Origin of the sequence: Methanosarcina mangrovi (assembly GCF_052057765.1) — an archaeon.
Classification (GTDB): domain Archaea; phylum Halobacteriota; class Methanosarcinia; order Methanosarcinales; family Methanosarcinaceae; genus Methanosarcina.
Genome location: NZ_CP195120.1, coordinates 2,996,449 through 3,054,119, shown reverse-complemented (window position 1 = coordinate 3,054,119; position 57,671 = coordinate 2,996,449). Strand labels below are relative to the sequence as shown.

At 44.1% G+C, this 57,671-nt stretch carries 51 protein-coding genes and 2 pseudogenes (2 of these 53 only partly in view); 31 read left to right on the top strand and 22 right to left on the bottom strand.

The genetic code is table 11. From position 1 onward, the window contains the following. The 3 genes from ACSAZL_RS13555 to ACSAZL_RS13545 all read left to right on the top strand — a co-directional run. A protein-coding gene (locus ACSAZL_RS13555; RefSeq protein ID WP_440945173.1) for a hypothetical protein crosses the window boundary here: on the top strand, positions 1 to 393 show its 3' portion. The gene continues 78 nt to the left of window position 1, outside the view; only the last 393 of its 471 coding nucleotides appear in the window; its start codon lies beyond the left edge, outside the window; the stop codon is at positions 391 to 393. Positions 394 to 776: 383 nt separating this feature from the next. Then, the gene (locus tag ACSAZL_RS13550; protein ID WP_440945172.1) at positions 777 to 1,391 is read left to right on the top strand and encodes a hypothetical protein; all 615 of its coding nucleotides are present in this window, start codon (positions 777 to 779) and stop codon (positions 1,389 to 1,391) included. A 364-nt stretch (positions 1,392 to 1,755) separates the two neighbouring features. Beyond that, the gene (locus tag ACSAZL_RS13545) at positions 1,756 to 2,358 is read left to right on the top strand and encodes a hypothetical protein (protein WP_440945171.1); all 603 of its coding nucleotides are present in this window, start codon (positions 1,756 to 1,758) and stop codon (positions 2,356 to 2,358) included. Here ACSAZL_RS13545 and ACSAZL_RS13540 read toward each other — a convergent pair. Further along, positions 2,340 to 2,768, bottom strand: a complete 429-nt coding sequence (locus ACSAZL_RS13540; protein WP_440945170.1) for a hypothetical protein — start codon at positions 2,766 to 2,768, stop codon at positions 2,340 to 2,342. The genes ACSAZL_RS13545 and ACSAZL_RS13540 overlap by 19 nt on opposite strands. A 210-nt stretch (positions 2,769 to 2,978) precedes the next feature. On the opposite strand from ACSAZL_RS13540, the gene ACSAZL_RS13535 reads away from it, so the two are divergent. The 6 genes from ACSAZL_RS13535 to gyrA all read left to right on the top strand — a co-directional run bounded on the left by ACSAZL_RS13535 (position 2,979) and on the right by gyrA (position 12,369). Continuing rightward, positions 2,979 to 3,131: a hypothetical protein gene (locus ACSAZL_RS13535; RefSeq protein ID WP_440945169.1), complete on the top strand. Its 153-nt coding sequence runs from the start codon at positions 2,979 to 2,981 to the stop codon at positions 3,129 to 3,131. 199 nt (positions 3,132 to 3,330) lie between these two features. Beyond that, positions 3,331 to 3,543 carry an Lrp/AsnC ligand binding domain-containing protein gene (locus ACSAZL_RS13530; RefSeq protein WP_440948851.1) on the top strand — a complete coding sequence of 71 codons (213 nt, stop codon included), beginning with the start codon at positions 3,331 to 3,333 and terminating at the stop codon, positions 3,541 to 3,543. A gap of 195 nt (positions 3,544 to 3,738) precedes the next feature. Next, positions 3,739 to 5,604, top strand: coding sequence for a DNA topoisomerase VI subunit B (locus ACSAZL_RS13525; protein WP_440945168.1), 1,866 nt, complete (start codon positions 3,739 to 3,741; stop codon positions 5,602 to 5,604). A 1-nt stretch (position 5,605) separates the two neighbouring features. Then, positions 5,606 to 6,715: a DNA topoisomerase IV subunit A gene (locus ACSAZL_RS13520; protein ID WP_440945167.1), complete on the top strand. Its 1,110-nt coding sequence runs from the start codon at positions 5,606 to 5,608 to the stop codon at positions 6,713 to 6,715. 900 nt (positions 6,716 to 7,615) lie between these two features. Then, complete coding sequence (gene gyrB / locus ACSAZL_RS13515) at positions 7,616 to 9,520, top strand: DNA topoisomerase (ATP-hydrolyzing) subunit B (protein WP_440945166.1); 1,905 nt, start codon at positions 7,616 to 7,618, stop codon at positions 9,518 to 9,520. 11 nt (positions 9,521 to 9,531) lie between these two features. After that, positions 9,532 to 12,369 carry a DNA gyrase subunit A gene (gene gyrA / locus ACSAZL_RS13510; protein ID WP_440945165.1) on the top strand — a complete coding sequence of 946 codons (2,838 nt, stop codon included), beginning with the start codon at positions 9,532 to 9,534 and terminating at the stop codon, positions 12,367 to 12,369. A 759-nt stretch (positions 12,370 to 13,128) separates the two neighbouring features. On the opposite strand, the gene ACSAZL_RS13505 is transcribed toward gyrA, so the two are convergent. The 3 genes and pseudogenes from ACSAZL_RS13505 to ACSAZL_RS13495 all read right to left on the bottom strand — a co-directional run bounded on the left by ACSAZL_RS13505 (position 13,129) and on the right by ACSAZL_RS13495 (position 15,058). Beyond that, positions 13,129 to 14,436 carry a serine hydrolase gene (locus tag ACSAZL_RS13505; protein WP_440948850.1) on the bottom strand — a complete coding sequence of 436 codons (1,308 nt, stop codon included), beginning with the start codon at positions 14,434 to 14,436 and terminating at the stop codon, positions 13,129 to 13,131. Positions 14,437 to 14,529: 93 nt separating this feature from the next. Continuing rightward, a pseudogene (locus ACSAZL_RS13500) lies at positions 14,530 to 14,928 on the bottom strand (hypothetical protein); the annotation flags it as partial. Then, positions 14,864 to 15,058, bottom strand: a complete 195-nt coding sequence (locus ACSAZL_RS13495) for a hypothetical protein (RefSeq protein WP_440945164.1) — start codon at positions 15,056 to 15,058, stop codon at positions 14,864 to 14,866. The gene ACSAZL_RS13495 and the pseudogene ACSAZL_RS13500, both read right to left, overlap by 65 nt. 967 nt (positions 15,059 to 16,025) lie before the next feature. On the opposite strand from ACSAZL_RS13495, the gene ACSAZL_RS13490 reads away from it, so the two are divergent. Both ACSAZL_RS13490 and ACSAZL_RS13485 read left to right on the top strand, forming a co-directional pair. Further along, complete coding sequence (locus ACSAZL_RS13490) at positions 16,026 to 16,238, top strand: hypothetical protein (protein WP_440945163.1); 213 nt, start codon at positions 16,026 to 16,028, stop codon at positions 16,236 to 16,238. Beyond that, positions 16,207 to 16,497 (top strand): hypothetical protein, encoded by a 291-nt coding sequence (locus ACSAZL_RS13485; protein WP_440945162.1) that lies wholly within the window; start codon positions 16,207 to 16,209, stop codon positions 16,495 to 16,497. Before ACSAZL_RS13490 ends, ACSAZL_RS13485 begins: the two co-directional genes overlap by 32 nt. Before the next feature lie 596 nt (positions 16,498 to 17,093). Here the strand turns inward: ACSAZL_RS13485 and ACSAZL_RS13480 are convergent. Next, positions 17,094 to 18,146 carry a metal-dependent hydrolase gene (locus tag ACSAZL_RS13480; RefSeq protein ID WP_440945161.1) on the bottom strand — a complete coding sequence of 351 codons (1,053 nt, stop codon included), beginning with the start codon at positions 18,144 to 18,146 and terminating at the stop codon, positions 17,094 to 17,096. A gap of 117 nt (positions 18,147 to 18,263) precedes the next feature. Then, a complete protein-coding gene (locus ACSAZL_RS13475; RefSeq protein ID WP_440945160.1) occupies positions 18,264 to 19,172 on the bottom strand; it encodes a TIGR00269 family protein in 909 nt (302 codons plus the stop codon). 410 nt (positions 19,173 to 19,582) lie between these two features. Between ACSAZL_RS13475 and ACSAZL_RS13470 the strand changes: the two are divergent. Both ACSAZL_RS13470 and ACSAZL_RS13465 read left to right on the top strand, forming a co-directional pair. After that, positions 19,583 to 19,873, top strand: a pseudogene (locus ACSAZL_RS13470) (pirin family protein); the annotation flags it as partial. A gap of 15 nt (positions 19,874 to 19,888) precedes the next feature. Further along, a complete protein-coding gene (locus ACSAZL_RS13465; protein ID WP_440948849.1) occupies positions 19,889 to 20,314 on the top strand; it encodes a hypothetical protein in 426 nt (141 codons plus the stop codon). 984 nt (positions 20,315 to 21,298) lie between these two features. On the opposite strand, the gene ACSAZL_RS13460 is transcribed toward ACSAZL_RS13465, so the two are convergent. Further along, a complete protein-coding gene (locus ACSAZL_RS13460) occupies positions 21,299 to 21,481 on the bottom strand; it encodes a hypothetical protein (protein ID WP_440945159.1) in 183 nt (60 codons plus the stop codon). Positions 21,482 to 21,766: 285 nt separating this feature from the next. Here ACSAZL_RS13460 and ACSAZL_RS13455 point away from each other — a divergent pair, with 285 nt between their 5' ends. Further along, positions 21,767 to 23,155 (top strand): tripartite tricarboxylate transporter permease, encoded by a 1,389-nt coding sequence (locus tag ACSAZL_RS13455; RefSeq protein ID WP_440945158.1) that lies wholly within the window; start codon positions 21,767 to 21,769, stop codon positions 23,153 to 23,155. A 108-nt stretch (positions 23,156 to 23,263) separates the two neighbouring features. Here ACSAZL_RS13455 and ACSAZL_RS13450 read toward each other — a convergent pair whose 3' ends face one another. After that, positions 23,264 to 23,983, bottom strand: a complete 720-nt coding sequence (locus ACSAZL_RS13450; protein WP_440945157.1) for a DUF169 domain-containing protein — start codon at positions 23,981 to 23,983, stop codon at positions 23,264 to 23,266. A 436-nt stretch (positions 23,984 to 24,419) separates the two neighbouring features. On the opposite strand from ACSAZL_RS13450, the gene ACSAZL_RS13445 reads away from it, so the two are divergent. The 7 genes from ACSAZL_RS13445 to ACSAZL_RS13415 all read left to right on the top strand — a co-directional run bounded on the left by ACSAZL_RS13445 (position 24,420) and on the right by ACSAZL_RS13415 (position 32,017). After that, complete coding sequence (locus tag ACSAZL_RS13445; protein ID WP_440945156.1) at positions 24,420 to 24,929, top strand: PASTA domain-containing protein; 510 nt, start codon at positions 24,420 to 24,422, stop codon at positions 24,927 to 24,929. A 498-nt stretch (positions 24,930 to 25,427) separates the two neighbouring features. Next, the gene (locus ACSAZL_RS13440) at positions 25,428 to 26,336 is read left to right on the top strand and encodes a tetratricopeptide repeat protein (protein WP_440945155.1); all 909 of its coding nucleotides are present in this window, start codon (positions 25,428 to 25,430) and stop codon (positions 26,334 to 26,336) included. Positions 26,337 to 26,522: 186 nt separating this feature from the next. Further along, on the top strand, positions 26,523 to 27,098 hold the full coding sequence (locus tag ACSAZL_RS13435; RefSeq protein ID WP_440945154.1) for a tetratricopeptide repeat protein: 576 nt from the start codon (positions 26,523 to 26,525) through the stop codon (positions 27,096 to 27,098). A 148-nt stretch (positions 27,099 to 27,246) separates the two neighbouring features. Then, positions 27,247 to 27,510 carry a hypothetical protein gene (locus tag ACSAZL_RS13430; RefSeq protein WP_440945153.1) on the top strand — a complete coding sequence of 88 codons (264 nt, stop codon included), beginning with the start codon at positions 27,247 to 27,249 and terminating at the stop codon, positions 27,508 to 27,510. Between the two features lie 718 nt (positions 27,511 to 28,228). After that, positions 28,229 to 29,758 (top strand): transglutaminase-like domain-containing protein, encoded by a 1,530-nt coding sequence (locus ACSAZL_RS13425; protein WP_440945152.1) that lies wholly within the window; start codon positions 28,229 to 28,231, stop codon positions 29,756 to 29,758. A gap of 349 nt (positions 29,759 to 30,107) precedes the next feature. Further along, positions 30,108 to 30,335 (top strand): hypothetical protein, encoded by a 228-nt coding sequence (locus tag ACSAZL_RS13420; protein WP_440945151.1) that lies wholly within the window; start codon positions 30,108 to 30,110, stop codon positions 30,333 to 30,335. A gap of 1,346 nt (positions 30,336 to 31,681) precedes the next feature. Then, positions 31,682 to 32,017: a hypothetical protein gene (locus tag ACSAZL_RS13415; protein ID WP_440945150.1), complete on the top strand. Its 336-nt coding sequence runs from the start codon at positions 31,682 to 31,684 to the stop codon at positions 32,015 to 32,017. 168 nt (positions 32,018 to 32,185) lie between these two features. On the opposite strand, the gene ACSAZL_RS13410 is transcribed toward ACSAZL_RS13415, so the two are convergent. The 9 genes from ACSAZL_RS13410 to ACSAZL_RS13370 all read right to left on the bottom strand — a co-directional run bounded on the left by ACSAZL_RS13410 (position 32,186) and on the right by ACSAZL_RS13370 (position 41,654). Beyond that, positions 32,186 to 33,001: a nucleotide-binding protein gene (locus ACSAZL_RS13410; RefSeq protein WP_440945149.1), complete on the bottom strand. Its 816-nt coding sequence runs from the start codon at positions 32,999 to 33,001 to the stop codon at positions 32,186 to 32,188. A 250-nt stretch (positions 33,002 to 33,251) separates the two neighbouring features. Continuing rightward, a complete protein-coding gene (locus ACSAZL_RS13405; RefSeq protein ID WP_440945148.1) occupies positions 33,252 to 33,383 on the bottom strand; it encodes a hypothetical protein in 132 nt (43 codons plus the stop codon). Continuing rightward, complete coding sequence (locus tag ACSAZL_RS13400; protein WP_440945147.1) at positions 33,373 to 33,525, bottom strand: disaggregatase related repeat-containing protein; 153 nt, start codon at positions 33,523 to 33,525, stop codon at positions 33,373 to 33,375. Before ACSAZL_RS13400 ends, ACSAZL_RS13405 begins: the two co-directional genes overlap by 11 nt. Positions 33,526 to 33,585: 60 nt before the next feature. Continuing rightward, positions 33,586 to 35,055, bottom strand: coding sequence for a right-handed parallel beta-helix repeat-containing protein (locus ACSAZL_RS13395; protein ID WP_440945146.1), 1,470 nt, complete (start codon positions 35,053 to 35,055; stop codon positions 33,586 to 33,588). Positions 35,056 to 35,640: 585 nt separating this feature from the next. Then, a complete protein-coding gene (locus ACSAZL_RS13390) occupies positions 35,641 to 37,119 on the bottom strand; it encodes an asparagine synthetase B family protein (protein WP_440945145.1) in 1,479 nt (492 codons plus the stop codon). A gap of 764 nt (positions 37,120 to 37,883) precedes the next feature. Further along, complete coding sequence (locus tag ACSAZL_RS13385) at positions 37,884 to 38,114, bottom strand: hypothetical protein (protein WP_440945144.1); 231 nt, start codon at positions 38,112 to 38,114, stop codon at positions 37,884 to 37,886. Between the two features lie 581 nt (positions 38,115 to 38,695). Next, positions 38,696 to 40,327, bottom strand: coding sequence for a M6 family metalloprotease domain-containing protein (locus ACSAZL_RS13380; protein WP_440945143.1), 1,632 nt, complete (start codon positions 40,325 to 40,327; stop codon positions 38,696 to 38,698). After that, positions 40,275 to 40,451, bottom strand: coding sequence for a hypothetical protein (locus ACSAZL_RS13375; RefSeq protein WP_440945142.1), 177 nt, complete (start codon positions 40,449 to 40,451; stop codon positions 40,275 to 40,277). Before ACSAZL_RS13375 ends, ACSAZL_RS13380 begins: the two co-directional genes overlap by 53 nt. A gap of 912 nt (positions 40,452 to 41,363) precedes the next feature. Then, positions 41,364 to 41,654: a hypothetical protein gene (locus tag ACSAZL_RS13370; protein ID WP_440945141.1), complete on the bottom strand. Its 291-nt coding sequence runs from the start codon at positions 41,652 to 41,654 to the stop codon at positions 41,364 to 41,366. 791 nt (positions 41,655 to 42,445) lie between these two features. Here ACSAZL_RS13370 and purS point away from each other — a divergent pair. From purS to ACSAZL_RS13355, 3 genes are all read left to right on the top strand, one after another. Beyond that, positions 42,446 to 42,697: a phosphoribosylformylglycinamidine synthase subunit PurS gene (purS, locus tag ACSAZL_RS13365; RefSeq protein ID WP_048066286.1), complete on the top strand. Its 252-nt coding sequence runs from the start codon at positions 42,446 to 42,448 to the stop codon at positions 42,695 to 42,697. A gap of 90 nt (positions 42,698 to 42,787) precedes the next feature. After that, positions 42,788 to 43,486, top strand: coding sequence for a phosphoribosylformylglycinamidine synthase subunit PurQ (purQ, locus tag ACSAZL_RS13360; protein WP_440945140.1), 699 nt, complete (start codon positions 42,788 to 42,790; stop codon positions 43,484 to 43,486). A 318-nt stretch (positions 43,487 to 43,804) separates the two neighbouring features. Next, positions 43,805 to 44,869 carry a right-handed parallel beta-helix repeat-containing protein gene (locus tag ACSAZL_RS13355; RefSeq protein WP_440945139.1) on the top strand — a complete coding sequence of 355 codons (1,065 nt, stop codon included), beginning with the start codon at positions 43,805 to 43,807 and terminating at the stop codon, positions 44,867 to 44,869. A gap of 166 nt (positions 44,870 to 45,035) precedes the next feature. Here ACSAZL_RS13355 and rnhB read toward each other — a convergent pair whose 3' ends face one another. After that, on the bottom strand, positions 45,036 to 45,707 hold the full coding sequence (gene rnhB / locus ACSAZL_RS13350) for a ribonuclease HII (RefSeq protein WP_440945138.1): 672 nt from the start codon (positions 45,705 to 45,707) through the stop codon (positions 45,036 to 45,038). Between the two features lie 597 nt (positions 45,708 to 46,304). On the opposite strand from rnhB, the gene ACSAZL_RS13345 reads away from it, so the two are divergent. The 4 genes from ACSAZL_RS13345 to pheT all read left to right on the top strand — a co-directional run bounded on the left by ACSAZL_RS13345 (position 46,305) and on the right by pheT (position 52,192). Further along, positions 46,305 to 46,433: a hypothetical protein gene (locus ACSAZL_RS13345; RefSeq protein ID WP_440945137.1), complete on the top strand. Its 129-nt coding sequence runs from the start codon at positions 46,305 to 46,307 to the stop codon at positions 46,431 to 46,433. Positions 46,434 to 46,436: 3 nt separating this feature from the next. Continuing rightward, entirely contained in the window at positions 46,437 to 48,188 is a 1,752-nt protein-coding gene (locus ACSAZL_RS13340) for an acetolactate synthase large subunit (RefSeq protein WP_440945136.1), read from the top strand. 511 nt (positions 48,189 to 48,699) lie between these two features. Beyond that, positions 48,700 to 50,412, top strand: a complete 1,713-nt coding sequence (locus tag ACSAZL_RS13335) for a PAS domain-containing sensor histidine kinase (protein ID WP_440945135.1) — start codon at positions 48,700 to 48,702, stop codon at positions 50,410 to 50,412. 142 nt (positions 50,413 to 50,554) lie between these two features. Next, positions 50,555 to 52,192 carry a phenylalanine--tRNA ligase subunit beta gene (gene pheT / locus ACSAZL_RS13330; protein ID WP_440945134.1) on the top strand — a complete coding sequence of 546 codons (1,638 nt, stop codon included), beginning with the start codon at positions 50,555 to 50,557 and terminating at the stop codon, positions 52,190 to 52,192. Between the two features lie 62 nt (positions 52,193 to 52,254). On the opposite strand, the gene ACSAZL_RS13325 is transcribed toward pheT, so the two are convergent. Together ACSAZL_RS13325 and ACSAZL_RS13320 are read right to left on the bottom strand one after the other, a co-directional pair. Beyond that, positions 52,255 to 52,443, bottom strand: a complete 189-nt coding sequence (locus tag ACSAZL_RS13325; protein ID WP_440945133.1) for a hypothetical protein — start codon at positions 52,441 to 52,443, stop codon at positions 52,255 to 52,257. Between the two features lie 129 nt (positions 52,444 to 52,572). After that, positions 52,573 to 52,731: a hypothetical protein gene (locus ACSAZL_RS13320; protein WP_440945132.1), complete on the bottom strand. Its 159-nt coding sequence runs from the start codon at positions 52,729 to 52,731 to the stop codon at positions 52,573 to 52,575. Between the two features lie 392 nt (positions 52,732 to 53,123). Here ACSAZL_RS13320 and ACSAZL_RS13315 point away from each other — a divergent pair, with 392 nt between their 5' ends. Further along, positions 53,124 to 54,410 carry a hypothetical protein gene (locus tag ACSAZL_RS13315; RefSeq protein ID WP_440945131.1) on the top strand — a complete coding sequence of 429 codons (1,287 nt, stop codon included), beginning with the start codon at positions 53,124 to 53,126 and terminating at the stop codon, positions 54,408 to 54,410. Between the two features lie 130 nt (positions 54,411 to 54,540). Here the strand turns inward: ACSAZL_RS13315 and ACSAZL_RS13310 are convergent, their stop codons facing one another. After that, a complete protein-coding gene (locus ACSAZL_RS13310; protein WP_440945130.1) occupies positions 54,541 to 55,170 on the bottom strand; it encodes a restriction endonuclease in 630 nt (209 codons plus the stop codon). A gap of 156 nt (positions 55,171 to 55,326) precedes the next feature. On the opposite strand from ACSAZL_RS13310, the gene ACSAZL_RS13305 reads away from it, so the two are divergent. Beyond that, the gene (locus ACSAZL_RS13305) at positions 55,327 to 56,109 is read left to right on the top strand and encodes a DUF429 domain-containing protein (RefSeq protein ID WP_440945129.1); all 783 of its coding nucleotides are present in this window, start codon (positions 55,327 to 55,329) and stop codon (positions 56,107 to 56,109) included. Between the two features lie 28 nt (positions 56,110 to 56,137). Here ACSAZL_RS13305 and ACSAZL_RS13300 read toward each other — a convergent pair whose 3' ends face one another. Continuing rightward, entirely contained in the window at positions 56,138 to 56,932 is a 795-nt protein-coding gene (locus tag ACSAZL_RS13300) for a helix-turn-helix transcriptional regulator (RefSeq protein ID WP_440945128.1), read from the bottom strand. Positions 56,933 to 57,457: 525 nt separating this feature from the next. Between ACSAZL_RS13300 and ACSAZL_RS13295 the strand changes: the two genes are divergently transcribed. Further along, on the top strand, positions 57,458 to 57,671 hold the 5' portion of the coding sequence (locus ACSAZL_RS13295; RefSeq protein WP_440945127.1) for a formylglycine-generating enzyme family protein. It continues 230 nt past the right edge of the window; the window shows 214 of its 444 coding nt (coding positions 1-214); the start codon lies at positions 57,458 to 57,460; its stop codon lies beyond the right edge, outside the window.

Sequence of the window (57,671 nt, the reverse complement as noted above, 5' to 3'; positions counted from 1 at the left end):
ATGCTTTCTATGAAAAATGAGAAGGCAAGAAGTATAGATCTTAGTACTATGGTATTATCTGACCAATCCATAGACACAATGAACCCGCTGAGCAATGAAATGATTCTTATGCCCAAATATAATCTCACGCAAAATGTCAACGCCAGCGGAGCGTATTCACGGACTTCTGAGCAATTTGATTATGACAGCAAGGTGTATGCCTATTATGATACCTCCTCGAATGCAAACGTCAGCATTTCCATCTACCTGAACGGACGTAATGAATGGTGGATCGGAGGATGGCAATATAATAGCTATTGGGAAACTATGGAAGTTATGTTGTCCGGGTCTCAGGATGGATGGACAACAGTAAGTGGTCAGCTTGTTACAGGAGAAGGAACGTACGATATATAATATGAAACGTCGCCTGTTTTAACAGGCGGCTTCCTGATCCATTACCTGTTATACCCTAATTTGGCTCATAGTACCAAAATCGATCGTGATTTCAAAGGGCTGGCGCAGGCATCCTATCTGTCAGATGGACTGTCAAAACCCTACTTTTTTACAGCCCCGTAGAGCCTCTCATCCCTCCCATCCTATCTAATAAGACATCCCGATCGTCCAGCTGTAGACTCACTGCTCATTGCTCGGTGTTGTATCCGGGCAGGCTGGATGCTAACGCAAGTTGCAATCGGTTAGATTACCTTTAGCTCAAATTTATAAGAAAAAGTTTAAAGTTGAAAACACGTATTGACTATAAATATTTTCAAATTGAGAAATAAAGGACGAGATAACTCATGAGATATTCAGATTCTCTTTCCATCCTCTTAACTTTACTCCTGCTTTTTTTGACTTCAAATCTCGCAGCGGCGTCATTTAGTTCAGAAGCTGCCGAGATCCCTTACCAGATAAATGTCTCTGACCGCATAATAATTGGTACTGTTAGTGGATTCCAAGAGTACTATGACCACACAATATTTACAATTACAGTTGAGGAATGGCTTTACAACCCTCTGTCTGCAAAAACTATAAACGTGAGAACCGAAAGCGGTACGAATGTAGGGACTTCAATTGATGCCCAGTTCGTCCAGAATGAATCGGTGCTCTTGATGCTGAATGATGTAAATTTAGATCAACAGCTTTTCCGTGTTGCTATCGGCGGACCAGGAAAGCACCCTGTTTCAGACAGGGATGCGGTAATCAAAGAGCTGAAAGCTCAGAGTAAATGGCATGAAGAGAATCAAACTGCGGATAAAACAAACGATACCAAGGTAACAGAAAATGCGGGAACAGTGGGTGAGCAGGAAGAAAAATCCAACATTACTCAGGAATCAAAAAGTACTCCTTTTATAAGTCCTGTATTGATGCTTGCGGCAGTATTAGGTGCAGTAACATATGCAAGAAAGAAGTAGAGATTTTTCTTCGAGTATCCTTTAAGGCTCTTTGAGCTTCTCATCCTTCTATCCCGGTACAATCCTACTTGTCTTCCTGATCGTCCCGTCGTAGGCTCATGGCTCACTGCTCGTATTGTATCCGGGTAGGACAGGGCTTCGCATGCTACGCAATAATATTGCAATCGGCTTGGTCTATAATAGCAGGATTTTATGCAGATCAAATTTTAAAGAAAATGTTTAAAAGTAGCGAAGGTGTATTGACTATAAATATTTTCAAATTGAGAAATAAAGGACGAGATGACTCATGAGACAACTGAATTCGCTTCTTATCCTCTTCACTTTGACCCTGTTTCTTCTATCTCCAAGTATCGCGACAGCACTGTTGGCAAGTGAAACTGCCGAAATACCATACCAGATAAACCATTCCGATCGCATAGTGATTGGCAAAGTCAGCGAGATTGATACACATTACGGCTACACGATTCATACGATTACAGTTAAAGAATGGCTTTACAATCCCTTTCCTGTAAAAACCATAAAAGTAAGAACTGAAATTGGTACAAATGCCTGGACTGAGGACGAAGCCGAGTTTATCCTGAACGAATCAGTGCTCCTGATGTTAAAAGACGAAAATCTCGGTGAACAACTTTTCAGAGTAGCTACTCACTTTCCGGGAAAACATCCTGTTTCAGACAAGGATGCGGTAATCGAGGAGCTGAAGGCTCAGGGTAAATGGCAAGAAGAGAATCAAACTGTAAACGAGATAAACAATAGTGGAGTTGCAGAAAATGTAGGAACAGTGAGCGAGCAGGAAGAAGATCAAAATAAGGCAAACAATACCATGATGATGGAAAATACAGCAACAGCAGGTGAGCAGGAAGAAAAATCCAACACTACTCAGGAATCAAAAAGTGCTCCTTTTATAAGTCCTGTATTGATGCTTGCAGCAGTGTTAGGTGCAGTAATTTATGCAAGAAAGAAGTAGAGGTTTTTCTTCGAGTATCCTTGAAGGCTCTCCAAAGCCCCCGCCTTATTTCCAAAGCCAATCGCAGCCAGACATCCCAATCTCTCGCCATGTGCCTGTAACTCACTGCTCAGTCTTGCATCCGGGCAGGGCTTTGCGGCTCCTGTCCTGTCTCCGGGCAGAAAGGCTTTGCAGCTGGAGCGGGATCGGTACGACCTGTCCGGAAGCAGGATGCTAACGCAGGCAGCCCGATCACAGAAATAGAAAACAGGTTGAGGCTTCCGAACCTGGGAAAAGATGCAAGCCCAGATCCTGACACAATGGTGATGCTCGAATAAGGTAATCAGGATGGGGTGAGCCAATCCCCATCCTGAAATGGCTATACCTCCGGGTGGAAGATGTCTTTTGTCCGAAGAAATATCTATTCTCATGATATTTATTTGTTCTGTTTCATAGCATTTTATGCTATTTTTTCTTTATTACTTCATCACATTTGCTACTTTTAATAAATATTTGTATAATTAGATATATGACCCTGCCGACAAGATCCGACTAGATAGACATCCACATCCTGTGTAGCTCCGAATAGGTCACATTTTTCAGGAATGAAATGATCGTCGAGACCGTGCCAGACCAGCAATGTGAGGCCATATACGAGCGCGTATGCGGATGGAGGCCAGTGCACAGATGGGCAGATCTGGGCTACACCGGATCAGGTGGAGACCTGTGCGGGTACTGTAGGGACTGATGTGCAGCAGCAGCCAAAAAACGAAATCAATTCCAAGTACTTTTGAGCTATCGACTTCATCCTTGCATCATCGGATGTTATCACAAATGATTAAAATGTAATCAAAAGATACTATCAGATGTTTGACAACATCTTTTGAATTCATTTAATCGAATTTAATAACCTTGATGCCAAAACATTTAATTGCAATAATTGTAATAAAAACTATAAAAGGTGGGTTTTACACTTTGGTTATAGGAGTTACAATGATAAACGTGCTGCCCGGATATGAAAAAGCAGCATACAGGGAATTGAAGAATATAGAGGGAATCAAGGACGTCTACCATGTTTTCGGAGAGTATGACTTTGTCGTAATCATAGACGTTGAAGACCTTAGCATCCTCAATGCCGTGGTAGACAGGATAAGGGAAAGTGAAACCGTAACCGCGACCCTGACGATTATCGGGGCAGAACTCTGATCCTTCAGGCGCCTGGAAGCCCGCAACTCCGGCAGGAAAGAGCCGGAAGAATCGTTATCTTTTTTAGCAGGCGCTAATATTTATTACCTTACACTTTTATTAAGAAAGAATTCCTGCTTAGACAGAGAAGCTTGCTTTTAAGCTGTATTCCTGTAAGCATCAGATTAATTTTTCAGCCCTCTGAGGTAAAAGTCCATGGAAATCCCCATTGCAGAAGAACTCGCCAAAAAGCAAAAATCAATAAGTGTAGCCGAATTTTTTGAGAAGAACAGGCAGATCCTGGGTTTTGATTCCGCGCCCAGAAGCCTTATAACAACCGTAAAAGAAGCTGTGGATAACTCTCTGGATGCCTGTGAGGAAGCCGGGATCCTGCCGGATATCCTTGTTCAGGTCGAGAGGACAGGACAGGACTATGTAACCGTTATCATTGAAGACAACGGGCCGGGAATCGTAAGAGAACAGATCCCCAAAGTCTTTGCAAAGCTGCTCTACGGTTCAAGGTTCCACGCCCTCAAGCAGAGCAGGGGGCAGCAAGGAATAGGCATTTCGGCGGCCGTGCTCTATGCCCAGATGACTGCAGGCAGGCACACAAAAATCCTCTCAAAAACCAGCTCAACGGCTCCTGCTCACTATTATGAGCTTATGATCAATACCAGTACCAATGAGCCCGATATCCTGATAGATGAGGTCAGGGACTGGTTCCGTCCTCACGGGACCCAGATCGAGCTGGAGATGAAGGCCGCCTACGTAAAAGGGAGAAGGCAGTCTATTTATGAATACCTTAAAGCCACTGCAATTGTAAATCCCCATGCAAGGATAACCCTTATCGATCCTGACGGCAACGAGGAGGTCTTTGAAAGGGCTACGGATAAAATTCCTGACCCCGCAGAGGAAATCCTGCCCCACCCAGAAGGGATCGAACTGGGCACTCTTATGAAAATGCTTCACTACACGGAGCGCCAGAAGCTTGCCCCCTTCCTTCGCTACTCTTTTTGTAAGATCGGGCTGCTTACTGCCGAGGAAATCTGCAAGGCTGCGGGGCTTGATACCGAAATAGACCCTCATGCCCTGGGCCGCCATGAAGCAAGAAAACTGATCGAAGCTTTCCAGAAGGTAAAGATCATGTCCCCGCCTACGGACTGCCTTTCCCCTATAGGAGAGGAGTTGATCTATCGGGGGCTTGAGAAAGAGACAAACGTGGACTTCATTGCCACAAGCACGCGGAAACCGGCCGTATATTCCGGGAACCCCTTTGTAGTGGAAGTAGGGCTTGCATACGGGGGTAATCTCCCGAAGGAAGAAAAGATCAGCATCATGCGTTTTGCAAACCGTGTGCCTCTGCTTTACCAGCAGGGAGGCTGTGTGACCACCCATGCCGTAGAAGATATCAAGTGGAAGCAGTATGGCTTAAACCAGCCCGGGGGAGGGATTCCCGTAGGGCCTGTTCTTCTTCTGATCCATGTAGCCTCCATTAACGTGCCCTTTACCTCCGAATCAAAGGATGCTATTGCCGATATCCCCGTAATTAAAGAAGAAGTGGACCTTGCAGTCAAAGAAGTTGCAAGAAAACTCAAGCATTACCTGAGCAAGCAGAGCAACCTGAAGAAACGCAGGGAAAAAGAGATTATCATTACGAAGGTGCTTCCTAAAATGGCCGTAAAGGTTGCAAATATTCTGGAAAAGGATGTCCCTGACATAAACCCTGTTGTTGCAAAGATCATGGGGAACCTGCTTGTGCACCGGAAAATCAAAAACAACGGAGACGGGACTGCGGATGTGGCAATAAAGGTCAAGAATTTCGGAACCTCGGCGTATTCTTTCAGGGTGCACGAAATGCTCCCCTGCAAAATCGACGGGGCAAAACCGGAGCCAAAGGTTGTGACCATGGGCAACGATTACGATTATATCTGGGAGGTTTCGGCGTCTGCAGGTTCTTCAAAGGTGCTCAGCTACAAAATAGAGTCCGCAACCGAAGAAGAACTCCGAAAGCTTCCTCAACTGATTGTAGAGGGGATTGAAGAAGAGCTGGTTACCGGGGCAAAGGCCTTCAGAGGTGTTTGAAATGGCAGGAGGAGCAAATAGCAAAACAAGACAGGGGGATGCCCTAGCAAAGGAAAGACTGCTTGGGCTTGCAGAAAAGATCTACAACCAGTTTGAAGAAGAGGTTATCCCGAGTGTCAGCCTCCCCAGCCGGACCAAGGCAAACATCGAGTATTCCGATGAGAGCGATGTCTGGGTTTATGGAGACAGGGAAAGTGAGAGGAGTGCAAAGACCGTAAAAGGGGCATTCCAGCTCCTGAAGACTACCTATGCCACGGATTTCCTCATAAACGAACACCTTGCCCATAACCGCGGTTCAACGCTTCGAGAACTTTATTATATCTCCGAAGGTTGGGACTATGCCAAATTCAAAGAGCAGGCTGAAAGCGACCGCCTGATCGAAGACCTGGAACTCCTGACCAGCCTCCAGAGGGAGTATTTCCATATGCGCCCTGAAGAAGACGGGGCTACGATGTTCGGGCCGATTGAGATCTCGGAACTGACTAAACGGGGAGAACGGAATATCCACTGCCAGAAGGATGTGGGAGAAGGTGGGTACCAGATCCCCTTCAATGTGGAAAATATTGAGTTTAAGAATCATGATGCAAGCATGATCATAGCCATAGAGACCGGTGGTATGTATGCCCGTTTAATGGAAAACGGGTTTGATGAGGCTTATAATGCTATTCTTGTCCACCTGAAGGGCCAGCCTGCACGGTCAACCCGCAGGATAATCAAGCGCATGAACGAGGAACTGGGAATCCCCGTAGCAGTCTTTACTGACGGCGACCCCTGGTCTTACAGGATCTACGCCTCGGTTGCCTACGGAGCCATAAAAAGTGCACACCTTTCGGAATTCATGGCAACTCCCGGCGCCAGGTTCCTGGGGCTCCAGCCCTCGGATATCGTGGAGTACGAACTCTCAACCGATAAGCTCACCGAGCAGGACGTAAGTGCGCTTCGGAGCGAACTTTCCGACCCCCGCTTTGAGTCCGAATACTGGAAAGAGCAAATCCAGCTCCAGCTCGATATCGGCAAGAAGGCCGAACAGCAGGCTTTCGCAGGAAAAGGTCTGGACTTCGTGACCGAGGTCTATCTTCCGAACCGGCTGAAAGAACTGGGTATGGTCTGAGGGGAATCGGGTGAACAAAGCAGTACCGGGAATTGAATAATACCTGAGGATACCTGAGCCCGAATAACAGAGAACCTGTACTAAGGCTGTTAATTGCTTGAAAGGCTGCTGGTAGTGGACAGGAGCGGAATTTTGAAAACCATGCCTGAAATTCACGCCAGCAGAAATACAGCACAGGCAGGCGGCTCAAAATTTAGTTTGTTTTGTCCATACTTTGCGCCGGCTGGAACCTGCGGTTTTTCAGAATTCAAAGTGTAATCTGAACGACGCCCGTGTTTGAGGCTCGAAGTTTTAACCTCTTTCCGGTTGGAAGTCCGAGGTTTGCAGAATGATGTAGGATGAAAATGTATGCTTTCCAGTTATGTGTTATTTCAGTTATATGTGCATTCCGATAGCTGTCTTTACCGGATCATAGTCCGTTTTAGTGCCCGATAATTTCAGGAACGAAAAACTACGTTCCAGATATGCTTTTCGAAACTTCTAAAATGCCGCGAGTCACGTTCTGATCGCCTTGAGGTAAGCAAATTTTTCTCTGTGAGACAGCAAATATTTATTTAAACCAATAACATCTTAAAAAATTGGTCTGAAAAGGGCATTTTAGGGTACAAAATTATGCTAAAAATCGCCTTTTTCGAGAGATTCTGGACCGAAAAATCAGGCTAAATATGCTGCTGATCTAAAGGCTTAAAATGTATGAGTGCATATTGAATCTGGTTTACTGTAGAAACATAAAATTTAAATATAAAAATACTCTAATAAAAAGTAAAGGCTCAAAGAATTGACACGACTTCTAAAGTTCGATTTCGAACCGAGTTTCCCTACGAGTTTTAAAAAATGTATAATATGTTATGATATTTAATATAAATAACTTTATCAGATTTTTATGGAGAATAAACCACGATGAGTGATAAACAGGTTTATGACGCTTCGCACATCCAGGTACTCGAAGGCCTGGAAGCTGTCCGAAAACGCCCGAGCATGTACATAGGGAGCACGGATGGCCGCGGGCTCCACCATTTAGTCTACGAGGTTGTAGACAACAGTATTGATGAAGCCCTTGCAGGCTTCTGTACCAGGGTCGATGTCACAATCAATCCCGATGGAAGCGTGACGGTCCTGGACAATGGGAGGGGTATTCCTATCGACCCCCACCCGGTGCACAAGAAATCAGCCCTTGAGGTCGTGATGACGGTTCTGCACGCAGGGGGAAAATTCGACAAGAATACTTACAAGGTCTCCGGAGGACTTCATGGAGTAGGGGTTTCGGTAGTAAATGCCCTTTCGGAATGGACTGAAGTAGAAGTAAGTAGAGGTGGAAAGAAGTATTTCCAGCGTTACATTCGCGGAAAGCCGGAGTCAGATGTTCGGGAAATAGGAACGTCGGATGTTGCAGGCACAAAAACCACTTTTAAACCCGATGCAAGAATTTTTGAGACCACGGATTTTCAGTACGACATTCTCTCAAACAGGCTCAGAGAGCTGGCTTTCCTTAACAGGGGTCTCATAATCAGCCTCAAAGACTTAAGAAGCCCCGACGGGCAGGCAGAGACTTTTACCTATAGCGGAGGAATAGTGGAATTCGTGGAGTACCTGAACAAGAAAAAGCAGTCCCTCCACGAAAAGCCGATCTATTTCGAACGGCAGAGAGACGACATGGTCGTAGAAATTGCAATGCAGTATACGAACAGCTACACTGAAAACGTGTACTCTTTTGCAAACAATATCAACACCCATGAGGGCGGGACCCACATTATCGGTTTCAAGACCGCTCTTACAAGGGTTGCAAACGATTACATAAAAGCCAACAAGCTTTCCAAAGAAGACGCAAAGCTGACCGGAGACGATGTAAGGGAAGGGCTGACTGCAATCATCAGTGTCAAGCTTATGGAACCCCAGTTTGAGGGGCAGACCAAGACAAGGCTCGGAAACAGTGACGTCAAGGGAATAGTTGACTCCCTTGTGACTGACGGGCTTGCAGAATACTTTGAGGAAAACCCGAAGGTTGCAAACGTTATCCTTGAAAAAGCCCTCCTTGCCCAGAGAGCCCGGGAAGCTGCAAAAAAGGCAAGGGAACTTACCCGCAGAAAGAGCGCGCTCGAGGTCAGCACCCTGCCCGGAAAACTTGCGGATTGTTCGGAAAAAGATCCTTCGGTTTGCGAGATTTACATCGTGGAAGGTAATTCGGCAGGAGGTTCGGCAAAACAGGGCAGGGACAGGAGTTTCCAGGCAATTTTACCCCTCAGGGGCAAGATCCTGAATGTGGAGAAATCCAGACTTGCGAAGATCCTGAAAAACAATGAAGTCGTTTCTCTTATCACTGCCCTCGGGACCGGGGTCAGTGAGGACTTTACTCTGGAAAGCGCTCGCTATCATAAAGTCATCCTCATGACCGATGCCGATGTGGACGGAGCGCATATCAGGACTCTCCTTCTTACTCTGTTCTTCCGCTACATGAGACCCCTGATCGACGCCGGATACGTATATATCGCCCAGCCTCCCCTCTACCGCATAAAGAAAGGCAAATCCGAGTACTATATACACTCGGACAGGGAACTTGAAGCAAAGAAAAGAGAACTCGGGGACAAAGGACTTGCAATCCAGCGCTACAAAGGGCTTGGAGAAATGAACCCGGAACAGCTCTGGGAAACAACCATGAACCCTGAGAGCCGGACCCTTTTACAGGTTACCCTGGAAGATGCGCTCCGGGCTGACGAGATCTTCAGAATCCTCATGGGAGATGAGGTAGAGCCACGCCGGAACTTCATAGAAACGCATGCAAAAGAAGTTGTGGACCTGGATATCTGAGGTGGCTGAAAATGGCAAAATACGAAGAAGAAAAAAAATCAGAAGCTGAAATGAAAAAATCTTATCAGGCTACCCTTATCCCGGAAGAGAGAGACGAAGAGCAGGAAAGTGGAGACGGTTCAACCGCCCTTATTCGCGAAGAGTCAGGCAAGAAACTCGAACTGGCATTATCCGACCCTGCTTCGGATGAGCCTGAGGACGAAGGGTCTGAACCCGATAATAATGGAGTTACAGCTATCCTTATCGACGATGAAATGAAACGCTCCTACATTAATTATGCAATGAGCGTCATCGTCGGAAGGGCCCTTCCCGATGCCAGAGACGGCTTAAAGCCGGTCCACCGCAGGATTCTTTTTTCAATGAAGGAATCCGGGATTACTCACGACAAACCGTATAAGAAGTCAGCCCGTGTGGTGGGTGACGTGCTTGGTAAATACCACCCTCACGGAGACGCTGCTGTTTATGACAGTATCGTAAGGATGGTGCAGGACTTCTCACTTCGCTACCCTCTGATCGACGGGCAGGGGAACTTCGGGTCTATTGATGGGGACGAGGCTGCAGCCATGCGATATACCGAAGTCCGCATGGATAGGATTGCAGAGGAGATGCTGGCTGACATTGAAAAGGAGACCGTCCCGTTCAGGCCTAACTATGACGGGTCCCTTGAAGAACCGGAAGTCCTTCCTGCAAAACTCCCTAACCTCCTTATCAACGGGTCAACAGGAATTGCAGTCGGAATGGCAACGAACATGGCTCCCCACAATATAAGTGAGGTAATTGACGGGACTCTGATGCTTATTGACAACCCTGAAACCCCGGTTTCGGAACTGATGACCGTGGTAAAGGGGCCGGATTTTCCCACAGGTGCGCATATCCTCGGGACAGCAGGTATAAGGTCTGCATACACAACAGGAAGGGGTCCGGTAAAGATCAGGGCAGTTGCCGAAATTCAGGAGCTTAAAAAAGATAGGGATCAGATTATAGTAACCGAACTTCCTTACCAGGTGAACAAGGCAAGGATGATTGAAAATATCGCTCAGCTTGCCAGGGAAAAGGTAATTGTCGGAATTTCCGATCTGCGGGACGAATCCGACAGGGATGGGATAAGGGTCGTAATCGAGCTTTCAAAGGGCACAAACCCCAAGGTTATCTTAAACCAGCTCTACAAGCACACTCAGATGGAGACTACTTTCGGGATCATCAACCTCGCCCTTGTGGACGGAAAGCCCAAGGAGCTGAACCTTAAGCAGCTTCTGGAAATTTACCTTGAGTACAGGATGGAAATCATCCAGAAGCGGACGCTCTATGACCTTAAGAAGGGTGAAGAAAGAGCCCATATCCTTGAAGGGTTGAGGATTGCCCTTGACAACATTGATGCAGTGGTTGCCCTTATCAAGGGGTCTGCAAACGCCGATGAAGCCAGGCAGGGCCTGATGGACAACTTTGCTCTTGACGAAGTCCAGGCAAAGGCTATTCTGGACATGCGTCTGCAGCGCCTGACGGGGCTTGAGACCAGGAAAATCCTTGAGGAACTGGAAAGCCTCATAAAACTGATCGCCGAACTCAGGAAAATCCTGGAAAGTGATGAACTCAAGTACGAGATTATCAGGACCGAACTCCTCGAGCTTAAGGAAAAGTACGGGGATGTCCGCAGGACAAAGATCGTACATTACACGGAAGAAGTGACCGATGAAGACCTGATCCCGGAAGAAGATGTTGTGGTCACGATCACAAATAGCGGTTACATAAAACGTCTTCCTCTTGATACCTATTCCATGCAGCGCCGCGGAGGCAGGGGGATTATCGGCATGGAAATGAAGGAAGAAGACTTCGTGGAAAACCTCTTCATTTCCTCAACCCACAACTATATCCTCTTCTTCACGAACAGGGGCAGGCTCTACTGGCAGAAAGTCTACGAGATCCCGGAAGGCTCCCGCCAGTCGAGAGGCAAAGCCATAGTAAACCTGCTTGAGCTGCAGGAAGGCGAAATGGTCAATGCAATGATCCCTGTAAAAGAATTTGCCGAAGATAAATATCTCCTTATGGCAACAAGGGCAGGGACGATCAAAAAGACTCCACTTTCCGAGTTCAGGAACCCGAGAAAAGCCGGCATCATCGCAGTCAGCTTGGACGAAGGCGACGAGCTTGTCAAAGTTCTCCTTACCGACGGTAAACAGGAAATTGTGATGGTCTCAAAGAAAGGCAAAGCCATCCGTTTCTCCGAAGAAGATGTCCGTCCGATGGGGAGGACCGCAAGAGGCGTCCGCGGCATGACCCTCGACGGCCCCGATGATGAGGTTGTCAGCATGGACCTGGTCGATGAGACCACAACCCTCCTGACCGTTACAGAAAACGGCTTTGGCAAACGGACAGAATATTTCCAGTACCCCGCCCACCGCCGCGGCGGAAAAGGTGTGATTACGATCGTCACAAACCTCAGGAACGGCTCGGTCTCAAACGTAAAATCCGTAGCTGAAGGCGATGAACTCATGTTCACAAGCGCAGAAGGCATAATCATCCGCATCCCGGCAAAAGATATCTCAATCCAGGGCAGAAACACCCAGGGCGTAAGGATCATGAACATCAAATCCGGGGATAAAGTCGTCGGGATGGCCCGGATCAAAGCCGAAGAGGATGAAAAGCAGCTGAAACTCACAGACCTCAAACCCAGAAAGGCAGAAAGTGCAAAATCCGAATTCGAGGTCGAAGAGGATGAAGCCGAAGAACCTGAAGAACTTGAAGAAACAGAGGACTTCGAAGAAGAGGGAGTTGAAGAAGAGGGAGTTGAAGAAGAGGGAGTTGAAGAAGAGGGAGTTGAAGAAGAGGTCGACGAAGCCGAAGAAGAATGAATGATGAAAGATTAGTAAGAGAAATGAGTGAAGGAAAAATGTTCCTTCACTCGAACTTCCTGCCGGAATTTACCTATTGGGGATGGCTATCCGGCTTCTGGATCCCAGTCTGGAAGGGAGGCGGAAGGTATACTATTCTCCCAGTCGCTTTTTGTGTAGTCAGGTTAGTTACTGGTCAAATCTGACAAAACTGCACGTCTGTCATCGCTCACGATTCTTTCCGTAAGCTACCCTCTACACCCAGTTTTCCTGTTTGAACCTACTCATTCTCTCTTTGAGACAGGTATTTCCAGATCTCAACGAGAATGAGTATAGTTGATATATTACTCTTAATTATATAAGCTGCGTGGAATATATTCTACGTAATTCTAATCATTTGCGTTAGATTTTTACCTGAATTCACTGAATTCTTCTGCTAATGCTTTCTCAGTAACTAACCCCTGTGACCCACTTTTTTGAATTTATATAAGCTTTCGCTGGCATTTTACAGGTCTTTATAAATGAAGGTGAAATGGCAATGCAAGGTTTAAAAAATGAAATCTGAATTTTGATCTTTTCCCCTCGATCTGTGATTTCCGAGCAAAATCAGCCAGTTTCCGGTAGATGAAAAATACATAAAAATTTTCGGTGGCGTACTTTCAGTTCGGAGAGAAGCCGGGTGGGAAACCTATTTTGTGGCAAGTTCTTAGTGGTGGGTGCGAGTTGTTGATAAAATCTCTCAAAAATGTTCACTCTGGCGTTTTTTGTTGATACACAGACTCAAACAACTGAATCTACTTGCCACATGAGTGTGTCCAGATCCTGGCCAAATTGTTGCTCCGAGTTTCTCGTATTACATAGAGCTGCCCACTCATGCTGGTTTGCAGTGCGGACCATAATTGATTGCGTTCCTGGGAGACTGCCATCATGCCACCAGGTGCCTGCAGTGTTGACAGCCCACCCGCGGGCATACCCAGAATTCGCTGCGGAAGGTGTTGTCATCGTTGTTATAGTTCCTGGCTGCAGAACGTCTGCGGGATTTGTGAAACCGTCTACCCGCAGCAAGAACCGGAGCAAATCGGTGGGTGTGGCTATCCATCCGCCGTGCGAATCCATCCTGCGGACCGGTAAACCGTAAGGAGCCTGGAAATCTACGCCGGTGTACATTGCCTCGGCGTACTGACGGTCGGCTGCAGTATCCCCTGCAATAGTCATTTGTGTCACACCGGATGGAACTAAGATCAAGTCGCGAACAGTGTCCTTATAGGCCTTTCCGGTGACTTTTTCGATTACTCTGCCGAGTAAGCAGTAGCCGAAATTTGAATATCGATATGCGTTGCCCGGAACATCCAGAAGAGGCTGGTTGTCCAGTGTCCACGAGATCAGATCGCCTGCAGTCAGGTTTGTTTGTTGGAACATCGGGTCGTTACCGTCATTCGGCCAACCGCCTGATGTGTGTTCCAGGAGGTGCTGGAGTGTGATGTTCACAATATTCGCTCCGTATGGCAACGTCCCGTACTGGGTTCCGAGCAGTGAACCAGTGCCGAAGATAGTATCAGTAAGCGAGAGCTGGTTTTGTTCTATCAATCTGAAAACGGTCGATGAGGTGATTGGCTTTGCGATGCTGGCTATTCGGAACCGGGTGTCCGGGGTGACGATTTCGCGAGTGATCGGGTTTGCGTACCCAAAACAGCGGGTGGCGATCACGTTACCTGACCGAGCGACGGCGAGTGACAGTCCAGGAACTGCCCACTTCTGCATGAATGGAATCACTTTGGCACTGACGGCATCCGCATTCGGGTTGTCAGTTAAGGCACGTTCCCAGATTGTGGTGAATGCGGCGGATGATCCTACCCCATACCCGCTTACGTCCGCAAGTCGGAAACCGTGGGCAGTCAACTCATTGAACTCATGCTGGTATTCGGTAGCCGGGATACCATGCCGAGCTTTCCACTCGTGGCCCGGTGATTGCTCCCAGACTGCGGCAAAATGTGTTTTTCCTCGCACCGGATATCCTGCTACCTGTATCAGACGGAATCCCTGGCTGTTCAGTTCGTTAAAAGCTTGTTGATATTTTGCAGCATCCAGTCCGTGCCTGGCCGCCCACGCAGGCCCGGCGTATTGATCCCAAATACAAGCGTACCGGGCTTCGCCTCCGACATCATATCCGGAAACACACCGCAACCGCCATCCTTGGCCTGAGAGTCGGTTAAAAAGTTCCTGGTACTCCGTTGACGTGAGGTCGTGCCGGGCAATCCACGGCAACCCTTTTTGTTGTTCCCAGATCGCAGAGAAAAACTGTTGGGCACCAACCGTGAAAACCGATACGTGAGTCGGGCGATACCCCTGGTGATCAAGGTCAGCGACTGCTTGTTGATATGCAGCAGGAGAAATCCCGTGCCTAGCCTGCCATTTATTCCCACCCCTCCTGTACCAAATTCCGGCAAATCGGGCCTGATTATTCTCGGAGTAACCCGACACCTTGACCAGCCGATAATCTTGCGATACTAAAAGATCAAAATGTTGCTGGAAGTCCGAAGCCGAAAGTCCATGCCGTGCTTGCCATTCCGTGACGATCATCGTTGTCCTCCTGAATAAATGAAGTAATCCAACCTGAACAGGTGAAGCAGATCAACCAGATTGGAAGCAGATCAACCAGATTGGTGCGCTCAGCCTGCATCTCCCCATCGCTTCCAGCTGATCTTCTCATGTATGTCCCCATATGGAATTTGTAATGATTTGGCAATTGAGGATGTTTCAAGCCTCTTCCCTAAAAACGATGCCTGAGAATCCTCTTATATAGCCCAAACCTCTGAAAAGATCTTCTCTGTTGATATTTCCTCAAACCTGGGTGCTTACCTTACGTTGTTGCCATGGTTAAAATGTCCAATGGCATTAGCACATAAACCGATAGTGCCATTTGCTTTTTCTACTCTCATTTGCTATCCTCTCACTTGACATCAAATGTGTTGCTCTGGCAGTCTGCTACTCCCGAAACTGTATGTCAATATATGGCACATTTTATAAATGTAGTTCTAATATAAATTTGCTGGAGAAACCATATTTAGAAATTTAATTCTATCATACATTAGGAATAATTTATTCCAACAAGCAATTCTCTAACTGCTATTTTTCATCTAACTATTTGAAATTAAGTCTAATCTTGGGGTTTATGTACGTTCCAATTCGGTTCATAAGTGAGAGTACATTCTTGTCGGGATAGTGATTTTTTGGAGACGGTTTTTGGCTGCGGGCTTTCAGTCTGGGGTAGCCGAGTGGGAAACATATTTTTTGGGGGTGGGTTTTGAGTTGATTTTTGAACAGGTCGGGTACCGGTTCGTTTTACAGGATTTTCTGAACTCAGGGCCGGTTTGAGTTTCGATTCTTCTTAAAAGTGGGGTACTATATGCCTGGGGAGTCCATAGAGCGAATAGAGAAAAAAAATCGTTCAAGAGATTTAATTGTTGAACAACGCTTATCCTATAGAATCTGTTTTTGGTTTCGATCTTAACAACTCAGTCTCAAACGTCAAATCCGTATCCTAAGACGACGAACTGATGTTCACCAGTGTCGCAAGCATCACTATCCGCATCCCGGCAAAAGACATCTCCATCCAGGGCAAAAACACCTAGAGAATACAGATAACGAACATCAAGCCCGGAGACAAAGTCACAGGGATGGCCGGGATCAAAGCCGAAACAAAAGCCAAAAAGCAGCTGAAACGGACTGTCCTCATAGCCAGAAAAGCCGAAGGAGCAGAAGAGGAAATAGAGGAAGAAGTCGAGGAAATCGAAGAGCTTAAAGAGTTTGAAGAACTTGAAGACGTAGAAGAAACAAAGGAAGTTGAAGAAGACGAGATTGAAGAAGACGAAGAAGACGAAGAAAACTGAAAATGAAATCTGGATGAAGGAAAATAATCCTTCACTCAAATTTCCTGCCGGAATAAAGCCATTGGGGAGGAATATCCGGCGTCTCGACCCCAATCTTGAAGGAATGCGGAACATAGGTTTGTTTTTAGTTACCTTTTGTGGTAGTTGTGGGTTATTGATAAAATCCTGCAAGAAGAGAACTTCTGCCGTTGCTTATGGCTTTCAATTCCGCTCCAAGGATCTGTTTTTCCTGTTTGGATATTACTCATTTTCATTTTGAGAAAATCTGTGTCCGGATCTCAAAAGTCAATGAGTATGATAATATCATTACTCCCAATCATATAAGCCCTCTAGAATATATCATCCGTAACACTAATCTGTTGATACAATTTTTCTATTACCTTTACTACATAAAATAGTTCTTTTTTATCAGGAATTATTTACGATTACTATGGGCTATATCAAGTGGAAGTGTATTTGGAAGCCACCTTCGGCTTCTTATTTTCAGTACCTAATCTTCTAAACCCGCTTTTTTGAATTTATATATGCTTTCGTTGACATTTTACTATTTTTTATAAATATATATGAAATATCAATGTAATGTTTAAAAATGAAATATTATTTTTGACCGCACGTTAATTTTTGCAGAGTTTTCATAATTGAAGGCTGGTTTGAGTTTCGATGTTTCTTAAAAACGAGGTGTCATACGACTGAGGAGCAGGCGGAAAGTTGTGAAAACAACAAAAACAAGAGGTTCCAAAACTAAAAATTCAGATAGATTAATTAATCAACTTCTGTCACTGGAAAGTTTATCCCAAAATTCTTAGGCACCTGGCTCAAAAAAGATTACTATATGGAATAACTCGAATACGTACATCACCCAAAATAATTCTCCCCCAATTTCTCTTCCTCTCCTTCCTCCTGCATTCTTGCATACGCCACATACTCTCTCTCCGTATCAAAAACGAACCTGTAAACCGTTTTGAAATAAGCCCAGTATTTGACGTAGGAATCTCTCGCATCGCTCAGCAGGACAGTTACCGAACCGTTTTCTTCCGAGACACTGTAGACAGGGTAATCGATTTCCTGAGGGACGGCTGTACTGTAGAGTTTTCCGGCTCTTTTGGCGTAGGCGGCGGCATCGGGGGCGTTTCCGGTTACGTTTATTTTTTCGATATAATCGCTTTTTTCGACCCCTGACCAGTAGCTGACTTCCAGAATCTTGTAGTGGGTGGCGTTATAGGAATATGCGGTAAGGAACTTTCCGGGAGAGGAGGGATAGGTGTTCTGGTAGCTGATTTTTGCCCCCTCGGTGTCGGAAATATTTTTCACGAGAAATATTTTTGCGACCGGCAGGACTGTAATCCAGACAAGGAGCACGACCAGAAGGGTTGTGTAGAATTTGCTCCGGTTCTCGGTGACAAAGTTACAGAAGTTGTTGAACTTTCCGTTCCATCTTCCCTTTCTTTTCATATATCCGACAAGTACGATTAAGACGGGCACCAGAGGAAGAAGGTTTGCCAGGGGATCAAAAAAGTAGACGGTTCCCATGATGGATGTTTCGGTGCTGAAAGGGTAGAGGGGGCGCATTTTCCAGCTGGTGGCATAATCAAGGTAGCTGTGAAGAAAAATAGCTGCAAACCCGGCGGCTGTAAACCTGCGGTCTTTTGTTATAAGCCAGATGAAAAGCGTTACAAGCAGGATGAAAAGGATGGAGTGCATGAACTCCCTGTGGCCCAGCAGGTAAAAGAGCTGGTTTCTGGTCTCATGGCTTACGCTGTCGCTGACAAGGGCAAAGAGGATGTATGGGATGAAGTCCAGGTCCGGCAGGATTGCCAGAAATGCCAGGATTTCTCGTTTTCTTCCTTTATATCCGAGTGCGAGTGCGATCAGAAGGCCTATTCCCAGGTGGGAGAGTGTGTTTACCATTTTTTTTATCCCTTTATTATGGGAGAGAACTTTGAAAATATATATCTTTAATTGAAGAGAAGTAATTCGGGCGAATAAGGTTGTATGGATCAGATGATCCGTAATTTAGTCCTTTTTTCAGGTCCTGCCGAGAAGTTTGCATGCCTGGCAGATGTCTTCGGTACAGGTATCCCCGCAGATCCTGCACTTTTCGATTTTTGCAGGGGGCAGTTCCTTAGCAAGGGCTCCCACGAGCTTGTCAAAGCCACGGAGAAGGGAATACTTGGTTCCCGGGTGTTTTGTCTCAAAGTTGTTTAGCAGTTCCCGAATTTCTCCTCGGAGGGCTTCTCCTGCATACGGGCATTCGCTGAAGTCCACAGGCAGGGAGTTTATCAGGGCATAGAGTGCCACTTCCTTTTCAGGGATATTCCGCAGGGGCTTTGCCCTCAATACGAGCCCTTCTACGGCTGCGGGAGGCGCAAGCCTGACCATACGTTCCATATCTCCCCTGAAATGGTTGAGGAGAATGGTCTGGGCTTCATCGTCCAGGTTGTGCCCTGTTACAAGTTTCGTTGCCCCTATTTCAAGCGCTACCCTGTTAAGGATGCTTTTTCTGAGAACTCCGCAGTAGCTGCATGTGCCTTTTTCCCGGTCCATTGCAGCCAGCTCGTCCATTGTAACCCCGTGTTCGTCTTTGAATGACTTTATTATATGCCGGACCCCAAGGGCTTCCGTAAGCTTTTTTGCAAGTTCCAGGGAGTGGGGACGGTATCCATGGATCCCCTCGTCAATTGAAACAGCCACTATCTGAATATCGGGCCTGTTCCCCAGGATCTTATGCATCACATAGAGAGCAACCGAGCTGTCCTTTCCCCCACTCAGAGCAACGGCTATTACATCATTTTTCTTGATGCTGTAGTCTTTCCGGACTGTCAGCTTAATTTTCCTTTCAACGTCTTCTATAAAATGCCTTTTGCAGAGGTGCATTCCGGAGTATTTTTGAAAAATGATAGCTTCATGGTTGCATTTTTTACACTTAATTGTCATTTGAAATCCTTTTAAAGTCCTTTTTTCTACTTGCACGAATTATCTGGAAAATGCAGAAAATGTGATTTATGAGTGTTTGAAATAATTTTACTTTGATCTAATTTTACTTTGATTTAATTTTCCTTCAATCTAATTTTACTTTGATCTGATTTTCTTCGATCTGAAGAATTTTAATTATGAAGGTCGTTTTAGGAAAGGGATACCTCGTATATATGGTTTTTTACGTGCCTTCCGGAGAAGTCGGTGCATTTTTTTATCTGCCACAAAGGGCTCCCTCAACTTTACTCTGAAACTCTGTTTCCAAAAGTATATCCTTCCAAGCAATCAAACCTTAGGTATTATTCAGGTATTCGAAGAATTACAGGGGAAATAAGAAGGTAAGGGGAAATAGGGAAGGAGGCTTCTTTATAATGAAAATCATTCCGGCAGAAGCCAGGCATCTTGAAAATGCCGAGTGGCTGAAGAGTTACATGCTCTTTTCTTTTTCAAATTATTATGATCCGGATAATTTCCTTTTCGGAAACCTGCGCGTTTTTAACGATGACACTGTCCAGGCGGGAAGAGGTTTTTTAACTCACCCGCATTCCGAGACGGAAATTGTCTCGATTGTGCTTGAAGGAGAGATGACGCATAAAGACGATATGGGGAACTAGGGAACTCTCGGAAAAGGAGAGGTACAGTGCGTTACTGCAGGAACCGGAATACGGCATTCTGAGTTGAACACCGGAAAGGAACCTCTGCATTTTTACCAGGTCTGGATTTTACCCTCCAGAAGCCACCTTGAACCTGCGTACTCGCAGAAAAAATTCGAAGAATCGGACTGGGAGAACCGATTACTTCCCCTTGCTTCTGGTCAGGGGTTTGAGGATGCCCTGAAGATAAACGTCGATGCAACAATTTACCGGGCCGATCTTGACAGGGGGCATGTTATCCGCTTTACTTCGCAGGAGAACCGATGTATCTTCATTTGTATTTCTGCCGGGGAACTCTCTGTCAATGGCCAGAGGATCGGAAAAGGGGATCAGGCTCGCATAGACCTGGAATCAGCTATCCATATGGAAGCGGTCTCTTCCGACATACCTGCAGAGTTCGTCCTGATTGACGTCTCTGGAAAGTTGATAGAAACGCAGGAAAAAATATGAACCAAATTAAAAAAGGTTGAAACAAATCATGGGAAGAAGCAAACAGACCGATAAGAGGAGATGAGAAGAGGCACAATCAACCGGGAAGGGGAAGTGACAGGAAAAAGATACTTCCTGGAAGAGGAAGTGATCTGAAAGGGGATCAGCCAGGAAGAGGGGAATCAGAAGAGGCAGAAGTAATCAGAGAGGGAGTAAAAAGAAGGCAGAAAGAGGACTGACATAAAGAATGGGCTATACTGGAATGGAGAGAAAGTTGACTTTAAGGCGGATCGATCGTACGGAATGAATTCTAAAATAGAGTCGATGGTTTGGCGAATGGAGTCGTCAGGTAGTTCGTAGAATTAAATCGGACGGTTTGTAGAACTGAGTCAGGTAGTTCGTAGAATTAAATCGGATAGTTCAGGGACCAGAGTGGAAGTGAGAGGTAAAAATAGTATTAGAGAGGGATTTGCCTCTCACTTCTCCGTTGGTTCTGATATCTGCCGGAGCCGGTTGAGGAATGGCGAACCTCATTTTCAGCTTCCGTTTACGAAACCTCTCTCGGAGTCAGGGACCGAGGAATGGCAAAAAACCTCGATAGTCGCCTCATCCGGGCGGGGTTCCGGTCGCACAGGGCAGGACTGAGGAATGGCGAACCTCGTTTGCCCCAGGCTGTTGTTTTTTGCTAAATGCTCTCATGAACCCCATTCAATATTAGCATTTAGGACTACACGCTATAGTATAACTGTTATATATAAAACATAAGTGGAAATTATTTTTCTATTTCTTTGATGTAATAAATCGCCTTCAAAATTTTCAAGCGGCTTATCGCATCGATGGGCTGAAATTGCTCGCACTAACAAATGCTACTATTTATACCTTCCTATGAAATGCCTCCTTCCCGGTAAAAAGACATAATTTCAAAAGGAAATTTATTTATAATATTGAGAGCAAAACTATTGGTCTTTATTTGAAATTCCCGAATTAAGGTACTGCATCCGAGTTTCACTGTAAGTGCAATAGTCCGCTTTCTTGTTCCTTTCCTTTTTCTTTCCTTTTTCTTTCCTTTTTCTTTCCTTTTTTTCCTTTTTTCTTTCCTTTTTCTTTCTTTTTTTCTTTCCTTTTTTGTTCCTCTCTTTTGGCGAACCACCAGAAAGCTGGTAGAGGTTTCCTGTAAACTGTAGACAAAAATAAAATTTCCTGGGTCGAAAGACGTTTAAAACCTTACTGAAGGACCGGCTTTAGCTCCGAGATTCGCAGGGAAAAATGTTCTGAAGTATCAATTGAATATTCGGAGGTGGCATCAACCGTTAATAAATGATCGCAAACGGTTTTGATTTCAGGTATTTGAGATCGGAAACAGATTCTGTCGTAATAGCATTAATTATTAATAGCAATACTATAAGATATTTATTGAAGTTGGACGAAATAGAATTTTGAAACCTAATTTTATATTTGGGAGGTGTCGGTTGAGTGGAAGGGGTTTCTTTATTGTTGATCCTTTTTTCTGTGCTTGCAGGCTACCTGCTTGGCATACTTTCAGGGCTTTTGCCTGGCATACATACAAACAACTTTGCGCTTGCACTTGTAGCACTTGCCCCTTTTCTGACTGAGAGGGGAGTTGCCCCTTTCTACATTGCCCTCATAATCCTCTCAAATGCGGTCTCACACACTTTCCATGACATTATCCCGTCTGTGTTTTTAGGGGCACCTGACGGAGACACGGCACTTGCAGTCCTTCCGGGGCACAGGCTTTTGCTTGAAGGGGCAGGGGCGGAAGCGGTCCGGCTCTCTGCCCTCGGCAGTGCGGGTTCTGTGGTTGCATCGATGCTTTTTGTGCTACCGTTTTCTTTTTTCTTCGGGGCTGTTTACCCTTATCTGCAGGAGTATATGGCATGGATCCTTCTCATGATTGTGTTTATTATGCTTGCGAGTGAGAAAGGTGAGGAGGTAAAGGGTCAGGGCTCGCTTGCAAAATACAGGTACAAAGCTTATGCCCTCCTGCTGTTTTTGGTCACGGGAGTTCTGGGGCTCTTTGCGTTTTCAAGAGAAAGTCTTCTTATTCCGGTTATAAGCCTCGGGCAGGCTTCCGTACTTCTGCCTCTCCTCAGCGGACTTTTCGGGGCTTCCCAGCTCATTATAAGCCTCCTCACAAGCTCGGAGATCCCTCCCGAATCCGTTTCGAAATTTGAACTTTCCCGAAAAAGGATCCTGAGAGGAGTCTTTACCGGCAGTACCGCAGGTTCCCTTGTAGCCTGGCTGCCAGGAGTTTCTTCTGCCATTGCCGCCCTTCTGGCAGGGCTTTTTGTAAGATCCGATTTTGACCGAAGGTCCGTAAAAAAAGAAAGTTCTGAACCTGAGCCCGGAGGACAAAAATCCTTTCTTTTTTCCGACCCCGATGAAGACCGCCAGACTCTTGAGAGCTCAAAGGAATTTATTGTCTCGGTTTCCGGGGTAAACACTTCAAATGCCATTTTCGGGCTGGTAGCCCTTCTGGTGATAGGAAAGACAAGGAGCGGAGCGATGGCTGCCGTGAATGAAATCCTGGGTATAGGGTCACCTGGTTTTCAGGTAATCCTGCTTTTTTTTGCCGCAATTCTACTGACCGCCCTGTTTTCGTACTTTTCCACCGTCTGGATAGGGAATAATGCCCACCAAATGCTCCGAAAACTTGACTACGCGAAACTCTGCATCGGAGTTCTTGCAGGGCTTACAGTAACGGTCTTTCTTTTTACAGGGTTTTTCGGGCTTTTCATCTTTTTAATTTCTATCCCAATAGGCATGCTCCCGTCTTTTATGAAAGTCAGGAAATCTCATGCTATGGGCGTTATCCTGTTGCCTGTTATCCTTTACTTTTTTTGATCCGTGACTTTTTGTAGTTATTTACTTCCTGCAATCCCTTATTTCCGTAATCCTTTACTTCTTCAATCCTAAACTTTCTGTAAAAGTATGCTCTTCTCTCCCTATTTATCAATGCGCAGGAGCTTTTCCGACAATCGCCCTCAGCCCTTCTACCAGATTCTTCAGCATTTTTGCGGGAATGCCGACCGTCAGTTCTGACTCCTGAATATCCGTATAGGCCCTGCTGCCCGTGCAGCCGACAGTTATTCCCATTTTGCCTGACAGGTAGGGCTCTGCGACGGCATCGGAACAGAGGCTCTGCTTGCCTGCAAATTCGGCTTCAATTCTCCCGCCTTCATTGTAGAGGGCTGCCTGGGTCAGAAGCATTAACTGTTTGGGAGAGCCGATTATCACTACAACATCGGGCATGAAACTTGCACTTTCGAGAGGGGCATAAAGGGCTGCTATTGTGGATTCTGCCTCAACCATGGGGACTCTTGCAAGAGTCTTTTTCGAAGCTTCCAGAGTCTTAAAATGCTTCAGTTTGTCGTAATAGAATTCCCCGCTCGCCAGTTTGGGTGGCATGTGCCCGAGCCCCATTGCTGCTGCTCCTCCTTTGCAGGTCTGGTCTTCAAGAACGGCATAAAACTCCTCTTTTGTTCTGCGCACTCGGTCCATCATCTGGCAGTGCTTCATTCCCTCTTTGACCCGCTGGATCCCTTCAGGAATTTCAGCACCTTTAGGAACCAGGGCTACTGCCACCGGTGAGGTTTCCAGCTTAAGCAGTTCGATTATTTCCTTCCCGTATTCATTTATTTCCTTAATTTGATTGGGACTTGCTTTTTCCATTACGCTCACTCCTTATTATTCTCTACCCACTTTTTATCAGTCCTTACTTTATAGGTTTATATATCCGCGGTTTGAAGATAGTGTAAAGCTGAAAGCTTAAATAGAAATCAGAAGCAATTATTCTTTCCAGCTTCTTTTCTGCAAATTGTTCTGAATCTGTGTCTTATCACATATATCTATTATATTCTTCACATGAAATTATACATTCTTCCATGAAATCAGATTCCTCTCATGAAATCCTTTACTGAGGAGCAAAAATATAAAACTTAAAATGTATTGGATCGAAATTGTAGATGGAATAAAATAGAAGGGTTGAATAAAAAGTAAAACTGATTTCTTTAGATGAAGCTGGATCGAAAGGAAACCGGAGTGAAGGTCAAAGCCTGATTTCGGCTTCACCGGAAGCAATGAATCGAGAAGAGGGGTTTACAGGTCTATGAAAGCACAACTTGAACAGCGTTTGGTAGAACTCAGGGCTGAGTACGAATCAGGCCAGAAAATTCTCAAAGACATTGAGACAAAGCTTGTAGAACTTGATAACAGGAAGAAGAACCTGAATGAAACGCTCCTGAGGATCAGCGGAGCAATCGAGCTTCTGGAAGAGGTCCTGGAAGAAGAGAGTAAAAGCAGCACTCCGGAAGTACTCGATACGGAAGTACCGGAGGTTGAGCCTGAGAAAAAAGAACTTGAAGTGCCCTTTGTTATAAGATTACCTCTGGAGCAGGCTGTTAAAAAGCTGGAAGAAGCAGGACTTAGTGTCGGTAATATCGGAGAAAAGAATGTTTTTGTAGGAGGCGTCCGTTTCGGAGACGTTGTCCAGCAGGAACCAAAGGGTGGAGTGCGCGTGGATAAAGGGTCAACCGTAGACCTGGTCGTAGCAAAAAAGGGTAAATTTAAACCTGATCTGAGCCAGAACTCACTTTTAAGTTCCTATTCAAACCATTGAGGTCAGCCACCGTTTTCAGGCAGACCTCTTAGTAGCTTCTGCAGTCCTGAGTGATGTCTGTAATAGATAGTCTTGGATTTTTATGAAAAGAAGGAAAGGGTACTAACGAGAGGCATGGTACTGATGAGAGAATTTGATTCTGGATCTGGTATACTTCTTTCGGAACTCTGGAAACATTGTAATGGTGCTCTCAGGAGTTTCAATAGTTTAAATAGTTCAGGGAACGGGAATCCGTATGTCCCTCTAAAAGAGTTTTTCGCTGCATGCAGTCAGATTTCATTCATTCTCTGGAGTAAGAATGACAAAAAACACCGAAAGCATCTCAGGTCCGTCTTTTCTATAGCCAACAATTCCCCTTTTTCCCCCGGACTTTTAGCCGGACTGGGGAAAGTGTTTGGAAGTAAAGAACTAATAAAGAATATACAGGGAGAGGATCCCAATCTTTCTATAGCCAACAATTCCCCTTTTTCCCCCGGACTTTTAGCCGGACTGGGGAAAGTGTTTGGAAGTAAAGAACTAATAAAGAATATACAGGGAGAGGATCCCAATCAACAGAAGCCTGCAGCTTTTTCATATGATCCTGCTGCAAAAGTCCTGACCGCCGATGGCAAAAAATATGAAATCCTGCCCCTTTTTCTGGCTGTCAGGGACCTTTATGCTTCCCTCCCTTTCTTCGACGAACTTCAGGCCTGTACCGAGATGCTTGAAAAGAACCCTCAGGATGCTACTGCCCTCTTTCAGAAAGCTGTCCTTCTTTATAAGGCGAGAAGGTTTGAAGCCGCCCTGCAGCTTATAGAGCAGGTGCTTGAAATAGTTCCTGATGACTTCAGGGTCTGGTACAACAGAGGCGTGATACTCTCGGAAATGGGCAGGCTTGAAGAAGCATTAGCTGCCTATGACAGGGTAATTGAGCTTGAACCGGCTTTCGAAATCGCATGGGACAATAAAGGAGTCGTCCTTGCACGGCTTGGCAGGCTTGAAGAAGCCCTTAAAACATACGAAAAAGTGCTCAGGAAAAACCCGAAATACACTGAGGCCTGGGCAGGAAAAGGTTCGGTCCTTTCCGCACTTGACCGGAAAGAAGAAGCTCTCGAAGCATACCTTTCAGCCCTCAAAATCAGGCATGATTACCTGGAAGCCCTGAAATCTGTCGGCAGCCTGTCTTCCAGGCTGGGCAGATATGAGGAAGCTCTGGCCGCGTACGATACAGCTCTTCAAGTTGCTCCGGAAGCTCCCGAGCTCTGGGCAGGTAGGGGACTGGTTCTTTCGGAACTGGGTAGACAGGAGGAAGCCCTGCAAAGCTGCAGCAGAGCTCTCAAATTGAAACCGGGCTTTGTTCCTGCGCTTGAAATCAAGGTCGAAATCCTTTCGAGAGTCAGCCGACAAAAAGCCCCAGATTCTCAATAACTTTTTTCTGTACTAACTCCTCCGTATCCGGCAAAATTCGAATCAGAAAAGGTATATCTCATTGAAAACTAAAATGCTGAATACCAGTTTGACCCTGATTCCAGGCTTAAGCTGGAAAAATCAGGGTGGGAAATGATTCCGCAAGGGGTCCTAATACATTTTTATCTGGAAACGGAGGATTCCGAAATGGCAGAGGAAAATAATACCACAGAAAGCACCAAGGAAAAGCAAAAGAAACCGGAAGCGGCAGAAAATACCGGAGAAAGCGAGGACCCCGGGCAGCTCCTCATAACAGCACGTGAAGCTGATAATTATGAAGAGAAACTCCGGCTCTATGATAAGGCCTTAAATCTGGACCCTCTTTATTTTGATGCTTGGCTCCAGAAGGGTTTTGTCCTGGACAGGATCGGGAGGTCCGAGGAAGCTCTTGCCTGTTACGATAGGGCTCTTGAACTCGATCCCGAGCACCTTGGAATAATGTGTCTCAAAGGTTTTGCTTATAATAACTTACAGGATTTTGAAAAAGCCATAGAGTGTTATGACGAAGTCCTCAAGGTCAACTCCGAGGATGTTTTCTCCTGGTACCAGAAAGGTTCGGTTCTGGAAAACCTTGGCAGGTACGGAGAGGCTATGGAGGCATACGACCGGGCTCTGGAAATAGACCCTACTGATGCCCTTATCAGGGAGAAAAGGCTGAGGCTCCTAGGGCTTATTTATAAAAAGGGAACCCTGGTAGATTCCCCGGACAGCGGCTTTAACTGAGCATGGAATACAACGGTATCTCCACGAATAGGGGAAGCAGGTCGATGACCTAGCTTGAACAGGGGAGTTTTCTAGCCAGAGAGATATTGTTTCTGTCGCGCTTACCGAGTTTTTTGTTCGCGAGGAACAACGAGAGAAAGAAAAAAAGATGGCTGAACTTTACTCCTACCTGATCCAGCGCAAAGAAGGCGGGGAACTCCTGGATGAAGTTCCGAGAACCCCCAGAGAAAGAGCTGAAGCACTTACAAAGGCAGGTATAGCCCTCGTTGAAGTCGGGAAATACGAGGAAGGAAAAGAGTGTTTTGCAGAGGCAAAAGAATTAGAAGACTCTAACCCTGACCCCAAGAATTCAAAATCAGAGAAAAAAGTACCTTTTGAGGAAGATTATCCACATGAGTATATATTGGAATAAAGTGTTGAGCTGAGGAGTCTTATTGGTTATAGCCAAAATGTATTTACAAGTACGAAAACAATTACGATACTAGCGATCATTTCAGATTTTGTCATTAAAAGTATAGCTATAATTTTTATTTGATCACTTCTTATTTTTATCACTTCTTATTTTTATTTGTCAGGATGCTAGTCTCCTGTGGTTAACATTTGTACTGCCGTAGAGCTTTGGTGAGCTTGATTCTACAACAGAATTGGAATCGTATTGTCTCGTACCGAATTCGAATCTCAACTCAACATTACAGATAATATACTATATAAAAACTTTCTTAAGTGGCTTAAAGCAGATCCGAAAAATATTTTAACTTGCTGTGGATGTTATAATCGGTAATATAATAAATGCAGCCGATACCCGATATTATAACATGTTCGGATGGGCTCTAAATGAAGAAGATGAAGACCCTGAAAAAGCCCAGATGCGTAACTTTTGAGTGGATTGAAAGTTTAAAAAATATTATTTAACATTACGTCTAACTATTTTTACTTTATTTCCTTTCATAAAACGACTTGACTATTATTTTCAAAACCGTATTTTTATTCTCGTTGTCTCGAATATGTATTCAAATATACGAAGTTATTTATAGCGTTGTTCACAAAAAATAACTGTCTCTTTCTAGGGGATTGCTACGTTAACTTACTCTATAGCATAATAAGCCTTAATTTTAAGGCAGGAAATTAAAATGTTGGGTAAACATAAAAAAATAATTTTTACTTTGTTGGTGGTAATGTTATTTATTCCAACATCGTTTGCGAGTGAAGGCAATGATACAAATAGGAAATACACCGAGGAAGAAATAAGGTATATGGTTATGGTACTAAACCAAACAGTGGTTACATCTGGAGACTGTTTTGCTAATTTTTCCACAATAGATTATTTTGCGGATGAATCGACTGAAAATGAGAATTATACTATGTCAGAAATCTATGACACAAATCATACTTTCTCATATGATGATCTCAGAGACCAAAATTTATTCAATGAGTCCAACAATAAGAGTAAATGTTTTCAAGGCGAGATATTCAATGAATCAGTTGTTGAATTTTCGACTATCTTTTCTTCACCGGATTGTTTCAAAAACACCGAGCTTTCGAATGGAAAAAATATTCTTTTAAATAAAAATATCTATTTGACTGAGAGCGAACCTTTTGATTGGGTAATTTCAAATAAAAAAATCAAAATGAATATCAAAGGGATTGAAATCCAAAATGTTTCAGAAAAATCTATAGCTGCAACTGCGACTGAATCTATAACTGCAACTGAAGATACTGTTCCCGCAGTAATAGTTACAGGTGCAACTTGTGACTGGCACTGGATACAAAATAAAACTGCAACAAACAGTATAACTATCCGAAATTATGGTAGTACTTCTGCAAGTGGATATGTCACGATTGGTTCAATTGAAGACGATAGTGGGTGGGGTTCAACATTCACGAACTTGGCTCCGGGAGCTGAAATAACAAAGACAATTCCTTTTTATGTTGATTCGACTAAATTTCCATCAGTTGGTGCAAAAGAGGTCAGAGTAGTAGTATTAGTTCAGTCTGGTTCCTATTATGTACCTACTCACGCTCCAAAACTACCAGCAATTTTTGTTGAATCATACAACAATGATCCTGGATATTTGGAAGATCCCGAAAATGGAATTTATCTTGATACAAGTGATTTACACCATCAGAATGAATATTCTATAGCAACTAAAGCAGCAATTGCAGGGGACAACACTACATCTCCCGTGGAGACTGCCATAAAAATACATAACTCAGTACATGCGACTATGCATTACAATGTGTCTGCTTTGAATCCAGATTATACAGGTTCAGATCAATGGATTATCAATAATAATTATAATGGGATATGTGATGAATACGCTGTACTTTCTGTTTCATATTACAGATCACTTGGAATACCTTCTAGGCAACTACTTATGAGTTTTTACCCTCCAGGTAGTACTACTCTTTCTGCTCATTCATTTACAGAAATTTGGGATGGAACTCGTTGGATTCATTCTGATACTAAAATTAGTAGTACCAATGGTTTTGATAATCCTAGATACTATGTTAATGAAGGATTTGATGTAACATTAGTTGCTGCAGTAACAGGTGCAGACGATTCAATTTCTAACACAGATGGGGCTGATGATGATGGCATACTCTCACATGGAGACTATGCTTGTATATACTCTCAAGACCTCATAACTAAATATGCATAACGGTAAGCATAATGGTAATATAGTAATTTACTCAGTAGCCTTGTAAAGGCTACACAATTTTTCCTTATTTTGTCCAAAATAAATCTTGAATCACATCTTATCCCAAATTTTCTTGATACCGTTTTACATTTTTACTATAAAATTTACAATTTCTCCCAATACCGTTTTACCATTTTACCTGTAAAATTTACATTTTTGCATTTTACAGTAAAACCATACACATTTTTACTTTTGACCTAAACCAATACTTCCCACTTATTCGCTCTTTCCAGTACGTGACTGTTCAGAGTAAACAGCTTATCTGATTTTGTATTCTGCTTGTCGGCTTTAATTTCGGCGAGGTGGAAAAATGTTTCGCAAAAAGCCAAAGAACTTGAAAGCAGCTAATCCTTTTGAATTCCCTAAACAAAACTCTAGGCGGATAACCTATGACCACCAGCAAGAAAAAAAGATCGCCTCCGAGAGCTTTGAATCCCAGAGAATTAACGCTGAAGAGGCCAGGAAAGCAGCTGAAGCACACGAGTATTACAAGACTCTTTTAGGCGAAGAAGAGGAAGAAGATACAGTCGTAGAATAACTCCGAAAAGATAAAATCCCCAAGACAAATCATTTTATTGTTGAATAATTTTTATGGTCAACCGCTCTTAGTATATGATATCAAAGCTGCGCCTAAAAATGCAATAACTATACCCATAATTATATATAACCGATCATATACGATTCCGAAGCTAATATAAAGCGCTCCTCCGAGTAGTAAAATATATCCTAAAAAAATACCCGGTTCGTTTGGTAAATTCAAAAAGGTATTTGATAAATCCCAACAAACCACTACCTTTATTTCTATTTTATGTTTTCTGTGATCGATTTACTCTTCAGTTTCAATCACTATTATTTATATCAAAATATGTACATAAATATACCTCTCATATTTTTCATATGCATATGTACTTACTATATATTTTCCAAAAATTTTCTGTATCAGTGCTCCCTCTGGGTCTTCTCGGAATAAAAAATATCTATTTTTCAGGCTCAGAGGGTTTGTTTAAAATAAGTTATAGGAAGGGTTAGATTGAGAGGAAAGGGGTTTTCCTCTCTATTTTTTTGTGTGGTGGCATGGTATGGGGTTGAATCTAACCTGCTCTTACATTCATTCCGTTTTTTGAGCTATGAAAATTTATTATATAATATTATAATCTCAAAATATATATAATTTGTTAGGGAGTGGTATACTACTCCTAAAACTTAGTGGTGTATGAATGTACACTTGGAATAGGTCTAAAACTGTTACAATATATAGTACAAATAAAGGTATTTTCGAAAACTCGATTTTTTTTAGAAATATTTTTCGATGTAAAAAAGTATAAGTACATGAAAAAACAACGTTATACTTAGAGAGAACTGGAAATGTAACTGGAATTCCAAATCTTCGTTTCTCCTGTTTGAAGCTGTAAACCATCCCGAATCCAGTTCTCTGCCTACTTCCTAATGTTGAATAAATAATTACAAAAGTAATTTCCATTTCTTCCGAAAAGTTTTTAATATACACGCTATTCTATTATGTGGACCAGTTTCAAAACTAAATACCCTCTGCCTTCGATAAATTCTCCCTCCTTTTATACTGAAACTGGTCTTTTACTGGATATTTCTCGCTTACTTTCAGAGAGCTTGGTTGCTTCTTATATATTTAAGATGTGTTTAATCTTCAAGAAACGGATATTAGAAATATATTTAAAGAGTGCGCGACATTAAATAATTGCCAGCTTCAAGACTAGATACTTTCCAAAATTCCATATGAACGATGCCTTCATTTTTTCCCGGAAGCTGGCTCTGTTTTTGCTATTCACTGATTACTTTCACCGATCTTGAATATTTTTTATATATTTATGAACGTTTCTATCTTTTCCAATATAAGGGAGGGTTAAAATGTATGTCAAATCGAAATGCCCTATTTGCGGTAGTTCTAATTTCCACAATGTTAGGGTAAGAATTGAAGAAACACGCAGGAATCTATCAATCAAAGATATTGAGGTCACAGATACTGTGACTGATGAAGAGCTTGCCCGTGAGGTACTTCACGGATTGAAAACGTATGTATATGGTGGAGTAGATATCCGGGAACTTTGCAGAGTTCTAAAAAAGTATTATAATGTTGCAGCTGCTTACTGCTGTGATCTGGTGGCCAGGTTGAAAATTGAGATGGGAATGTATTGCCCGGATCGCAGGCATCTGTACTATGTCTATCCTTCCCCTCCGCAGTGAGGAGGGGGTAAAAAATAGAACTGGGACGTGTACTGTCCAGATGGAAAGCATCTGTGCTTCGTGGGGCAGATGCCAGACAAGTAAAGAAAAAAACGTTTAAGTAATTTGACTTTTTTAATCAAATATGTGTGAGCTTTTAACTCACAGTTAACTGCTGTGTTTCAGCCTTTACTCTTTACTTGCCTCGTCTTCCTTCCTGATTTCCTCAACGGTTTCCATGAGTTTTTCTTTGATTTTCACTATGGCTTCAACAGCTTCGCCGCCGATTTCAATCGGAGCCCTTTTTTCCAGGTCAGCCTGCATTAACTGCTGGTCAAAGGGAATTTCCCCAAGCACCGGGATGCCCAGTTCTTCAAGCCTGGCGTTGACTTTTCCGGCGCCTCCTTTGTTAATTACGGCAGCGATATGTTTTACCCCGATTTCGGATGAGAGTTTTTTGATTCTTTCGGCGGTTTCAAGGGACCTGGCTCCGGGTTCCACCACCACAATCATAATGTCCATCCCGCGCGTGGTGCCTCTTCCCAGATGTTCGATTCCGGCTTCCATGTCCAGGATAACTGCACTCTTTTCCCTTAGCATCAGGTGCCTGAGAAGAGCCCTCAGGAAAGCTGAAGCCGGGCACATGCATCCGCTTCCACCCTTGTCAACGGTACCCATGACAAGCATCCTGACTCCATCAGGTCCTATTACCCCGTATTTGCCTGCGATATCGTCCACTTTCGGGTTATAGATAAAAGCTCCGCCTTCGGCGCCTGCCCTTTCCTGAATAAGGTCTTTGAAATCCGTGAGGGGCTTTGGGGGATTTTCTATTCCCAGAGAAGATGCCAGGTTCATATCCGGGTCCGCATCGATTGCCAGTACCTCGTATCCGTCTCTTGCAAGCAGTCTTGCCAGAGTGCCTGAGAGAGTAGTTTTTCCAACGCCGCCTTTTCCGGTAATTGCTATTTTTATTTGAATTCCCCCTGAAATTCTGGTTATAATCATATGTAATAATTTTTTACTCGGATATAACCATCAAACTGTTTATACTTACTCATTTGTGCCGGCTTTTTTTGAAACCTCCGGAGCACAGAAAATCATAGTTTCTTATTTTTTTATACTGCGTCCGGAATTTATCCTGAATGTGAGCTATGCAACTTGGAGATGGACTTTAGATATACATAAGCTTTAACCGTATGCCGGCTTTAGCCGTACACCAGCTTTAACCCTATACCGGCTTTATGGTACACAAGCTTTAGTCGTACATTATATCCTGCTTCGGCTCCACTTCCCCGCCACGTTCGAGACTGTGGAAGGCCACATAGTCAGGGCTTTCATAGCGCATTTTTGATAAGGAAACCCGGGTTTTCGCACTCTCAGCTGACATACTCTTTCACGAGGTCTGTTATGCCCAGTCCATAATACCTGTTGTCCGGAAGGGTACTGCCTTTATGGGTAAATGCAGTATACAGCGTGCTGCCCCGGAAAACATCTTCAGGCGAGATTTCACGCAGCCGGTTATTGTACATTTCAGTGATCCGGAGGTCGCCGGCTGCAGAAATTCCGGAGTCGGTTACAGGGGCGATTCCTTAAAGGGATGCATAAGTGGTGTTTCCGTACCTTCCTATATTTATCCGGTCTCCGTTATCTTCCGGCTCACCTGAATAGTCCGAGGCGGAGTAGCCTGCATTAATGCACGGAGAGTCAATGCTGTCCTTTACCCATTTACTCCCGTCCCAGCGGCCGGCTGTTGACCTTAGGTGATAATCATGATTTTCCAGGTCTGCAAAGAGAGGGTTCAGGTAGATATCCGATGTCGATTCTGCGTTTTTATAGTTTCCGGCTGTGTTGTTATAGAAACAGTTGTTTTCCAGCACAAGGGTGTGGGTTCCGGGGAGGTAGTTAATTACCCCGTACCCTGTCCCGGCTGGATCTTTTGCTCGCGGCAGGGTATTTGCAATGATGTTATTGCGGGCAATAGTCGTGTATCCCGTACCCTTCGGGGAAAAGTCTGCAGAAGTATCCGTGGGGTACATGATAGCAATGGCAGTATGGTATACGCAATCAAACACATTGTTTTCAATGAGCGTATCGTAAAATCCGCTTGTTACGATACCTCCGACCCAGTCGATGCTGGGGTTCGTGCCTGTACTGTAGAGAGTATTATGGTATATGTGGACATTTCTTGCTTCGTCTCTGGTAGAAGAAGAATCGTAATTAAACAGCCAGATCCCCGGTCCAAAGGTATTGTTGATCGTGTTGTCATGGATCTCGATATCATCCATGATTCCTGCGCTCTTTTCGACCTGAATCCCGGAAGAACCTGCACTCCAGTGATAGAAAGAATCGATTGTGTTATTATAAAGGTTCACTTTGTTTGAGTTCCAAACCCTGAGTCCGCTATTGGTCCTGCAGGTTATCGTATTGTTCCAGGCTTCCACATTAGTGCACTCGATTGCAAACAGGCCGTCATGCCCGAGCTTATATACCGTGTTATTGTAAAACTGGACATTCTCTCCGCCTTTTATCCTCAGCCCGTCTCCATGCCCGTCGTGCATATACATATCATACACTTTCACATCGTCGCAGTCAGTAAAGTAAATCACGTTATAGTAGTTTCTACCTCTGGCGACTTCGGTGTTTTTATCATGGTTTCCATCAACTTCGAAACCTCTGATGACAATATTGGTGTTTCCCGGACTGCTCATCTGCCGGATCAGGGGTTTTGCGGCAGCCCAGCCCGCTTGATCAACAAGCCTTACCACGGCATCAGAGTCCCCTTCAAGGGTCGTATTGCTGCCGATCAGAAGGCTATCGTCTATAACATAGGTAAACGGCCCTTTGAGATGGACAGTCGTATATTCGGGGTTTTCTGCCACAAATTTAAGGGCCTGGTTAATCTGTATATGGTCGTCTTTTCCATCGCAGTTGAAGTTCCCACTACCGTCTCCTGCGACGTAAACAACTGGCGCCGAAGTAATGCATAAAACAATTGGAGCATTTGCAAGGATAATAAGGCAGCCTGCCAAAAAAAGAATTACCGATCTTCCTCTTAACATCTCTTCCACCTGGATCAATCTAGTACAATTTTTGTTTTTGTTCAATGAGCAAAAATTTATGTTGTAATGTGTCAATTTTTTTCCAGAAAATCTCTGTCTTTAATGCTTTATACTATTGATATTTTCCTTGACTGTTTGCGACACAAGCAACAAAGCTCCGCTGACAGTATCAACTCTCCTGACATTCACGATCATAGAATAAGCCCTGGGGGATTTTCCCTGCAAGAAACCACTAAATCTGATTATATAAGAGTAGGGTTCAGACTCGATTCTTTCGTGTATAGCTATATAAATCCGTTTACCGAATTTTTTTCTCTTACGAAGGTTTTTTCAAATATACTTTTAATTATTAAATATGTTTTATAGTTAACACTGTATGTATGGCAACCATTGTATAAAAAAGGTTTTCAATTTAACTCTTAAAACTTTCAATTTTAATTTAAATTCATTTCCCTATTGCTTCAAGAATTTTTATCGGATGGAGTGATTTAGTGATTTTTGGTTGATTTAGCGATTAACTTAGTGATTTTTGGTTGATTCAGTGATTGATTTAGCGATTACTTATAACGTCCTCTGTCCTGTTTCTCATTCATTCATAAACTCGAAGTTCTTTTCCGAAGCAATTTGTATGAAGTATTTTTCTATATGGCTTCCTTGCTTTTTGGAAAAGCCCGAATCTCTGGCAAGCCGGTCGAGTACTTTCTGTACTCCGGTCCCGTACTGCATTGCTTTTTTCTCTTTCCAGAGAATTTCCGGAGGAATCAGTCCTTCTGCCACCTTCCTGAGAATATATTTTCGTGTATAGTAGCCGTTTTTTTTCAGGACCTTCAGCTCCGGACTTATTGCAAGCCCGGTCTTTATTACTTCTTTATCCAGGAAGGGGACCCTGAGTTCCACAGAACTGGCCATTGTAACCATATCGTCCCTTTCAAGGTTAATTTTTGAGATCTTTTCAAGGTCCGAGTAAATCTCCCTGTCGAGTACCTCAGGCCCCTTTTCGAAAAACTCCTCATGCCTCCTGTACCCACCAAAGAGTTCATCCGCCCCCTGCCCGGTCAGAAGGACTCTTTTTCCGTCTTCTCTTGCGGTTTTTGCAACGATGTAAAGGGGAATTCCTATTGCAACCGTCATCGGGTCCGTAGATTCGGTTGCATAGATTACCTCAGGGACTACAGCTTCTATTTCTTCGGGCGAAAGAAAATGGACTTTCAGGTTTTCCTTCATGCCGATAGCCTCAGCCGCACTCTCGGCTTGGGCGATGTCATGGGAATCCGGAAGCCCAACCGCGTAAAGAGAAATCTCAGGATCGATGCGCTTTGCAAGGGCTGCTAAAAAGGTACTGTCAATACCACCTGAAAATGCAATTCCTGCGGTCGGGGTAAGCCTGAGTTCCAAAGCTTTTTCAAGGGCTAACCTCAGGTGAGATAAAGCCTCTTTTTCTGCGTAAAGCCTCTTTTCAGGTGATTTTATCTTCAGATATCCTTCCGGGATTTTTTCTGTGATTTCTCCGCTTTCGGTATTGAAACCCAGAATCCCTCCCTGCGGGAAGGGTTTTGCTTTTCTGCCTATAAAAGCGAGAGCTTTTTTTTCGGAGGCAAAGGCTATTTCCGGCTTTTCGTCTCCTTTTCCTGAGCAGTAAAAGAGAGGCTTTATTCCTGAAGGGTCCCTGGCGAGTACAAGTTCTCTGTCGCAGGCATATGCAAGAGCATAGTCCCCGTTTACTTTAGAAAGTACAGAGCAGACAGCGTCTATTGGCGTACTTCCTTCCTTTACCCTGTTTTCTATAAGTGAAAAAAGCAATTCTGTATCGGAATCGGTTTTCATTCCTATCTCAGCTGCAAGCTCGAGAAAATTAAAGATCTCCCCATTAAGTACGAGAGCCCCTTTTCCTGTAAGTGGCTGGGGCATATCTCCTGTTATTTTCAGCAGGGTATTTCCTATGCTCAGGTCTCCTGCCGTATAGATCCCGCAGGCATCAGGCCCCCTGTGTCCCAGGGCTGCAAGCATTTTCTTTACTTCCATATTACTTTCAGGGGTTCCGAAAACTCCTGCAATTCCGCACATGATTACACCTTTTCTCCTGTCCTTTCTGTCCGGTATACACGAGCGTCACCCTGTATTTATTATTTTGCAATCTTCCGACAGGGAATCTCCAAACTTTCTCTCCTGCGCCGCGCTGGGACGTGTCGGGTGGCCGGTCAGGTCAGAAAAAAATAGGTTTCAAGCCAGTGCCGCAATTTAGAGGAACAATATGATAAATGTCCCCTGAGTTTAGAGGATACTTTTTCTTAAATCCGGGAACCGTTTTTCAATTTACGGATAAATACCAGCGCCTCCGCCAGCTTGTCCGGCGGCCCTCACCATAAAGAAGAAAAAACAGATTTGAAAGAGAAATAAAGATCGAAGTTTCATCCCCTTTTGCCTTTTTGGTTATCGTTTTACTCACCAGTGTCTACGGCAGCTGTTACTTTCTAGCTTTTATTTTCTTTCTTCTTCTTTGTCTTTTTGGGACAGACCGCTCTCCTTCGTCGAGCGGGACAAAAAGGGTTTAGTATAGCGAATAAGGTTGTTTGGGTGACATTTTAAATTTAGTCCGTTTAACAAAATGACTCCAGAAACATTTAACCCAGGCAAATGGGTTTCATATGTACGGTATTAAAACAGTAGGCTCAAAAAGAAAGGTCCGTTTTTTGCCCTTATTCTGGCATTGGATCAGAACATTTTCTCTCATTTATCCTTGCCTTTTTCTTGCCTTTCTCTTTCTTCTTTTTTCGTAACTATTCTCTTTTCGATTCCTTTCTCTTTTTTATATTCCCGTCATCCGGTTTTTATCCGGGTGATTCTTCCCGAAGCACTTCTGCAGCGAACATGGGGTCTCCCTGCAGGGCAGCGAAGGGGTTCCTTGCGCTTTTTTCGTCCCCTATCCAGATGGAATGTGCACAGTAAAGGCAGCAGCAGCGGGTGGCGTACAGGTTATTTCTCGGCATGTAGGCTCTGCAGCAATTGCTGCCTCTAAGGACTCCGTATTTGCAGAGGACAAGCTGTCTGGTCAGGTGCATTTCCTATTCCAGACTACCCTGTTTACAATCCCGGCTATCCGGTTCATTGAAGTTCAGTATTTCACCCAATATATAATTGGGTTTTATATACATTTAAAACTTTCCTATTCTGTTCCTTTCTTTTATATTTGGAAATTTTATAAATAAGGTGAAGCTGTAGAAAGGAAAAGAAAGCTCTGGTTTTGAAGGACTTTGCCTGCTATGAAGGAAGTTTTTTATCTGTGTCCTCAAATATACGCAACGTTTTCTACAAGAACTGAAACGATTGGTGGACATAGATTTCTGGAAAAAGAGGGATATCGGGCGGATTGGAAAAACTAAGTGAGTTCATTAAAACATCGCTCATTCCATGAGTACCCTCATCTAAATAAGGGAGAGCCCGATAAACTTGGAGCAAAATAATTAGGATAATATCTTTAACTTTTTCCTAGTTTGAAGCCAAAAAAACGAACATAAGCCAAAAAAACGAACATGAAACTCTTCGAATTGCAGGCACAAAAATATGAAAGTCCTTTCAAGTACTTTCATGCTAAAAAAAGGAGATATAAAAGGCAAAAAAAGTTGCCTTAAAAAGATTATTTTCAGGCAATTGCCCTCAACTTTTCTAACCCTTCATCAATCTTAACCTGAGCTTCTTCAATGATCTTTATAAGCTCTGCTGGCTTTGGAATTTCCTTCTCTTCGATACTCGGTTTTACCGCTTGTATGGTGGGGCTAATTCCAGATGTGCCCACCTGGAATGTTACGATCTGGCCGGGTGCTGAGATGTTGGAGATGATCAGGCCGGACTCCGAGCCGTCCCACAAGTTGGAGGAGGGCAGAGTGTTATGGCTTATGGCAGTAGACGCTTTCTCTTTGAAGAGATCCATCTCGTCTCCCCTATTCCGGTTGGTTTCAAGGTCCAGATGTCCGTCGGCCTGAAGCAACCCGCACTGATAATGTTTGGTGGAAGTCCCCCCCTGCCACTCATTGGAACCCAGCGTATCACAATGATATACGGCAAGGCCGCTGGAAGGTGCATATTTATCAAGGCCCAACTGAGACCGGTTCTCAATCAAGAAGAATTCATTGCAGAATTCTTCATCATGGCATTTCCTGCTTTTAAAGATATGGACCGTGTTGTAATCTCCATGCACTGCCTGGTACTCGTCAGGTTTGTCCAGGAACACCACGTTGTCGCACCAGTCCACAAGATAGCGAAAATAAGCACATACCGGGGACGGCGTCCTTCCATTATCATTATGGTTGCCCGCGCTCATGAGGCAGTAATAGCCGAGACCTGCGCTCTTTTCAAAATCACCATCTCTAACGCCGTAGTCATAGAGGTCTGGCCAGCGGCAGAGCATATGGCCGTTCTCATGGCAGAGTGTGCCTATGCTCATGTCTTCTTTGCTTCGGCCAAGGCTGGAAAGCATATAGAAATGGGTCTCCATGTTGCCGCGCTTGAGCTTCAGGAAGTAATTATGGGGCCATAGCTCTCCTATGTACTGTGTCTGGCCTGCATAGAGGAAGTTGATAGCATCCACTATTCCCTCGTCCTGCGAGTCGAACATATTGAGATCCACACCGCTGGCTATTGCCAGATCCAGAGCCTCCTCAACCAGGAGATGTTGGGTATAATATTGCCGGTTCTTGCTCAAGGTTACCGGCCCGACTACTACATTGGTGTAATTCAGCTTTCCTCCGGACATGAGCTGGAAGTACTCTCGGACGGAGCAGAAGTTGCCGTTTTCGGTGTAGTTTTCCCCGTTGAGCATATTATCCACGTCTTCCCGTGTGACAGTGCTTTTCACATCTTTGAACTGGACCAGAATGGTTAATCCTTTAATGTCTCCCTTGGATAATCTGCGACCTTCAAGAAGGCCCTTATTGGGTCCGAATGTCTTGAGGGTGGCAATGGGCTGATACGGCTCTGCCGGAGGCTTCATCCTGGCATATCTGGTCTCGAACTTGGAATTTCTTACCTGTTCGGATTCCTTGAGATGCCGCCAAATCTTCTCGGGTGGAGCACGGCTTAAGTCCACTCCGCTGGAGACGAATTCGCCTTTGATCAGATGTGCGTAGCAGAATCGCCCTAAATCAATATCATAGACCACGGTATACCCGTCAAGGTTCTCATAACGGGAATAGAATTCATCACCAAATACTCTAAGCTTTACATCAGGTCCCTTCTCCTGAGAGAAGGTAAGTATCTCCCCATTTATTGCACTCATCTTCAACCATCCACTTGGCATTGGCTTTAAGGTCTTTTGAAAATACCCTATAAGCTGTTTTTATTCCATTGGTTAATATAAATCCAATATTGTCTCCTCGCTGGTTCGAATAGGTAACTTCCATTCATCTCCTGAATGTTAAAGTAGCATATAAAAAATTTAGAACCATTTGTTGTTAAAAATCACATTCAGGCTGGATGTTTCTCTTTTTGGTCTAGCTACTTTCTAATAAGAAATTTTTTCAACTCATAAATATATCTAAGAAACCACACGTTTTTATAAATATAATCTTATAAAATAACCTAAGAAATTATACTTAGAATCTATTATTTGTATCAAGAATTCCTTCTTCTCTGTTTAACCTCATTTTGTCAATGATTCTAAAGACTTTTCACTTGCTTGAAGAAAATATCTCTACTACGGCGATTGACACAACAGGTTTTACAAATTATTACGCAAGTTATTATTCCCGCAGAAAAGGGAAGCTTCGAAAAAGCTTTCTGAAAACTTCAATATTAGTAGACACGAAAAGGAAGGTATATTAGGATGGAAAATTAGTCAGAAAACAGATCATGAAATCAAACATGCAACTGTTCTCATAAGACAATCAAATAGAACAAGAAAATCACAATGTTATGTGACGGATAAAAGGTATGGTTCCGAAAAAAATTCATGCTCTAATTAGAGAAGAAATCAAAGCAGACTTAATTATACCTTTAAGGCAAAGAAAAAGGAAGAAAGTCGGAAGGAATCTAGAAAACAATTGCATTTGATCTTTGACAAAATTAAATACAATCAAAGGGTATCAGCGACAACATTCTCGGTAGTGAAAAGAAAGTTTGAGAAAACGATTAAGGCAAGGAAGTTCTGTAATCAAGGAAAGGAAATTAAATTTAAACTGATAGTGTACAACATAAACAAACAAATTGTAGAAATAATTTGCATCAAATTAAGCATTTCTGCAGAGCAGATAATTTAATATTAATTAAATAGGTTTGATGGAAATGACTGGTGCTAATTGATTTCTATATGGAAGCTAATATCGGGAGAATCTTTTTTCGGCCTTTTGCATGCGCACCTCGTCTGATTCTTCTAGATGCTTTTCAAGTCCGAGTGGTGGATTAAGGCTTAAATCAACTCCGCTGGAGACGAAGCGGCCATCTTTTAGTCGGGCATATGTGAATTTTCCTAACATTTCATCGTAGATCGCGGTATATCCTTCTTCCGTTTCGTAGCGAGCGTAGAACTCATCTCCAAAGACTCTCAGTCTTACCTCAGGACCGTTTTCTTGACCAAAGCTCAGTAATTCTCCAAATATAGCGGTCATCTCTTATCCGTCCATGACATCCCACAAAGTATAATTATATTAATTAAAAGTTTTCGCAAATAAACCTTTTCCGTCCCTGCTAATGGATGTGTCATCCCCGAATCGTTTCCCATCTTTTTTGAATAAAATCATAAAAATATAAAACCATTTTTGATTTTATATTACTTTAAAAATTAATTTTTGACTTAAATCTTTTTAAAAACCTGTACTGTTGATATTTTGCACTGGCGAATTAAAAATCGAGTTCCCCGTATCCCCTAACCTTTGGTCGAGGGATTAAATTCAAACCTTGTATCCTTCGATCAAGTTGTACAGGTAAGACCGCTCTTACAGTTCTTCCAATAATGCAGTGCCTCTACAATGGATTGAAAGCAGCTTCTAATGGATTGAAAGTAGCTTCCTTACTATTTTATGCCCAAGGCAGGCAGATATTCTCAAGCGACCTCTTACCCTGCATTTACCTTAGATTTTAATTTTTTATTTTTAGCATAGAGTCAACTGGTATCTAAAACAAACTAAGACCCATAAGATTAAATAGGTTTTATCCTTATTTCCCTTGAAATCGGTGCTGGTAAGGCAAGTTAAAAACCAGCCAACATCCTAAAATAAATAAGAAACATAGGTTAGAATAATCAAATACCTTATATTTATTATGGTGCAGACCGGAAATTATTACCTTAAAGTTCATACCTTAAAATTCACCTTCTCTTTCACCTGATGCCGCATCCAGGCTCTCGAAAAGCAGGTGAAATTCCGATTAATTTAAAAATTCAAAATTGAGGCTTACAAAGATGCAGTACCAGGCAACAGTGACTATTGAACAGAAAGCAGGCATGCTTGACCCTGAAGGCACCACAGCTAAAAGGGCTCTCGGGCACCTTGGATACGCAGTTGAAAGCGTAAAGACCGCAAAACTGTATGAAATCGTGCTCGAAGCCGAATCTGCAGAAGTTGCGGAGCAGAAGGTTGATGAGATGTGCCAGAAGCTTATCGCAAACCCAATCATCCACAACTACACTATAAAGCTCAAGGAACTTAACTGAGGGCTTCCCGGAAAGAAAAGGGATTGAAAATTAAGCAAATCCGGAAAGCTAAATGTTTTGAAAATACTGAAGGAAGATTGAGGGAAAAAGATGAAGATTGCCATTATTCAGTTCGGAGGCACAAACTGCGACCTGGACGTCCAACATGTCCTTAAAGACGTGGTTGGTGTGGATGCCGAGACTGTCTGGTACAAAGAAGAAAACCTGGAAGGCTTTGACGGAGTTGTTGTTCCGGGCGGCTTTTCCTACGGAGACTACCTCAGGGCAGGGGCGATTGCAGCCCGAACTCCGATTATGGATTCCGTAAAAAAAATCGCAGCCGAAGGAAAGCCTGTGCTCGGGATCTGCAATGGTTTCCAGGTGCTGACCGAAGCCCGGCTTCTTGAAGGGGCTCTTACCACAAACGAATATCCTAAATTCAGGTGCCACTGGACCAATCTCAGGGTCGAGACAGTTGATACTCCTTTTACCTCGAAGTTCAGGAAAGGCGAGGTTATAAGGATGCCCATAGCTCATATGGAAGGCAAGTTCTACGCTGAAGAACCGACCCTTGCAGAGCTTGATGAAAACGAACAGGTTGTTTTCCGTTACGTAGACGAAAAAGGAAGAGTAACGGACGAAGCCAACCCCAACGGCTCTCTTGAAAACATCGCAGGAATAGTAAACGCATCAAGAAACATTCTCGGCCTCATGCCCCATCCGGAAAGAGCCTCCGAATCGATCCTTGGCTCTGATGACGGAAGAAAGGTTTTCGAGTCCATGGCGGATTATATTACTGAAAACTTCTAATCCGCTTTTTATTTATTTGAATTGGGTTCATTTTTCTGCTTACACAAACTGCTTTTGCCAGGTTTCCTACTTTTTACTGGTTTTATTAATCCTCTTCACCGATTTTATTTAATCCTCTTCTGACTTCTTATCGAACCGATTTTCCGGCTGCGGGGGGATATATGTATAGAGAGATGTAAACAAAAGTTCAGATTTATTCTTCAGAACACATATTTCAAAATCTTTTTATTACCTTAGATTATATTCCTATGAGTTGTTATAAAACACTATTTATTTTTCTAGGTGTATAATTATACCAACTAAAGGGAGTGCTGGTTCATGAAAGGAAAAGTAATTCTAAATGCTTTCTTAATTTTTCTTTTAATACTCGGATTAGTATCAATTCAGGCAACGGCTGCAGTTATTTCTGTAGATTCGAACGGAGAAGGAAACTACAACTCTATCCAGGAAGCTGTTGATAATGCACAGGAAGGAGACATAATTCTTGTAAACCCCGGGGTATATAAGGAAAATGTAAAGGTAGAAAAGAAAGTTTCGATTCTTGCAAACTCCTCATCAGAGACTCCGGGAGAACTCGCTTATGTACTGGGTGCGGTTTCGGATGAGAACGTCTTTTACGTTAACTCAGATAACGTCACGATAGACGGCTTTTTTATCTCCGGCTTGTCTTCCGGAGGGGAAACACTTGAGGTCGGAATTGCCCTTGAAGGAGCTGAAAACTGCTCGTTAAGCAACAATGCCCTGATACTGAATGATGTAGGGATTGCCCTCGCAGGGTCCAGGGGAAACTACCTGAGTAGCAACCTTGTAAGCCTGGGATATCAGGGGATCGCCCTTGAGAATTCTGAAGAAAACATACTGGCAAACAACATGGTACTAACAAATAACATGGGAATCCTGCTGAACAATTCTGCTGATAACATCCTTATGAACAACACAGCAGGTTCAAATACAAAAGGAGTTTCTCTTGAAATGTCTGATATGAATACTTTGATGTCCAACAAGATTTCCAAGAATGACTATGGGATCTTTACCCGGATGTCTGAGTCCAATGTCCTGTTTAATAATTCCTTTTCCCTGAACGGTGTAGGAGTATACTTTAATGAGTCTTCTGATAACACAGTCTACATGAATGAATTCTTCAATTACATCAATGCGATGGATGAAGGGAATAACTTCTGGAACAGCAGTTCAACAGGCAACTACTGGGACAAATATGCAGGAGAAGATGCAAACGGAGACCGTATAGGTGACATTCCATACGTTATCAATGAAACAACCGGGAGTAAAGATTACATGCCTCTGATGAATGAAACTTCTTCGTACGAGGTTTCCGAAAACGAAAGTGAAAATGACGGTAACGAGACCTTTGTGACGAATTAATAAAAAAGGTTTTTTTCAGACATAAAAGAAGAGAAATAATGAAATTTAAAAAATAGGGAAGAAGTCAGGAATTTCATATTCTCTTTCTCTCTTCTTTTTTTGCAGGGGCGGCAAGACAGGCTGGCGGGGCTACTTCGCAAGTCTGAACTTTACTTTTTCCTTGATTTTACTTTTTTCCGGCTTTTTCCAGTTCTTCTCTTATGTTTTCCACGGTCTGCCAGGACTGCCTGACAATCTCGGGGAATTTTCCGCCGTGTTCTTTTCCCCATTTCAACAGGAAACCTTTTGTCTTCGGGTCTGAGGGGTAGCCGCTTCCGAAGTCTACGCCCCATTCTTTTTTGAGCTCTTCGATGAGTTCGTCCCGGCGTACTTTTGCAATGATCGAGGCTGCCGAGACTACAGGATAGATTGCATCTGCCTGGTGCATGGAGATGATCTCTATTTTCTTTGCGTGGGAAGGGCTGGTTTTTGCGTACTGCCTGCGGAGATTTTCGGCAAAGCGTTCGGCTTTTACGTCCGCAGCATCGGCATATACGATATCCGGTTTCAGCTGTTCAAGCACTTTTGCAAAGCAGACAACCATGATCTCATTCATGCTCATTATCTTCCGGAGTTCGTCGATCTGGGTGGGGCTGACCTCAAGGATGAAAAAGCCTTCTGCATGTTTTTTGATCTGGGCTGCAAGTTGTTCCCTTTTTTTCGGCGTCAGTTTCTTGGAATCGGCAACTCCGAGCACCTTGAGGATATGGGCTCTGGACTCCTCGATTTTTACACCTCCTATGCACATGGGCCCGATTACAGGACCTTTTCCGGCTTCATCAATTCCTGCGATTATCATTCTCTGGCTGTCTCCTTATTTGAGAGAAGAGGGATTTTGTAAATTTTACGGATCAGGAAAGGTAATATATAGTGAACGGAAGGGGGTAGAAAAAAGAACCTCTGCAACTGGACATAAGCATAGTAGTATCAAGCCCCGGAGGGAATTCCAATCAGGAAAGGAATCACTTAAATGGCCTTTTTTCTCTGTTTGGTATTGATTTTGGACTCTATGTCGGACCGTCATATTAATCCTTTTCGTATTTATAGGACCCAGCGTCGGTGCTGGTTCACTCATAGGGTATAATAGTTCCCTGGTTGCAAGAATAGGCATCCATTTTAAAAGAACTTTTGGTTCAGGCATGCTGGTTCCTATAATTCCTGTTTATGGAGTTACTGGGACGAGCTTTTTAACCGCATGTCTATTCCGGAAGGAGCTAAAGCTGCAGCGACTATCTCATTCCTGTTAGTGGCAGCGGCTTTTGCATCCGGGGTCTGTTCTGTGACGGAATCATTCAGAGTCTGTTCTGTGACGGAATAAATCAATCCTGAAAACTAAAATCATTATATACAATTATAATTATAATTATGTATGAGTATAAAGGGGAAGGGGAATGAAATGAAAGGCAACAGGAAGAGTCACAGGAATAACCACTACGGAGGCTGCCCGCATTACAGCCGGAAGACACAACGCACCCGATCACATCACGAAGCGGATGACGTGGTTAGTGAGAGCACAGGAGGATGATCGATGGACCCTCACGGATGTCTGCACGAAGCCGTGTCAGCCCACAGGGACACCAGCTCGGCATACAAGAGCCAGGAAGTAAAGGAGAAGATTGTGGCAGAGGACACCACTCTCACTACAGCTCAGCTCATGGTCCGGTGCCTTGAGAATGAGGGTGTCGAGTACATTTTTGGGCTGCCAGGCGAAGAGAACATCAGGTTCGTCGATGCTCTAAGAGATTCAACGATCCGCTTCATTGTGGTGCGCCATGAACAGGGTGCTTCATTTATGGCTGACATCTATGGCCGCGTCACGGGCAAGGCGGGTGTCTGTATATCCACGCTGGGACCGGGTGCCATTAATCTGCTACTGGGAACCGCCGACGCCTTCACCGACAGCACCCCCCTGGTGGCGATCAGCGCCCAGGTCGGCCTCAACCGCATCTACAAGGAGACGCATCAGGTTGTCGATCTGCTGAACATGTTCAAGCCGGTTACAAAATGGGCCGAGATGATTGTCGGCTCCGCTGCCATACCCGAAATGGTGCGGGAAGCGTTTGAGAAAGCCCAAACTTCGAGGCCGGGTGCCGTCTATCTTTGCGTTCCTGAGGACGTAGAGGCGATCCCGGGTCTCACCGGCTTACGCCCGCTTGCCCGGTCCGATGAAGCGGACAGCATGCCAGGATCCGCACAGATTACGCACGCAGCTCAAGTCCTGCAAGCGGCGACAAAACCGATTATCCTCGCAGGCCATGGCGCAGTGAGAGACCACGCCGGGGACGCGCTTGTCCGGTTCTCCGAAAGCCTTCGGATCCCGGTCGCAACCACGTTCATGGGGAAGGGTATCTTCCCTGATGATCATCCCAACTCCCTGGGTACCATGGGGTTCATGCAACACGACTACGTGAACTTCGGCTTCGATGAGGCGGACGTGATCATCTCTGTCGGCTACGACCTCCAGGAGTTCGATCCCGTCCGCATAAACCCCAATGCCGACAAGAAGATTCTGCACCTTCATCGGTACCCGGCTGAAATCGACGCTCACTATCCAGTTACTGTCAGTGTTGAGGGGAACCTCTCGGCTGCGCTTGACGGACTAGCCGCAATAGTAACTCCGAAGGAGGGGTTGGACGCCGCGGACCGAAAAATCCGGAACCTGCTCAGGGAAGAGCTCGAGTATGGAGCACGTGACGATGCATATCCGGTCAAACCGCAGCGGCTGGTATCAGACATCCGTGAGGCGATGGGGGATTCGGATATCGCGCTGGTTGATACCGGTGCCCTGAAAATGTGGATGGCCCGCCTCTACCCGACGTATCAGCCGAACACCTGTGTGACCTCGAACGGCTTATCGACGATGGCGTTTGCCGTGCCCGGGGCAATAGGCGCGAAGCTCGCTTATCCTGACCGAAAGGTACTGGCCGTGACAGGTGATGGCAGCTTCCTGATGAATTCCCAGGAGCTGGAGACTGCGATACGAGAGCGTATCCCGTTCGTTGTGCTTGTCTGGGTCGATAACGCCTACGGTCTGATCAAGTGGAAGATGGACTTGGAACTGGGGCATCACTCCTTTGTCGATTTTGGAAACCCGGACCTGGTTAAGTACGCCGATAGTTTCGGCGCAAGGGGCTACCGCATAGAGGCGGCTGCTGACCTTCTGCCAACTCTCAAGAAGGCACTTGCCGAAGACGTGGTCTCAGTGATCGTCTGTCCGGTCGACTATTCGGAGAATATCAGGCTCACCGATAAGCTGGGTCAGTTGACGCAGCCTATCTGATTTAGATCCCTGCATCGACAAAAAAGTGACTGTTAAGGAATGAGGAAAAAACTCGGCCATTCGTCGAAAGAGGTGCTACTATCCATTCTACACTGTGGGAGCTGCGAGATCAACTCAGGCTCTCAATTTTTATGCCTTCTATGCGTATGGACCCGATCATAGAACCTTTTCCGGCTTCATGGATTCCTGCGATTTTCATTTTCTGGCGGATTCCTTAATTAAAGGAAAAAGCAGATTTTACTTATTTATAGCTGTCTCTTTATCCGGATAGCTAGTTCTATTACATCCTGGATCACACCCTGAATACGTCCGGAAGCCAGAAGAAACTTTTAAGAATTCTTTTTTTTGAGTTAATAAAAATATTTATATAATATATATAAAGAAAAAGGAATCTTTTTTCCGGTACTTTTATAAAATATTATTGAATATCATGAATATTATGTATATGCAGTATGCGTGAACATTTCTCCGGAAAACAGCCGATTGAATCAGTATTTTAAGGTGATCTGCCATGGGCGATACGAGTCTGGAAGTTATAAGTTCCTTAATCCTGCTAATAATCATATTTTATTTATGGAGTATTGGTCGAAAGAGTGCAAATATTTCCAGGAACGGCTGGTCCCTGATAATTGCCGGTTTTTTTCTTTTATTTGCAGGACATATTGTAAATCTGTATGAAGTCTTCCGATTTGTTGAAGAAAACCCTGTGAGCCCTTTGCATGAGATTTTCTTGAAAGACTTTATGGGGAATCTGGTAAGTTACGTGTTGATAGCTGCAGGGCTGATGAAATGGGTCACCACAATGGCAAGTGTTGAAAAATTAAGGGATGAAGTTGAGAAGAGAAAAGAGACACAGGAGAAGCTCAACAAAGAGAGGTCGCTGCTCTCCGGGTTATTGAACTCTATTCCTGATGCCGTATTTTTTAAAGACCCCGAAGGGACTTACCTGGGGTGCAACCCTGCCTTCTGCGAATTCGTAAAAAGGCCGACAGAAGAAGTTGTGGGGAAGAAGAATCCTGATTTTTACTCGAAAGAGGTGGCCGATTTTCTCAGTGCCGAGGATAAGGGGCTATTCGGGACCGGGAAAGCAATTACCCGGGAGAGATGGGCAACTCGCCCTGACGGAAGGAAAGTGCTGCTGCAGACCGTAAAAGCTCCCCTTTATGACGAAACCGGGAATTTTATCGGGCTTGTGGGAGTGAGCCGGGACATCACTGAAAGGCAAAAGGCCGAAGATGCCCTTCTGAAAGCCAGGCTTGCCGAAGACGCCAACCGGGCTAAAAGCGAGTTTATCGCAACCATGAGCCACGAACTGAGGACTCCCCTGAATTCAATTATCGGGTTTTCGGACCTGCTTCTTGAAGGCGCTTCCGGAAAACTTAACGAGCGCCAGGCCAGATACACTCATAATATTTCAAATAGTGGTAAACACCTGCTCCAGCTTATAAATGACATCCTTGACCTTTCAAAAGTCGAAGCCGGAAAGACCGTTCTGGAACCTGAGAATCTTGACCTCTCAAGGATCTTTAAAGATATCGAAAAAGTATTCAGTCCGCTGGCAGCCGGAAAAAGATTGTCCCTTAATTTCGAGGTCGACCCCGGGCTAAGCAGCGTCCGCGCGGACAAAATGAGGTTCAAGCAAATCCTTTACAACCTGATAAGCAATGCTGTAAAGTTTACTCCGGAAGGGGGGACCATAACTGTCTCGGCAATAAAAGCGGGAGATAAGGTGCGGATTTGCGTAAAAGATACCGGAATAGGGATTTCCCGAGAAGACCTGGAATCCCTTTTCCAGCCTTTCAAGCAGCTTGACTCTTTCTTCAAACGCAGGTACGAAGGAACCGGGCTCGGGCTCTTCTTGGTTAAAAGGTTTGCTGAGATGCACGGCGGAAAAATCATGGTGGAGAGCGTGCCCGGGGCAGGTTCTTCTTTTATTTTTGAACTTCCCTTTGAAACCGGTGACGAAGAAAAAAAGAGTATGGAAAGGCTAAATGAAGAAAAATGGGAGCCCATCTCGGCTGTGAGCCCTGAGCTAAGTAAAGCAGAATCTTTTGATGAGGCTTCTATTGTGGCTTCTGATAAGACTTCTATTATACCCTCTGATGAGACTTCCGATGTAGCTTCTGATGAGACTTCTGATAAGACTTCCAATGTAGCTTCTGTCGCAGCTTCTGATATGACTTCTGATGAAACTTTTGTTGAGGCTTTTGGGAAAGGCACCTGAGATAGAACGGATTGAAGTGGCGAAGCAAAAGCTCAGAATTGAAATATTGTTATTTTTATAATGTCCGGAAACAAAAGCATTAAATCTAAAGTTGATTATTTTTGGGGTTAAGTTAGCCAGTAATAGATGAGATGAAATCCCCATGCCAGTAATCACCTTGCATTATGAAGACCTTGAGACACTCACGGGAACAGATAAGGAAACCATCATAAAAAGGGTGCCTATGATCGGTGCCGATATTGAAAGAGTTGAAGATGAATATGTTGATATCGAGTTCTTCCCTGACAGGCCTGACCTGTACAGTGTGGAAGGGGCAGCCAGGGCAATGCGGGGTTTTCTGGACCTTGAGACCGGGCTTCCCGAATATGCGATAAAGCCTTACGAAATATCCATATCTGTGAGTGAGGATATCCTGAAGATCAGGCCCTTCCTCGGGTGTGCGGTTGTGAGGGGAGTAAAGTTTACGTCCTCTTCCATCAAGTCCCTCATGGACCTGCAGGAAGACCTGCACTGGGGTCTCGGGAGAAACAGGAAAAAAGTTTCCATCGGGGTCCACGACCTTAAAAACGTGAAATCGCCCTTCAGGTACATGGCAGTTGACCCCGGCTTTGAGTTCGTGCCCCTTGACTACACCGAAAAGATGAGCATGACGGAAATCCTGGAAAAGCACCCCAAAGGCACAAGGTTTGCCCATCTCGTCAAGGACTTTGAAAAATACCCGATCATTCTGGACGCAAATGACAACGTGCTGTCCTTCCCTCCAATCATCAACGGGACACTTACTACCGTGACCGAAAAAACAACCGACCTCTTTATCGATGTCACCGGCCTCGGGGAAGCCGTGTACACGGCCTTAAACATCGTGGTCACAGCTCTTGCCGAAAGAGGCGGGCAGATCGAGTTTGTAAGAGTAGTCCGTCCGGGGGGTGAAGAACTTGTCCTGCCTGACCTCGAGCCCAGAACCCGGCTGCTTACCACACATGAGGTAGAATCCCTGATAGGCATGGAACTCCCGGTTGAAGAGATCGTGAAACAGCTTGAGCGGATGCGTTTCGGAGCATGCGCCCTTGATAAGGAAACCGTTGAGGTAAGGGTGCCGGCTTACAGGGCAGATATCCTGCACAACTATGACCTTGTAGAGGACATTGCCAAAGGTTACGGCTATGAGAATATCAAGGTAAAGGTCCCTGAGACCTATACCCCTGGCAAGTCCCACCCGATTTCTCTCATGCGGGCTTCGGTAAATGAAATTATGGTCGGGCTAGGCTACTATGAGGTTATGCCTTTCACGCTTACCAGCGAAAAGATCAACTTTGACAACATGTGCAGGCCAAAAACCGAAGATGTTACCTACGTCCTGCACCCGATCAGCGAAGACCAGACAATGCTCAGGACAACCGTGCTCCCTAACCTGCTTGAAATTCTTGCCTTAAACCAGCACAGGGAACTCCCGCAGAAGATCTTCGAGTTCGGAGAAGTCGTAAGCAACGAGACAACCGGTCAGCACGTAGCTGCAGCCTCAATCCACCCGCAGGCAAATTTCACCGAGGTATACGAGGTCGTGGACGCCCTGATGAGGGAGATGATGCTCCCCTATGAGGTAAAAGAGTCCGAAGACCCTGCTTTCCTCGAAGGAAGGCGGGCAGATGTCTATGTTAACGGCAAAAAACTCGGAGTATTCGGAGAATTCCGCCCCGAAGTAATAAACAACTTCGCGCTCGGATATGCCGTTGTAGGTTTTGAGCTTGACTTAAACGACCTTATAGGTAAAAACATTTAATTTAGAAGGTTAATTTTTCCTTTTTTTTCAATTAACCTTTTAAAATTCCTTTTTTGAATTGATTATCCATTGATTTCCCGAGTTTCGCTTCCCGAATTGCGCCTCGGGAGCACGAGATCTGTTTCGGCAGAGTTGCGGCTCTGCAGTACGCTGCCCTTTTCGCTTCGCTCAAGAGGGCAAATTTGGGGATATAGTAATGAGCTGCGCTCAAGCAGACTAATTTGCAGGTTAAAATCGGAAGCTGCGCTCAAGAGGGCCAATTTTGGGTTATGTTAGTTAGCTTCGCTCAAACGTACTATTTGATGGATTTTTGTCCGCTCGATGAAGGAAAGCGGCCATTCCCAGAAAAAGAAATAAAAAATAATAGTCCAAATCTATTTCTATTCCGTTTTATTGCATTTTCCAGCTTTTCCTTTCTTCTTTTTTCTCTTTTTCTCTACTTCTTCCCAGGATGGCACAGGCTCTTTATGAATGTTTGATTGGAATACGTTTTCTGTGAGTAAGGAAAGTATTCTTCTTGCAGGGAAGCTATTTTTCATAGCGCATGCTTTTTCTTAATACCAGCATGTTTACCTGTTATTATTTTTCTTACGTGGCTGGTAAGATGGCTTTATCCCTTGAAAGTCAGAAGAGAAAATCAAAATATTCATCCTTCGGATTTTTTGAATCGTATCAACAAATTGAGCAGGGGCTGCCCATTTTTATAACCTGAAGTTATTATATATCATAAACATTATATGCTTATTGATATGGTATTGCAGGTTATATTCCTGCATTTATAGTAACGGTTTAGCTTTTTGAAAGTAGGTCTATTGTTTTTGATTTTGATGCAACGGACGATTGTAATCGCTAAATACTGAATAAGGAAAGAGAAACACAACTGATAGCAACAATTTAAGAAGATTTATCCGGGAAAAAGGGAGAGCAGAAAATGAAAACTGGAAACAGGCTGTATTCAATAGTTGTAGCTTTATTCCTTTTGCCTTTCATCTGTGCGACAGCGTCCGCAGATACGGCACAGGGTATTGAAACTCAGATCACTACCAATAACTCAAGCCAGAGTTATCCCGATATCTATGGCGAACGGATTGTGTGGCAGGATGACCGCAATGGATATTATGATCCCTATGTTTACGACCCGAACTGGGATATCTACCTGTACGACCTTTCCGGTTCCACTGAAACTCAGATAACCACCAACGAATCGAACCAGAGCAGGCCTGCTATTTACGGGGACAGGATAGTCTGGACGGATGACAGGAATGGTAACTACGATATTTACATGTACAATATCTCCACTTCCACAGAAACTCAGATAACCACCAGCGAATCGAACCAGAGCGAGCCTGCGATCTATGGGGACAGGATTGTCTGGACGGATGACAGGAATGGAAATAAGGATATCTACATGTTTAATATCTCCACTTCCACAGAAACTCAGATAACCACCAACGAATCGAACCAGAGCGGGCCTGCTATTTACGGGAACAGGATAGTCTGGACAGATGAGCGGAATAGAGATGAGGATGCCTACACTCTCGACATCTACATGTATAACCTTTCTACTTCCACGGAAACCCAGATCGCAGGGGATGGAGGTTTTCTTGAATACGGTCCTGCTATCTACGGGGATAGGGTAGTGTATATGAGTGAAGGAGCAGGCGATTTAGTCTGGATGTATAACCTCTCTACTTCAGAACTAACTTTCATTGCTGCCGATGCGTGGGGTCCGGTTACCTACGGAGACAGGATAGTGTTGACGTATGGAATGGTATTCCCGGACATCTACCTGTATGACCTCTCCGGTTCAACAGGAACTCCGATAACCAGCAATGAAGACGTTCATCATTGGGCTCCGGCCATCTACGGGGATAGGATAGTGTGGGAAGATGACCGCAATGAAAACCCGGATATCTATATGTTTACGCTTGCTTCTCCCGAGTTGATGCCTCTTGAGGAAATGAAAAACCTCACAGAGTATGTGGAAGACACCTATAAGTGCCATGTGAAGACAAAAACAGGCCTTGCCACTCTTCTTGAGACCTCAAAATGTTTTTACGAAAAGGATGAGGATGCTAAAGCCATTTCCATGCTTAAGTCTTTCATTCACCTCGCCGAAAAAATGAAGGAGTGCAAGCAGATTTCTGCTGAAGAAGCGGATTACATGGTAAGGGAAGCAAATGGAATTATTGATCAGATAAAAGCCCGACAAGAGTGAGAACTTAAGTTAACATGTGGTGATAATAAGAAAAGCAATGGGATTTTCTATGCAATCACATTGTCTTTCTTATCGGTCTTTTTTCCCTTTCCTCTATTCAATTACTTTTCTTTTCGGTCTTTTTCCCCATTCAATCACTTTCTTTCAGCACCTTTTCCATTTCCGCTGCGATTTTTTTTACTTCCGAAATCTCTTCTGTTTCAGCCAGCCTGTACACAAGTTCGAGCATCCTCTCCTTCATTAAGTCCAGGTCTTCAAGGGCAAAGGAGAGTTCTCTGGCGAGGGTTTCCAGGCTTTTTGTTTCGACAAGGGTCGAAAGCTTTTCAGGGTCGGTATCTATCAGGGAGATAGCTTCGGGGGAGTTCAGGTCAACGTCGTATTCTTCTTCAAAGTCCCCTTTTGGAACGGTTTTGAGCCACCTGACCGACCGGATGTGGCTGATAAAATCGCTGAGCAGCCTGTATTCATAGTTTCCGGTAACCTTTCCGATCAGCACCTCATTTCTGGTCTTGAAAGGGACTGCCACAAGGTCTCCTTTCTTTATTTTTGTGATAAAGGAACAGATCTCCCCTGCCCAGGTCCCGGAAAGCTCTCCCTTCATGCCGGGGTATCTCTCAAGTATGAGCTGCTTTACCTGCTCCTCGCCTTTAATACCGGATAAATCCGGGAACTCAGCCCCTCCTATGGTAATCACGCTGTTCTCAAGGATTATCTCTTCATCTTCCATAGTGCCTGCGGCTTTGAGCAGCCAGAAATTCATAACCTGCCTCCGATTTCATCAGATCTTTTAAGGATTTTTGGTATTTCTACGGATTTGTATCTCATGTCCGTATATCCTGTTGCTTATTAACGGTTTCCCGCAGTTCCTTATCTCCGCAGGAAAAACTCTTTTAAGTTTGCAGCCCCAGGTACAGGTATGGGAAAAAAGGTTTTTGTCGGGGTTGACGGCTGCAGGGCAGGATGGTTTTCAGTGTTCCTTGAAGGAGAAAATGAATCTGACTGCAACTGGAAGGTTGAAATCTTTCCTGAGTTCTCATGCCTTATTGATTTTTTGGATAGCAATTATGGACAGGCAGAACCCCTCATCCTTATAGACATCCCCATAGGCCTGAAAACCGGAGGCAGTGGAGAGCGACTTTCGGACCTCGGAGCCCGAAGTATTCTGAAAGCCCGGAAGTCCAGCATTTTTCCTGTACCCTGCCGAGAAGCGATTTATGCGGAAACCTATAAAAAAGCCTGTGAGGTTAACGAAAGGCTCACGGGAAAACGCATCTCTAAACAGGCCTGGAACATAGTGCCCAAAATACGGGAAGTGGACGGTTTCCTGGCCGAAAACGGAAATTTCAGAGAAAAGGTTCGGGAGGTCGGGCCGGAAATCTGTTTTCAGGCTTTTGCAGGCTTTCCCATGAAATACTCCAAAAAGAAGGATGAAGGTTTTCTTGAAAGAAAGGAAACCCTGGATAAGGTCTGCCCGTTTGCCGATGAACTTCTCGAACATGCCCTTTCAAAGTACAGGCGAAAGGACCTTGCAAAAGACGATATCCTGGATTCCCTTGCAGCTGCACTCACTGCAAAAATGGGGAGCATTTATGGGTTTACGTATGTGCCTTCAAAACCTGAAACTGATGGCAAGAGACTGAAAATCCAGATGGTTTACTGCGAGTGTGAAGGAGTTCGAAGTCATAAAAAAGCAGAGTGAACTTCGAGAAGGTTTGGAGTAAAAAAATTCAAATGTCTGGCTTTTCTTCCGTCGGTTCGGCCACCCGCATGCAGTGCCAGAAAAGCTCTTTTCCCCAGCTTAAAGCTTTTTTCTCGGTGGATATGAGTAGCTGATCCCTCAACTTTCCGTCATTTTCGAAGAGTTTTAGCGCAAGGAATTTGTCAGTTACAACGATTGAGGGAATTGGTGCGGGTTTCTGGCAGACAAATAATTTTGAATTTTTGCTTCTGGAAAGCCTTTCAGCCTCTTCAGGATAACTGGATAATAGACGTTCCATAACATTTTTCGTCATGCAGAGTGTGAGTTCTGTCCCATTTTCCGCAAGGTCTGCGTAGAGGGAAGGAGCTTCCGGATGGAAATAAGAAACAAAGGTAAAGATCTCTTTTGAACTCCGGATATTATCCATGAAAACTTTTGGAGTTTCAAGCATGTGTTCTATGTCAGGCTCAAGCAGTTCGCAGTGCACGAGTTCATCAATTCTTTCCAGAAGGTAGTCCGGAATCGGGGTTAAGTCCCGGTTTTTCCAGTATTCGTCATCGACTTCAAAGACCTCGATCAAATTCAGAAGAGGCTCCATATTTTCAACTATTACTTTTCCGATTTCGGACAACCTGTAGACTTTCTCTTCTTCAATTATCAGGTGAACATCTTTCATTTTTTTAATATGGGGCTGTATCGAGCTGGCGTCTACATTTAGCGACTCCTTGATTGTATCGATATCTCTCGGCTTTTCCTTCAGGAGAAGTAAAAGATCTTTTCTCCTGTCAGAAAAGAGGATGAGATTTACCAGTGACGGTTTCATTTGCCTACCTGTGTTTTATCCGTTATCCCGTATAATTCCTTCAAATTTTTTTTGTTTTTAAGCCCTAAAAAGGTTTTCATTTTTGAGCATAATTACCTTCCTTATATTTTATATTTTTCGAATTTTAGGACTCAAAGGTCAATTATGATCTATCGTAGACATCATTCGAAAAAGTTAAAGTAAAAATATGAAAAGCCTAATCAAAAATATAAAAAATTTAAATAAAATTTGAAATAAAATGAACGAAAATTGAAAATAGACGAAATAAGAAGAATAGAATAAACAAAAATAAAATGTGAATCTAATATCAAACAGGAAGAAATAAAAAACAGGAGAAGGTAACAACGTAAAGAATATTTTATTCTTTCCGGAGCTGTGAGACCACTGGATCCAAATATATACTTTTGTAGAAAATGTACGCACTCAAAAGAATCAGCGTTCACATCTGAGAACTTAGCTGAACCTTTACCTGAAAAATTAAATGAGAACTTAGCTAAGAATTTTGCTGAAGGTTTGACTGATGATTTGACTGAGAATTTTACTAAAAACTCAGCCAGCACCGGAACTAACGGTTCAACTGGAGATTCGGTTGCAGACTTCAGTAGCAATCAAGTCGGGATCGACAACCTGATCCGAAACTCAATTAGAATGGATTTTGTCCTGATCCCTGCGGGAGAATTTGATATGGGTTCTCCCTCCCGTGAGAAGTGCAGAAAGCTCTGGGAAAGTCCTGTGCATA

What these genes read in the sequence shown, in the direction of transcription:
- ACSAZL_RS13550 (WP_440945172.1), top strand. Translation starts at nt 777, where the DNA reads ATGAGATATTCAGATTCTCTTTCCATCCTCTTAACTTTACTCCTGCTT.
- ACSAZL_RS13540 (WP_440945170.1), bottom strand. Translation starts at nt 2,768, where the DNA reads ATGAGAATAGATATTTCTTCGGACAAAAGACATCTTCCACCCGGAGGT.
- ACSAZL_RS13530 (WP_440948851.1), top strand. Translation starts at nt 3,331, where the DNA reads ATGATAAACGTGCTGCCCGGATATGAAAAAGCAGCATACAGGGAATTG.
- ACSAZL_RS13525 (WP_440945168.1), top strand. Translation starts at nt 3,739, where the DNA reads ATGGAAATCCCCATTGCAGAAGAACTCGCCAAAAAGCAAAAATCAATA.
- ACSAZL_RS13520 (WP_440945167.1), top strand. Translation starts at nt 5,606, where the DNA reads ATGGCAGGAGGAGCAAATAGCAAAACAAGACAGGGGGATGCCCTAGCA.
- gyrB (WP_440945166.1), top strand. Translation starts at nt 7,616, where the DNA reads ATGAGTGATAAACAGGTTTATGACGCTTCGCACATCCAGGTACTCGAA.
- gyrA (WP_440945165.1), top strand. Translation starts at nt 9,532, where the DNA reads ATGGCAAAATACGAAGAAGAAAAAAAATCAGAAGCTGAAATGAAAAAA.
- ACSAZL_RS13495 (WP_440945164.1), bottom strand. Translation starts at nt 15,058, where the DNA reads ATGAGAAGATCAGCTGGAAGCGATGGGGAGATGCAGGCTGAGCGCACC.
- ACSAZL_RS13490 (WP_440945163.1), top strand. Translation starts at nt 16,026, where the DNA reads ATGGCCGGGATCAAAGCCGAAACAAAAGCCAAAAAGCAGCTGAAACGG.
- ACSAZL_RS13480 (WP_440945161.1), bottom strand. Translation starts at nt 18,146, where the DNA reads ATGGTAAACACACTCTCCCACCTGGGAATAGGCCTTCTGATCGCACTC.
- ACSAZL_RS13475 (WP_440945160.1), bottom strand. Translation starts at nt 19,172, where the DNA reads ATGACAATTAAGTGTAAAAAATGCAACCATGAAGCTATCATTTTTCAA.
- ACSAZL_RS13450 (WP_440945157.1), bottom strand. Translation starts at nt 23,983, where the DNA reads ATGGAAAAAGCAAGTCCCAATCAAATTAAGGAAATAAATGAATACGGG.
- ACSAZL_RS13445 (WP_440945156.1), top strand. Translation starts at nt 24,420, where the DNA reads ATGAAAGCACAACTTGAACAGCGTTTGGTAGAACTCAGGGCTGAGTAC.
- ACSAZL_RS13435 (WP_440945154.1), top strand. Translation starts at nt 26,523, where the DNA reads ATGGCAGAGGAAAATAATACCACAGAAAGCACCAAGGAAAAGCAAAAG.
- ACSAZL_RS13430 (WP_440945153.1), top strand. Translation starts at nt 27,247, where the DNA reads ATGGCTGAACTTTACTCCTACCTGATCCAGCGCAAAGAAGGCGGGGAA.
- ACSAZL_RS13425 (WP_440945152.1), top strand. Translation starts at nt 28,229, where the DNA reads ATGTTGGGTAAACATAAAAAAATAATTTTTACTTTGTTGGTGGTAATG.
- ACSAZL_RS13420 (WP_440945151.1), top strand. Translation starts at nt 30,108, where the DNA reads ATGTTTCGCAAAAAGCCAAAGAACTTGAAAGCAGCTAATCCTTTTGAA.
- ACSAZL_RS13415 (WP_440945150.1), top strand. Translation starts at nt 31,682, where the DNA reads ATGTATGTCAAATCGAAATGCCCTATTTGCGGTAGTTCTAATTTCCAC.
- ACSAZL_RS13410 (WP_440945149.1), bottom strand. Translation starts at nt 33,001, where the DNA reads ATGATTATAACCAGAATTTCAGGGGGAATTCAAATAAAAATAGCAATT.
- ACSAZL_RS13405 (WP_440945148.1), bottom strand. Translation starts at nt 33,383, where the DNA reads ATGTCAGCTGAGAGTGCGAAAACCCGGGTTTCCTTATCAAAAATGCGC.
- ACSAZL_RS13400 (WP_440945147.1), bottom strand. Translation starts at nt 33,525, where the DNA reads ATGTACAATAACCGGCTGCGTGAAATCTCGCCTGAAGATGTTTTCCGG.
- ACSAZL_RS13395 (WP_440945146.1), bottom strand. Translation starts at nt 35,055, where the DNA reads ATGTTAAGAGGAAGATCGGTAATTCTTTTTTTGGCAGGCTGCCTTATT.
- ACSAZL_RS13390 (WP_440945145.1), bottom strand. Translation starts at nt 37,119, where the DNA reads ATGTGCGGAATTGCAGGAGTTTTCGGAACCCCTGAAAGTAATATGGAA.
- ACSAZL_RS13385 (WP_440945144.1), bottom strand. Translation starts at nt 38,114, where the DNA reads ATGCACCTGACCAGACAGCTTGTCCTCTGCAAATACGGAGTCCTTAGA.
- ACSAZL_RS13380 (WP_440945143.1), bottom strand. Translation starts at nt 40,327, where the DNA reads ATGAGTGCAATAAATGGGGAGATACTTACCTTCTCTCAGGAGAAGGGA.
- ACSAZL_RS13375 (WP_440945142.1), bottom strand. Translation starts at nt 40,451, where the DNA reads ATGGAAGTTACCTATTCGAACCAGCGAGGAGACAATATTGGATTTATA.
- ACSAZL_RS13370 (WP_440945141.1), bottom strand. Translation starts at nt 41,654, where the DNA reads ATGACCGCTATATTTGGAGAATTACTGAGCTTTGGTCAAGAAAACGGT.
- purS (WP_048066286.1), top strand. Translation starts at nt 42,446, where the DNA reads ATGCAGTACCAGGCAACAGTGACTATTGAACAGAAAGCAGGCATGCTT.
- purQ (WP_440945140.1), top strand. Translation starts at nt 42,788, where the DNA reads ATGAAGATTGCCATTATTCAGTTCGGAGGCACAAACTGCGACCTGGAC.
- ACSAZL_RS13355 (WP_440945139.1), top strand. Translation starts at nt 43,805, where the DNA reads ATGAAAGGAAAAGTAATTCTAAATGCTTTCTTAATTTTTCTTTTAATA.
- rnhB (WP_440945138.1), bottom strand. Translation starts at nt 45,707, where the DNA reads ATGATAATCGCAGGAATTGATGAAGCCGGAAAAGGTCCTGTAATCGGG.
- ACSAZL_RS13345 (WP_440945137.1), top strand. Translation starts at nt 46,305, where the DNA reads ATGAAAGGCAACAGGAAGAGTCACAGGAATAACCACTACGGAGGCTGC.
- ACSAZL_RS13340 (WP_440945136.1), top strand. Translation starts at nt 46,437, where the DNA reads ATGGACCCTCACGGATGTCTGCACGAAGCCGTGTCAGCCCACAGGGAC.
- ACSAZL_RS13335 (WP_440945135.1), top strand. Translation starts at nt 48,700, where the DNA reads ATGGGCGATACGAGTCTGGAAGTTATAAGTTCCTTAATCCTGCTAATA.
- pheT (WP_440945134.1), top strand. Translation starts at nt 50,555, where the DNA reads ATGCCAGTAATCACCTTGCATTATGAAGACCTTGAGACACTCACGGGA.
- ACSAZL_RS13320 (WP_440945132.1), bottom strand. Translation starts at nt 52,731, where the DNA reads ATGAAAAATAGCTTCCCTGCAAGAAGAATACTTTCCTTACTCACAGAA.
- ACSAZL_RS13315 (WP_440945131.1), top strand. Translation starts at nt 53,124, where the DNA reads ATGAAAACTGGAAACAGGCTGTATTCAATAGTTGTAGCTTTATTCCTT.
- ACSAZL_RS13310 (WP_440945130.1), bottom strand. Translation starts at nt 55,170, where the DNA reads ATGAATTTCTGGCTGCTCAAAGCCGCAGGCACTATGGAAGATGAAGAG.
- ACSAZL_RS13305 (WP_440945129.1), top strand. Translation starts at nt 55,327, where the DNA reads ATGGGAAAAAAGGTTTTTGTCGGGGTTGACGGCTGCAGGGCAGGATGG.
- ACSAZL_RS13300 (WP_440945128.1), bottom strand. Translation starts at nt 56,932, where the DNA reads ATGAAACCGTCACTGGTAAATCTCATCCTCTTTTCTGACAGGAGAAAA.